This is a genomic window from Bacillus sp. BR3(2024) (assembly GCF_039134555.1).
GTDB classification, from domain to species: domain Bacteria; phylum Bacillota; class Bacilli; order Bacillales; family Bacillaceae_G; genus Bacillus_A; species Bacillus_A cereus.
On record NZ_CP152433.1, the window covers coordinates 3157915 to 3215585 of the forward strand.

The following is a 57671-nucleotide window of genomic DNA, read 5'->3' on the forward strand; positions in this document are numbered from 1 at the left end:
ACTTCTTCGCTAAAGACTCTATTCGTTCTTGTCGTACTTCTTTCGGCACTTCATACATATCGGCCATAAAGTTTAAATATTCAATTCCTTTTAATCGTAAAAACATATCTGGACTATCTGGTACATAACCAAACGTCTTCTTCGCTTCCATCGGCTCTTCCATAATATTTTTTCCGTTAATCGTAATAGTCCCTTTGTCCACCCCGTGAATACCAGTAATCATCTTAATTGTCGTTGATTTACCCGCACCATTCGGTCCTAAAAATCCAAAGATTTCGCCGCTAGGTACAGATAAACTTAAGTCTTTTACTGCATAGGTAGACCCATTATAACTTTTTGACACATTCGTAATTTCAATCATTTCATCCAATCCTTTCCTTAATTACCAAATAACTATATTGATATTATAGCATAGTTCTATTTTAAGATTTTTACATTTTTCAGTATATTTAACCTTTAAAATAAATATACACCCCTAATCCAACAACTAAAACGACAGCTAGTATAATATAAATCATTGTTAAGCGTTTAATATTCCCCTTTGTCGCTTTGCTATAATTTGCATCACCATTCCGCCCAATTAACACCGTCGCAATGACAGTAATCACTACAAGTAATACAACGATCATGATCCAAGTTAGCATTTCTTCCTCCCCCTCCTTACAACCATTTTACAATATTATCCTCTTTATTTCGCAGCATATTTCCTCTTTTTACTATTATTATGAAGCAAACTGAAAAACTATTATTACCATTTATATCCAATTGTGATATATTATGTAACATAACGTGACTTATTTCTAACAACGTAAGGAGGACCTATCATGAAAACAACTTGGATAAAATATTTAGGATTTCTCGGTTTCTTCGGTTTCCTCGGATTTTTTTATGAAAAAGGATTGTTTACTATGTTCTGTTTCTTCTCCTTTTTCACATCGTATAGAACAGTTCAACACGATGAACTGTTTGAACAAATTGTCAATAAATCGTGTCGCAATGCATTTATCGTTACATTACTAACTACTGCTATCATTATATTTATTGAAATGTTATTTCCAAACTCTACGCTACAAGAGATTGATATCACTCTTATTTTCGGCACACTCATTCTTACATTCGGTTTTTCTATGTTCTTTTATGATAAACCTGTTGATGAAATGGAAGATGCACCATGGCGTTCGTAACGAAGATAAAAGAATACCGCGCAAAATTGAACATGACACAAGAAGATTTAGCGAAGAGCGTTAGTGTGCGACGTGAAACAATTAGTCATCTCGAAAAAGGTAAATACAATCCTTCCTTACAACTTGCTCACGATATAGCGAAGGCATTACATAGTACGATTGATGAGATTTTTATTTTTGAGGATAAATAAAAAAATACCGTCATTCTTTCCAAGAAGAATGACGGTATTTCTCATTGATTATCCATATAAAACCGCATGAAATACGCCTAATAGTAAGTATCGATCCTCCATGTAATCTCCATCATATACATTCATCTCAATGTAATACATATCTTCCTCAAGACGAATATTCCAATCTGCAATTACATAGCCCTTTCGTAATAACTTTCCCATTCCAAATGAAGTTTTATGAACAACATATTCTTCTGCCTTATATGTAAAGGTAAATAAGAAATTTGCATCCAATAACTTTCCGTCACATACAAGTATTTCATGCTCTGCATCATGATTATCTTTGTACATTACTAAAATCCTTCTTTGGCGCTGCCTACTTACATCCTTTGCAATGACGCGAATATTGTCCTTACTATCCTTTATTTCATAAATAATATTACTACCAATTTTCGGAATAAAATCCAGCACTCTCATCAGCGTATTTTTATAATAGCCCCTTACTACACCTACTTGCTCACTTCCATTATAAACCTCTATCGGTGTCGTATCTGCTTTACTATCATACGGTCGTTTGTAAGAGAGCTGCATCATTCGCTCTCCTCTTAAGTACTGATCAAACGTCACAGGATATTCTATCATGCGCAGTTCTTTATTTAACTCATACAAATAGCGTTGAACACTCTCTATTAATGTTGTAGTAGCTATACGCTCTTGAAGTTCAAATTCTTGCCAGCTGGAAAAAACATTCCATTGATTATGATCCTCTTCATAGAAGAAACCAAGAATTACCTCTTCACGGTCAGCCGTTTCATATTTCATAGGCACGTTCTGCCCATGTTGCACTTGTTCCATCCACTGTCCTAAATAAATCCCCAGCTCTGCAACCTTCATACATGATTTTTGAAAAAATACGCTGTCACTCGCGCAAATCGTTACATCTCCTTCGATAAAGCCCTTTGAATAAGCATCATACCGTGGCTCATCCTTCTGCGGGAGATTCTTGTCTAACTCAAATAAAAACGTTAACATTCTTTATTCACCTCTAGTTGTTACACTAATCATACATGACATCGCATCACGCTAGGAAACTATTTATATACGCATATTTAATTCACGCATTATAACACGTGAATGACCTTGTATAGTAGCTCTATTTTTTTGTTCTATATCTTAGTATATGAATTTATATGAGCGATTTTTCAAATATATCTATCGCAACTTACAATATATCAACGATTTTTCAAATATATCTATCACAACTTACAATATATCAACGATTTTTTCAATATATCTATCACAACTTACAATATATCAACGATTTTTTCAATATATCTATCACAACTTACAATATATCAACGATTTTTTCAATATATCGATTTTTCGACAAATATCAGCACAATTAAAATGAAGCTACCTTTTCTTCCGCCACTTCTACAATTTCTAAAATTTGTAGCAGACTCTCCACTTCATAAGTCGGGTTAACATCTGTCCCGTTTTCTTTCAAACTCGGATTATACCAACACGTATCAATGCCGTAATCTTCTCCGCCTTTCATATCAGAAGTTAACGAATCTCCAACCATTAGTACGCTTGATTTATCAGTAATCCCAAACTTCTCAAACGCATAATCAAAAATCTCACGTGCTGGTTTTTGATGACCAACTTCTTCAGAAATAATAATGTGATCAAAGAAATTACATAAAGGCGAATTTCCGATTCTTGATTGTTGCACCTTCGTATATCCATTCGTAATAATACCTAACTTGCAATCTTGTAGATTTTCACATAATTGTACTGCGCCTTCTATAAGATGTACTTCTTTCCCTAAGTTTTCAAGATATACATCACTAAATTGCTGTGCATCTACGTCTATATTATGAAGTGCAAATAATTGTCTAAATCGATCTACTGCTAATTCACTTAGCGTAATCATTTTATTTTCTAAATCTCTCCATAATCCATTACTAATCTCTTTATAGCTTGCAAGATAATCATTATACCCTGTAGGCATATCAAACTGTACAAACGCATTATGTAATGCGTGTCTTTCCGTTTCAGGGAAATCTAATAATGTATCATCTACGTCGAATAATATAACTTTGTATTTCATGATGTTCTCCTCAATTCCTATTTTAAAAGCTTCGTTCTCATTGCTTATAAATTTTTATATATTTCGTGATGAAGCGCTTTAACCCGCTCTTTATAGAATACACCTTTATCTTTTATTTTCAAATGTGCTATAAATAAGTTTGCTAGCATGACCGCTGTATCTAGTCTATAAAATAAACTAACAATATGAGGAGTAACATTAAAGATACTATCATTCTTATATCCATCTTTAAATTCATCCCAACTAACCTCATTTGTTTCAGCTATTCTCATAAGCTCCAGCAATGGATGACCAATTAAAGCGTTATCCCAATCAACTATTGCTTTAACTTCTCCATTATACCCGATTAAATTGGCTGGTCGAATGTCCATATGTAATAAACATTTTACATGATCTGCTGTACCAAGAATATATTCAATTGTTTTTGTATTCGGAAGATTAATTTTACAGTCCGTGATTGTATTAAACCCTTCTATCCGTTTCACAATTCGTTCTGCTATATACTTACTAATGGGCTCTCTAATATTTTGTTTGTAATACAAACCATCAATTGGCATACTATGAAGCTTGCTCACTAACTCCCCTATTTTGCATGCGGAAATTGGCGTACGATCAGCATACACACAATCCGAAATTAAAAAATCAAGTTCGGTTGAAAGATGCAATCCGTGTATCCTTGGTACTGGAATACCTTTTGAATGACAATACTTAGACAGCTCCGCTTCCTTTTGCAACGAAATCCGACTGTTAAATAAGTCTTCATTTATATTTTCCACTTCTCTTTCCCACGGTACTCGAAATGCTAAAGACCCCTTTTCTGAATCTCCTTGAAAAACAATATTTTGCACTCCCGTTCCAATCACCTTTAAATCTTGAATAGCTAGTTCCTTATACTCTTGACTTAGTATTGTTGCCAGCTTTTCTCTTAACCCCTCTGCTTTTACACGTGTATAAATCATTTTATCCCCCGATTCTTAAGTTCTTTTCATCCATTTTCTCCTCGGTGCACAACATCCTCATTAACAAAATTATAGCAACAATAGTAAAAGGAGGCTAATCCGCTCAGCCTCCTTTTACTTATTAGTCTTCTAGTAATAACTCTTTCATTTCCTCTAACGACTCTTTCGTAAAGCCAAGGGCCCTTTCAGCGTATGCTTCAACTGATCTGTATTGCTTTTGAATTTCACCAATCGCAGCTTGCAAGTATTCAGCACGTGCTTCAAACATCGCACCTAATATCTCTCTACTCTCATCGTTTTGTAGTTTTGCACCTAAAAAGGCCATCATTTTCTCGTTTAACTTTTCACGGAAACCGTTACTTAGTAAATAATCTTCCATTACTGTTTTCTCTGGTACACCTAGTAAAAGTAATAATAATGCTGATCCAAATCCAGTACGGTCTTTCCCAGCTGTACAATGGTTTACTAACGGTAAGTTTTCCGGGTTTTGCGCTAAGTTTAAGAAGCTTACGAACGCCTCGTTACCACTTACGAAATCTTGATTCATTTTCACAAGATACTCACCTGGTTTTCCTAACATAGAAAGGTCACCAACTTGGAAAAACTCATTTATATTTAAGTCTTTCGCTAAGTCTTGCATAACTGGTAAGCACACTTGACGAGCACCTGTAATCTCAGGATTTGGCTTATGCTTTACCTCAAAGTCTGTACGATAGTCACAAATTAACTTTAAACCAGACTTTTGTAAATAGTCGATATCCCACTCTGTTAGTCCTGCTAATTCTTCAGAACGGTATAATTTGCCCCATTTCACTTTACGTCCATCTGTCGTTTCATATCCACCCATATCACGGAAGTTAAACGCACCTTGTAATGGCAATCTACGCTCAGCTACTGTCACTGCTTGTCCATTACTTCCTACTAGTCTAAAATATGGACGTTCATTTTCACTCGGGTTTTCAATTGTATATGATAATCCTCCATTTACAGTTGCAAGTAGTTCTCCATTTTCTTCAATATGATCTGGTGAAGTACTCCAATAAATACGAACTTCTTCTATATTATTTTCCCACTTTATTTGTAACGTATTATCTTCAATTCTTTCTACAGTTGCTTGTAGCCAATTTCTTTGCTGCTCCATTCTTTCACCAACGCTTTCTCTTATAATCGAATCTCACTCTATTGTATTATACAAATATCTACTTTGTCGTTCTCATTTTTCTTTTTATCTTACAAACAGGCAAAAAGTTCTTTTACTTGTTCAAAATTTGTACATGGATTACCGCGAAATACGTATGCGATTTGTTCATTACCTAAATCTTCGTATACAACTGTTCCGCGATTAGGGTGCGAATAAAACTCTAACCCGTTTATAATTTGTTTTGGGCCATAGTTCATTGTCCATGAAGAAATAGGATAATACGCTTTGTTTTTATGTCTACAAACCCAAAGTGCATATAGTTTATTAACTTCGTCCCAGTATACATACTGCGTTTCGTCATTTCCGAAACCGACCGATTCAAGTTTCCAATTTAGTTTTTCATGAATTAACAAATTTACATAGGATACGTCATCTTGAGCATTCCACTCTCTACATCTTCCTATCTCACCCATTTCACTTCTCTTCGCTTGAAAGCTTAATAAGTGAAATGATGTATGTAATATCGTTTTCCCAAGCTCCATATTTACTGGTTGTAATTCAAATAGAAATCGTTCCATTTCGTCTTGGTTTACATATCCATGATCAACAGAAATTTCAACTTGTGTTTTCCATATAGATGTAACGTAACTTTCTTTTCCTTTATAATTTACACCTTTCCAATACACAAGCCCTTTATATTGAAAACAATCTCCTTTTGCTTGAGAAATACAGCTATCCGGAAATACTGGTTCCATTATATCGAGAAAAAATTCCTTTACTCGAAACATCCCAGTTGGAGTAACAACCTGAAACCAAAAAGTTCCCCACTTTTCACCTTCATAACGTTCTGAAACTTTTTCAACATTCCAGCCTTCTAACAATACATTTGGATACAATAACACGAATGAATGCATGGATTGCTTTAACATATATAGTCCCCTCCCGCTATACGAGTTCGAGAGTATACATCATTCATCCTCCTAAAACTTTCTCACATATCTCTCAGTTGAACTAAGCAGCTGACATCCGTTCTTTTCAAAAACATCCTTCATCCACTCATTTTGCATATTTGTCTCACCAATATAATAAGATGCACCTATTTCCTTTAAGACAAACATCGCACCTGCAAATAACGCAGCTTCATATCCCTTATTACGCATATTTGGAGTAACTGCGAAGTACATAAGTTTCCCTTCTTCTAACGCACCTCTTTCAATATGTGGAATTACAATTCCTATCGGCTCTTCACCTACACTCGCTATTAAACAATGTTCTTTCCACTGCTCACCAATTTCTTCTAGCATCATATGCACAAATTGATCATGAGCGACTGGTTCTCCCGTTGCTTCATTCCACAGTGAATAAAAAGCCTCTTCTCCAACTTCTTCAATAAGCTTAAAATCAATTTCACTTTCTACATCTTCTACTTCGTATATATCTTTAAATACAATCATGTTTTCCGTAACATATTCAAATGAATACGTTTCAAAACATTTTTTATACACATCATAATTTGGACTTTTTGAAGAGATTTCAAAATGTAGTTTTTCTAATCCATCTTTTTCAGCTTCAGCAACGTAATATTGCACCATCTCTTCTAATTGCTCTTCTGTAAAAACCGCTGCATTATTTTCTTTTATCATAATAGAAGAAGCACTTCTTCTTATTTTAAAATGTTTTTCTAACTGTTCTATCGTCGTCATATTCTTCCCTCATCTATATCATACTCGAATTTCTAATCGTTCTCCTTGCATGAGCAGGATTGTCCTTGAATATATAGAATACTAGAAAAGATCGCATCTTTAAAGTGCGGAGGAGGTTCTCCATTGGATATTACAGCATTGCAACAACAGTTAGAGCTTATACAACAAAATGACTACACGCAACTGCAACATATAGACGTAAATGAGTTAACTTTGAACATGCTTCAGTATATCGGAACGACTGATAGCTACGTTCGTTACCAACTTATATATAAATGTTTTGCGCATTTCATTCATCATGAATTCCTTATGGACGATCAGCTGAAATTACTTCTGCAAACTTGTTTAAGTGATGAGTATTTATATTGTGACATTTACTCCCCACATACAGATGGGGTTTTCACACGTTCTTACACTGTTTCGTTAATTGCGTTAATACTCCAATTCGCTAATTCGCACTACTTTTGTACAGAGGAGGATATCGAAGAAATAAAAAATAAACTCATTACATACACAAACTTAGAAACGGATTTTCGGGGCTATATTGAAAATAAAGGATGGGCTCATTGTCTTGCTCATGTATCTGATGCCTTTACTGAAATTGTTCATAATACGTATACAACTTTTGAATGGTACGAAGAATTAATTCATTGTTTATTAAATAAAATCTTTATTCCATCTGACCTTTTTCATAATAACGAAGATGAACGCATTGTTACTCCATTACTAGCAATGCTGTATCATGATTTTCCTCAGAACGATTTAATTTCTATTATTCATAAAAAAATAAAAAGGCTTCCTCAAATTAGAAAACGCCTTTCGCTTAATGAGTATTGTATTTTATGTGCCAATATTAAAACCTTTTTACGCACATTATTTTTCAGAACGAAAGATGACCATAACTTAGCCTTTACAGCACGTAAAACAGAAAGAATGTTAAAAGAACTTCCTAACTATTATTAAATACAAGGAGCAATGACATGGGTTATATTGAAGATATGAGAAATCTAGTAGGAAATCATCCACTTATTCTAATAGGATCACACGCTATTATATTAAATGAAAAAGATGAAGCATTGCTGCAGCTCCGTACAGATTTTAACCGCTGGGGCATTATTGGCGGTGCCTTAGAATATAACGAAACGTTAGAAGATGCTTTAAAACGAGAAGTGTTTGAAGAAACTGGACTTATTATTAAAAATCCAGAACTATTCCGTACATACTCAGGACCAGATTTCTTTCAAATCTATCCAAATGGCGATCAAGTACACGGTGTACTCGTTGTTTATATTTGCCGAGAATTTTATGGTGAACTTGTATGCGATCAAAGTGAATCAAAAGAACTACGCTTCTTTTCACTTGATGAATTACCTAATAATCTTCCTCCTGTTATCGAGAAGATTATTACAGATTATCTAAAAAAATAAGGGAACGCTTAACGTTCCCTCTCAAATCCAATCCGTTTTTTAATTTCTGCTAAATTTATCTTCGCAATAGCGCGTGCCTTCTCAGCACCGTTTTCTAATGCTTCATATAATAAATCCGGCTCATTCATATATATTGCGTACTTTTCACGAGGTCCAGCTAACTCTCGATCTACAACGCGAAACAACGCTTTTTTCACATCGCCCCATCCGATTCCAGTCTCATATTTTTCACGTAATGACTGTACTTCGTCTTCTGTCGCAAATTCTTTATAAATTGTAAATAAGGTTTCTAGTTCTTTCGGTTCATTTGGAAGTGAAGAATCTGTTTTGATTTTAAATATTAATTTTCGTAGTTTTTCTTGCTCTGCAAATAATGGGATTACATTTCCGTAACTTTTACTCATCTTCCTTCCATCAAGACCAGGTAAAATAGCTCCTTCTTCTTGCACTACATACTCCGGTAGTGTAAATGTCTTGCCAAATGTATGATTAAAATACGTCGCAATATCACGCGCAATTTCAATATGCTGAATTTGGTCTTTTCCAACTGGTACATGAGTAGCTTGAAATAATAATATGTCAGCTGCCATTAAAATCGGGTACGTGTATAACCCCATATTCACTCCCGCATCGACCTCTAACCCTGCTTCTTTATTTTGCTCCACCTTCGCTTTATACGCATGAGCACGGTTCATAAGACCTTTCGGAGTTAGGCAAGCTAAAATCCAAGCTAATTCTAGAATTTCCGGTACTTCTGTTTGCCGATAAAAAACAACATCTTCCCCAAGTCCAAGCGATAACCAAGTAGCTGCTACCTCTTTCGTATAACTGCTGAACTTTTCTGAATCATGCACAGCATTTAATGCATGATAATCAGCTATAAAGTACAATGCTTTTCCTTCATTATTCTTTGACATTTGTAATGCAGGTTTAATCGCACCAATATAATTTCCTAAATGTGGATAACCTGTCGGCTTAATTCCTGTTAACATTATTTTTTCACTCACACTAACTCCTCCTTTCGCAAAATAAAAAGAGCCCCTCATCCTTAAAAAAGGACGAGAGACTCCCGCGGTACCACCTTAATTAGCTATCATTAGCTCACTTCATACTTCAATAACGTGAAGTAACCGTCTTTACCTACTCATTTCAGTTAGAAGCTCCAGAGTCCATTCCATATTCATCCCTTACTGATTCTCACCACATATCAGCTCTCTGAAAAGTTTCGAATATGTACTCTTCTCTTTCATTGCTTTTTCGTTATTTTTTACAGTTTATCACATTTCACTTCCAAACAAACCCTAATTTTCTATTTTATATAGCAGGAATTTCCACTTCAATTGTCTAATGTTATATAGGTTTGTTGAAATATTCGAAACAACTTTGGAGGTTTTTTCATGGTAAAATATATATCAATTTTAGGTTCAACAGGATCCATCGGCACATCTGCATTAGATGTCGTTTCAGCTCATCCTGAACATTTTAAAATCGTCGGTTTAACCGCAAATTATAATATCAATCTTCTTGAGCAACAAATCAAAACGTTTCAACCTCGTATTGTAAGCGTTGCGACAAAAGACTTAGCAGACAAGCTTCGTACGCGTATTTCAGCAAATACAAAAATCACACACGGGGCTGATGGCTTAATTGCAGTAGCTACTCACCCTGATTCAAATCTTGTATTAAGCTCTGTTGTAGGTGTTTCAGGATTACTTCCAACAATTGAAGCATTAAAAGCGAAGAAAGATATCGCTATTGCTAATAAAGAAACTTTGGTTGCAGCTGGACATATCGTAACTGAACTAGCGAAACAAAACGGATGTTGCTTAATTCCAGTAGATAGTGAGCATTCAGCTATTTTCCAATGTTTAAACGGAGAAAATAATAAAGAGATTGAGAAGTTAATTGTAACAGCTTCCGGTGGTGCTTTCCGTGATAAAACACGTGATGAAATGCAAACATTACAAGCAAAAGATGCTTTAAAGCACCCAAACTGGTTAATGGGCGCAAAACTAACGATTGATTCTGCCACATTAATGAATAAAGGGTTCGAAGTAATGGAAGCGAGATGGCTATTTGATATTCCATATGAAAAAATTAATGTAATGATTCATAAAGAAAGTATCATTCATTCTTTAGTAGAATTTATTGATGGATCAGTTATGGCACAGCTCGGTGCTCCTGATATGAGAATGCCGATTCAATATGCGTTTCACTATCCTACTCGGCTACCTTCTTCCTATGAAAAATTAAATTTATTAGAAATCGGTAGTTTACATTTTGAAAAACCAGATTTAGAGAAGTTCCCTTGTCTACAATACGCATATGAATGTGGCAAAATCGGTGGTACTACTCCCGCTGTATTAAATGCAGCAAATGAAATTGCGAATGCGCTATTCTTAAAAAATGAAATTGCCTTTTTCGATATTGAAAAAGCAATTTACAAAACAGTTGAAGCTCATCATAACGTAAAAGATCCTTCACTAGATGCTATATTAGAAGCGGATCAATGGGCGCGCCAATATGCAAATGAATTGTTAATAAAAAAGCGCTAAAACAGTTCCCACTGTTTTAGCGCTTTTTTTCACGTATTCAACTTAACAAATCTATAACCGTGTGTAACTAACACTTTTAATATCGCATATCCTGGAATGGCTAAAATAATGCCCATAATCCCGAATAAGTTTCCGGCAGTTAAAATGATAAAAATGATAGTAATCGGATGAATATCTAACTTTTTACCCATAACTTGCGGAGAAATAAATTTACCTTCTGCTAATTGTACAACCATCATAACGATAATTACTTTTAACACCATTGCTGGCGAGTCGATAAATGCGATAATTAACGCTGGTGTAATCGCGATAATTGGTCCTACGTACGGAACGATATTTACAATCATCGCTAAAATCGCAAGTAATACCGCATATTTAATACCAATAATAAGATAACCAATTAATAGCATAATACCGATAAATAAGCTGACGATAATTTGACCTCTAATATACGAGCTAATCGCATAATGCATATCATCTAGTATTCTCATTGCTGCTGGTTGTCTTTGCTCTGAAATAAACTTTAAAAAGTGATTCGGCAATTGCTCACCATCTTTTAAAAGATAGAACAATATAAATGGAACCATTACAAATGTCAAAACAACCTCTGTAACAGTACTCAAAAATCCAGTTACATTCCCAGTTACTGATGATAATGACTTTGTAAAATCAACTGTGTATTCTTTTACCATATTCGCAACATTAATATTTAAATTCTCCTGAATTTTACCGAGTAAATTACTTTCCCCGAATCTACGTGCTGCTTGTTCAATCTCATGGCCAAAATACGGTAAGTTATCAATTAATGCATCAATTTGATCTTTAATAATAGGGATAACCGTTACAACTAAAAATACAAATAATCCTAGTACGATTAAATATATGGAAGCTATCGATACGATTCTTGAAACACCTTTCTTTTCTAAAAGCGAAACGAATGGATGCAAAATATAAAATAGCACGCCTGCTAATAGTACTGGGAAGAAAATTGTTTTTAAAAATACGATAAACGGTGTAAAAACAAATGATATTTTTGTTAGCAATAAAATATTAATGAACAATAACGCAAATCCAAGTAATACCGCCAAATAATTTTGTTCTCTAAAAAACTTTCTTAACTTATCTCTTTTTCTTATATTTATTTTCTCCAACGAAACCACCTCTTCGAATGATGAAAAGCCCTTATTCAGGGCTCTTCATCATAATCTATATATCTATTTCTTTGTAGCTTTCACTACAAATGATACAATAAAAATTAACACGATTGCACCTAATAATGCCGGCACGACATGAATCCCACCAAATGATGGCCCAAAGGATCCAAATAATCTACCACCTAACGAAGCACCTAATAAACCTGCGATAATATTTCCGAACATACCACCTGGGAAATTTTTACCTGTTATAGAACTAGCAATTGCACCTATAATAGCACCAACTATTAATGTGATAATCCATCCCATTTTTAGTCCTCCATTTCTATTATAGTTTGTATGATTTAATACAAACATATGTATTTATCATTGCTAATCATATTTCACTATAGAAATATATTTACTACTATTTTACATATGGAGATACATATATTATATGCAAAAAAGAAAAATATTGTCAAACTCACCCATAAAGCAATTATATTCATATACCATATTTAAAGGAGGCTTCATTGTCTATGATTCTTAAGTTAAATTCCACTTCTTTTGAAGTAGCAACATCCATTTTACAGGTTCAAATTCCAGCTTATAAAGTTGAAGCAGACTACTTAAATAGTACTGCCATACCTCGTTTATATGATACTGTAAACGATATTCAAAATTGCGTTGAAACATTCTATGGATATTTTTCTGAAAATAAACTTGTCGGTTTTATTTCTTTTGTACAAGAAGAAAAACTAATCGATATCCATAGGCTAGTTGTATCGCCCGATTTTTTTCAAAAAGGAATCGCAACGAAACTCCTAATTTATATATTTAACATGTTTCCCTCTCCAATGACATATATTGTACAAACAGGTAAAGCGAATACCCCTGCTATTACTTTATATAAAAAACACGGATTCATTACAGTATCAGATACAATACTTCCTGACGGTATGATTCTTACGCAATTAAAAAAGACAGAATACACAAAATAATTTGACTTGTTTGCTCCTTTATGTTATTTTTTACTTTATAAAACCTTTTGCTGAGTCCAAATTTTGGAGCGGGGGAACCATTTTTGTAGCTATGCTACTTGGGGCGAATCTTTTTTAAGTAGGGAAACTCTCACTTCCCGAGTCCGACAGCTAACCTCGTAAGCGTAATGGGAGAGGAAGGTGCTTTTTGCCTATGTTACACATTTTGCCTCCTTAATTATAAATATGGGATCGATATCAAATAGTCACCTATATTTATAGAAAAGGAGAATGTATTATGTTACGTTTATCTGATCACGCAATTAAAATGATGGAGCAAAGACTTCGAATTGAAAAACAACGCACATATCAAGCAAATAAGGTTGTAGATAACTTACATCACAAATACTTCTTTCAGCATATTTTTCAACCGAAAAGATAAAGAAAATGTTTATTTAATATTAAAAAACACAAGGTGTGTCTTACAAAGACATTCCTTGTGTTTTTTATATTCTTTATAAAATTCTCACTACATTTAAGCTTGCTGTAATCGCACCTGCTATAGTAGTCACATGCCCTACACCTAACGGGCCATTTTGTAATATTAATGTTGAATTGGCACTCGTCACATTCACAAGAAGTGTATTTGAAATGGCTGGTTCGATTACTACAGTTGATGTCGTTACGTTTTGTATAAAACTCCCTGTTAGTTGCGTTCCATTTAATAGCAATCTAACAGATACTGTCTCATTCCCACCATTTGCATCCCCTTGAAAATAGTAGCTTACTAAATATATTCCTGGCGTCGTTACTGTGACTGTCGTAGCACTAGTTAAAGATACACCAGTTCCATATACAGTGGATCCAGAATTAATTGGGATGTTGGCATTTGCTGCAATTGTGCTTGTTGATGTAGAAAAGAAATAGCCTCCACCTGTTGATATAGCAGAAGGGCCTGTTGCTCCTGTTAAGCCTGTTGGACCCGTGGCTCCTGTTGGGCCTGTTACTCCCGTTCCCCCTGTTGCTCCAGTTATTCCTTGTATTCCTTGTATTCCGGTCGGTCCAGTTGCACCAGTCACTCCCGTCTGACCTGTTGCTCCCGCCTGACCCGTTACACCTTGTGGACCTTGGATTCCCTGTGGACCTTGTGGACCAGTTGCTCCAGTCGGGCCGGTTGCTCCAGTCGGACCCGTTATCCCCTGTGAACCTTGGATTCCTTGAGGACCTTGTGAGCCCGTGGCTCCTTTCTCGCCGGTTGCTCCAGTTGGACCGGTTGCTCCTTGTGGTCCTTGAATTCCTTGTGGACCTTGAGGACCCGTTGCTCCCGCCTCGCCGGTTGGACCCGCCTGACCAGTTATTCCTTGTAATCCTTGAGGACCTTGCAAACCGATAGCTCCAGTCGGTCCTATTATTCCTTGCACTCCTTGAGGACCTTGGGCACCTTGTGTACCTGTCAATCCGGTAGTCCCTTGTATCCCTTGAACACCTTGAGGACCTTGTGTTCCAGCTGCTCCTGTTTCCCCTTGAATTCCTTGTACGCCTTGGATTCCTTGTGCTCCAGCTGGGCCGGTTGCTCCTCGGATTCCTTGTGCTCCTTGAGCTCCTTCCGCTCCTGTAACACCAACCGGACCAGCTATCCCTTGTATTCCCACCATTCCTTGTGCACCTGTTGGACCTATCATACCTTGAATACCTTTAGGACCTTCTGCACCTGTTGGACCAGTTACTCCCAGCGGACCTTGTATTCCTTGAGAACCTTCTGCACCAGTTGGACCTGTTATACCTTGGTTACCTTGAGGACCTTGTGCTCCTTGTACTCCAACTGCTCCAACTACACCTTGGGCACCTTGCGCTCCCCTTACACCTTGATGACCTGTTGGACCGGTTATACCTTGCACACCTTGCCCTCCAATTGGACCTATCCCTCCGCTTACACCTGTTGAACCGGTCGCACCCGTTGGACCTGTTGGCCCTCCTGGTGGACCGGGTGGGCCAGCTGGTCCAGTCACCCCACTAGAAGGGCCAATTGGACCGGTCACTCCCGTCGGACCGCCCGGTGGTCCTTCTGAGCCTTGAGTACCATTACTACCCGTCGCTCCTGTTATACCTCTTATTCCCTTTATCCCTTGAAAACCTGTTGCTCCCGTTATACCTTGTATTCCTTGCACACCTTGTGGTCCTTGTAAACCTATTACACCTGTTATCCCCTTTATTCCACTTATACCTTGGGCACCTTGCATTCCAGTAGAACCAGTTGGACCCACTTCACCTTGTATTCCTTGTGCTCCTTGTGGGCCTTCCTCTCCAGTAATTCCTTGTATACCTTGGAAGCCGTCTTCTCCTTGTATACCAATAGCCCCTTGCTCTCCTTGTATTCCTTGAACACCTTGAGGGCCTTGTGGACCAGTTACACCCGAGACTCCAGTTACGCCTCTCTCTCCTTACATTCCTTGTGCCCCTGTTTGTCCTCGCTCGCCTATTTCCCCTTGTATTCCTTGTGTGCCTTGTATACCTTGACTACCAGCAGGACCCGTTGCTCCTTGTATTCCTTCTAATCCTTGTACTCCAATATCACCAATTAGACCTTGGTTACCGATTAATCCTTGAGCACCTTGGAGACCAGTCGGACCAGTTATACCTTGCTCTCCTGTATCACCAATAGCCCCTTGTATTCCTTGTGCTCCTGTTGTCCCTTGGGGACCTTGTATTCCCCTGATACCTTGAGGACCTTGGGGCCCAGTTGCTCCCGTCGGTCCAGTCACCCCTGTAGGACCAACAGGACCTTCATGCCCTCCAGTTGGATCGATTGGACCACTATTACCTGTCGGACCCGTTGCTCCTATAAGCGGAAGAGGCAGTGCCACTCCAAATTTTTTGCACTTTCTATGATGACGCACAACAATCCCCCTTCCCCAAAATAATTACACCTTTTATATGAAATGCATTTTTATAAGAAAAGTACACCTTTGACCTCATTTTTTTAAAATAAAGAAGCCTATGATTTCATCTATTTGAAATCATAGGCTTCTTTTATAAAAACACTTTACTTTCTAGCTTTAATAATAAAAGTAGTCGGCACCCATTCTAGCTTTATATAAAGAATAATACTTCGTAGACAGCTCAGCTAGTTCTCCATCAAACGAGCTTGATGGTTCAGGCTCTTCTATTAATAAAAAGATGATTATGCCTTTTACAACCAAACAAATAGCACCCACCTATAAAATCCGTTTCAAATTCTAATCCTGGAACGTATCCAGATTTGATACGTTCTACCATTGTTTTATAACAATTATTCTCTTCTGTATATTCCTCAATTAACTCTTTCTTATCATTTTCTGTCCAGTTTTCTTCTACTTCTTCATTCTGAACATCTTCTATTTCTGCTGTTTTCGCTTCGATAGATTCCCGTATAACTTCATTTATACGGGAGAAATTATTCGTTTTATATAGAGCATACACAAATCTACTAATCCAATTAGGACTTTTCCAGCATTCTTTATATCCCTTTTCGAACCATTCAATTGCTTCTTTATAGCAATTCAACTCAACATATAAATCTGCTACATTAATTTCCCCTAAAAAATTATCAGATTCCCTGTTAAAAGTATCTAACTTCTCTTTTGCTTCTGTCGTTCGTTCTAAATCAATTAAACATTTTACATAGCTATACATGATATAGTCCGAATCCCCTGCAACTCGCAAGAAAAAGTCTGAAGCTTTTTCCAGCTCTCCAAGGTTATAATGCGCTACAGCTACATTATGATATGCTTCATCTGATGGTTGAATCGAAATAGACTTTTGTAATGCTTCTTTCGCTTCTGTCCATTTTTCTTGTTTCATGTAAATGTCCCCTAAGATGTTATAAGGAAAGTATGAAGAAGGATTAAACTTAACAACTTCTCTTATTAATTCAAGAGCTTTATCATCATTCTCTTCCTCATAAAAGTACATCCAAGCCAGATTATTGAGAGATTGTACGTCTCTAGATTCATGTAATGCTTGTTGAAACAGTTCCATTGCTTCCTCATATTTATTTTGTTCAAACATTTCAATTGCCTTCTCATTAATGTTCAAATAACTACCTCCGAAGTAAATGAATTCATCTATTCCCTATCATTATTGTAAAATGTAAAAATTATAATTTCTATAAAAAAATTTCTTTCTCTCGTCTACATTTCGATTGAAATAGAAGCTAAAACATACGAATTTACAAAAATCAGTAAATTTTTAATTCTCCCTTAAATTGGATATACCTCCTGTTTCATTTTACATATTATGGTACAATTAAGAGGGTACTAACTAAACATTTACGCTCCGCACTAGTAATCTAGCAATACAAAAATCAAAAATCACATGGAATTGAGGGATGTTATGAAACAGAAATTAGCTGTTCTTCTATTCACTGGAATCATATTATCAGGATGTTCAACTATAGCAGAGAATTCTTTAGAAAGCGGGAAAGGCAGTATGGAATTATTAACACCAACGATTACAGCAAAAGACAATGAATTAGAAATTAAAACTAAAGGCATTGATGAAAATAAAGTAACTTTTATTTATGTTGCTAATAAAAAAGTGTTGGAACAAAAACTAAAAAATGGTGAATCCTACAAACTTAACATTAAAGATATCGAACACGCTCATAGGACGGACTACAAACCAAAAGTTCAACTTTTACAAACGAAAGACGATGATGATGATGGAGAAATAGTAACCTTCAAACAAGTTAGATATACAGTTAAAAACTGATTTTAAAGTTGTTTCATTATAAATGTAACAAAAGAAAATATACTTTTAACAGTAGATAAATGTAGGGGGTGCTAACATGAAAAAACGATGGATTTCTTGGTGGATTGGTAACATATTTTGGATTATCGTTTTTGGAATATGGGCCGCTATTATTTGGCTACGAGATGTTGATGGTGCTGGTGTTATTCAAACACCTGAAATTAAATCAATATCACTTATCGTTTTATTAATCACGTTTATCATACCGGTATTTTTTCAAATTATATGGCTAATCATTAATTTGAGAATGAGTAAAAAACATAATTATACGATTTAGTTTTTTTGAATTAACAGATGAATATTTTTCATAAAAAAAGAGAGGAATCTACATCAAAATAGATTCCTCCCTTTTACATTTAGACTTATACTGCGCTTTTAATGCATCACTATTCCTCTTTTTTACGATGCATGTTCATCTTTCTTCTTCATTAACGCTCTTTTCTTCATCGCCTTCGTTAAATATCCACCCTTAAACGAGCGAATTTCATACGAAGACATAAACGCTTTCGGTGCAATTTCATTAATGATTTCTAAAAGCTCTTTCTCTCTAGAACGCTTTGCGACGATATCTAAGCGATAACGTATAGAATTAATACCTTCGCCTTCAAATACTGTAACGCCAAATCCAGAGTGACGTAACTCATCTACTAATTCATTACAACGGTCTAGTAAACTAACTTGATACGTAATATAACCAATTGCTAATTTATTCTCTATATAACCGCCTAATAACAGTCCCGCACTAAAGCCAATGACATAGGCAACGATGTTCATCCAATTTGATAAATCTTGAAACACAATACCTAAACTGACAATGTAAATAGCTCCTTCTAACAATCCAACACCAGCAGCGGATCTTGTTTGATTCTTTACAAGCAAAATCGTACGGATTGTTAATATTGGAACGTAAATAATTTGAAGCACAAAAATAAGTAGCGCTTGTAACATTGGTATCCACCTCTTTCAAAAAGTCTTTTGTCATAATAACATACATAACCTTTAGAAATCGATGGGTTTTTAATTTTTTTTTATTATTTTTCATACTATTGAAAAACACAAAAAAGAAGCGTATTATATTTGTCATTAATTTGATTACTTGTATCATATCGCTAAACTAAAAAAGGAACCTGATTAGGTCCTTTTCATCATAGCTCTATATTTTTCGAAGCACGTTCTCTTTGCTTCTCTTCTTCTTTCACTAACTGCATATTTGCGTACGCTAAATTTGCAATCATTAAAAAGTGACCACCTAAAATACCTGTACCGAATGCCCACATTTCCATTTCATGCTCAATTTCATACATGATGATAGCTCCTAAAATAGCAGCTGCAAATCGGTTTAAAACTCCTAATCCAGGAGCCTTTTCCTTCATTACGATACTTTTCCCGAGTTTCTCCACTCTGCGAGCTAATAACCAAAGACAATAAGCACTTACTGCTAATCCAATACCGAACCCTGTCACTTGTTTTCCAAACGGAGTAATCGTCCACATAAGTAGTAAACCACTAAAGATCACATACAATTGTAATCGATATACACGTAAGGCTTCTTGAATCAAAATATCCGCTCCTAATTTCTCATTTTTTGTACTTTAGAAGAAAAGCAGCAACTTACACAGTTGCTGCTTTCTCTTCTTCTTGTTCTTGTTCCATCTTACGAATTTCAACACGTTTAATTTGGTAAGCGTCTTTTTCTAACACTTTAAATTCATAACCTTCCGCCTCAACGTGTTGTCCTTCTTCGATTTCATGATTTTGCATCATAATCCATCCACCGATTGTATCCACATCATCTTCTTCGATGTGTAATCCAAATAAATCTTTCACTTCTGAGATAAGCACTTTTCCATCAACAATAATATGTTGCTCGTTCACATGTTGAATTGGTGGTGCTTCATCTTCATCATATTCGTCACGAATTTCGCCGACGATTTCCTCCAAGATATCTTCAAGCGTTACAATTCCAGCTGTTCCTCCGTACTCATCATATAAAACAGCCATCGGAATTCGCTTCTTCTGCATTTGAAGTAATAAATCGTGAATTGGAGTCGTTTCCATCACTTCAATAATCGGACGCATATACGAGCGAATAGATGATAAATCTTTTTGATCCTCGGTCATATATCGAATAAAGAAATCTTTTACGTTGACCATACCGATAATATCATCTTTATCTTCTCCAAAAATCGGATAACGTGTGTATCGCTCATTTTGGATTACTTTCATGTGTTCTTCTACTGAATCTTCCAGGTAGAAACCAACGATTTCTGTTCGCGGTACCATAATCTCTTTTGCAATACGATTATCAAATTCAAAAATGTTATTTACATACTTGTATTCAGCTTGATTAATTTCGCCACTTTCATAGCTATCTGAAAGGATAAGACGTAATTCTTCTTCTGTATGAGCTACTTCATGTTCTGAAGCTGGCTTTAAACCAAATAAACCAGTTATCACACGAGCTGAACCGTTCAATACCCAAATAAATGGATACATTACTTTATAGAACATCATTAATGGACCTGCCAATAATAACGTTACCCTTTCAGCCTTTTGAATTGCCATCGTTTTTGGAGCTAATTCTCCTACTACAACGTGTAAATACGTCATAATCATAAAAGCAAGACCAAATGTTAATACTGATGAAATAGAAGGATTTAAGTTCCATTTCTCAAATAACGGGTGTAATAACTTTTCAATTGTCGGTTCACCTAACCAACCTAATCCCATAGCTGTAACTGTAATACCTAATTGACAAGCAGATAAATATTCATCTAAATTTGTTGTTACCTTTTTCGCTGCTAAAGCACCGCGTTTTCCTTCCGCAACAAGCTGATCGATACGGCTTGAACGTATCTTTACAATCGCAAACTCTGCTGCTACGAAAAATCCAGTAAATGCGATTAAAATCGCAACCATGACTAAATTAAATATTTCCAATGAATCCCCTTAGTTAAAAAACTAAGGTGTCCACCTCCTGTATACTATAATGTTTTCTTATTTGTTTGTTAGAAAACATAGCCCGATACAAAAATTAAAGAGGTCGGATTTCACTTATTCTATAATAATAGAGCAAGTGTCTGTATTAAAGCTGTCGTTTGACCTGATAAAGATTTCGATATTTTTTCACGTTGTGAATCAGTCAATTCATCTAAAAGCGGTTTTAACTCAGTAAGCTCCACTTCTAATCGATGAATATGGTCTGTCACTTCATTCACTTGTTTCGAAACGTGTTCATTGATACCGAGCAGCTTCTTCTTCTCCTCGATTTTCTCTTTAATCTCACAAAGCGGCATATGCATTTCTTTGCACTTCTCAATAAATTGTAATGTCTCAAATGCTGTTTCGTCGTAATAGCGATAATTAGATTGAGATCGCTCCGCTTTTAAGATACCTAGATTCGTATAATAATCAATCGTTCGTTTCGACACGTGAGCCATGAGAGCCAACTGTCCGATTCGATACACCTTCCCAACGATCTTCCCCCCTTGTTTATATTACTTACATCATACAATACATAAACTGTACAGTCAAACGTGACGGTTTATTATTCACAATTTATACAAAATTCCAATCTCCTCCTATGATGATTCAATACGAGTAATCTACACTTATACAATAAAATTACTAAACTACTACCTAATCACTACATTATCTGCCACTTTTAACCTTTCTTATTTAAAAGCATATCCTACTAATAATGATTGCTTGTATAGGAGGGAATTAATATGAAAAAGACAATCATTTCTCATTTTTATAATGAAGAATACCTACTTCCATGGTGGCTTATGCATCACACGAAAATATTCGATCACGGCATTTTAATTAATAGAGGGTCTACAGATCGTTCCGTAGAGATTTGTAAACTATTAGCACCCCACTGGGAAGTACGAAATTCAAGATTTCTTGAGTTTGATCCAACTAATACTGATATTGAAGTGATGGAAATTGAAAGAGAAGTTTCAGGTTGGAAAATCGTTTTAAATACTACTGAATTCTTTTGTTGTAATAATACTGAAGAATTTTTTTCATCTCTTCATACACTAGGCCAAAACATGTATGCGATTAGAATGATTTTAATGATAGATAATCATAATTATAATTATTCAAAGCCTAGATATTCTATCCCCTTAGTAGAACAGCGATACCACGGTGTCTTCCCTTATAACCCAAATCTCGGATGTGCTTGGAGATTTATTCACAATCATCTAGACGGTGCATATTTACCTGGTAGACATCATTCGCGGCACGGATATATAATTTATGACTATCCTTCATTTATTTTAAAATTTTATTTTAGCCCTTGGAATGAACAATCAAAGGCAAGAAAATTACAAATTACACCTACCCTTTCAAAAAGGGGTGTTCAAATGGGACTTCAAACACATTACGGTCAATCTCCTGAAGTACTGGACATACGTTTTTTAGAGCTTAGTAACCTAACACAAGACCTCCGTCATAACCCTGAATATCAAGAATTATTCCCAAAATTCAAACCGTAATACTTTCTGCATCGTCATCACCTCAAACATTTTCATTCACTTAATCAAAAACAATCTCATTTGCATAAAACATGAATACTGTATAAATAATAAATTTTTATTTTAGGAGGAAAAAATGAAAGCTGTTATTCTTGCTGGTGGGTACGGTACAAGAATTGGGGAAGAAACACATTTAAAACCGAAACCTATGATTGAAATTGGAACAAAACCCATTCTATGGCACATTATGAGTTTGTATAGTCATTACGGAATTACTGAGTTTATTATTTGCTTAGGCTATAAAGGATATGCAATTAAAGAGTTCTTTCTAAATTACAACTTACACATGTCTGATTTCACAATACAGTTAAACGATAATACAATTACTAGCCATTCTCATCGTGTAGAACCATGGAAAGTTACACTAATCGATACTGGTGTAAATACCGAAACGGGTGGCCGAGTGAAAAAGATTCAAAATTATGTCGGAGACGAACCTTTCTGCCTCACTTATGGTGATGGATTAAGTAATGTAAATATAAAAGAACTTATTACATTCCATAAAAAACATGGAAAAATGGCTACTGTTACTGCCGTACAACCTCCTGGTAGATTTGGTTCTCTCATATTAGATAAACAGTCTGTAACATCTTTTCAAGAAAAACCATTAGGTGATGGCGGATGGGTTAACGGTGGATTTTTCGTTTTAAATCCTGAAGTTTTCAATTACATTAGTGGAGATAAGTCTGTTTTTGAAACAGACACTTTAGTTCAGTTAGTAAACAAAAATGAATTGACCGCATATCAACATTCTGGTTTTTGGCATCCGATGGATACATTGCGCGATAAAAATAAATTAGTCGAGCTATGGGAAAGTAATAGCGCTCCGTGGAAGGTTTGGTAATATGGCTTCATCATCTTTTTGGAATAAGAAAAAAGTATTTATTACAGGACATACTGGATTTAAAGGCTCCTGGCTCACCCTTTTCTTAAGTTCTTTAGGTGCAGAAGTAGTAGGCTTTTCTTCTCATCCCCCATCCATTCCTAACATTTTTGAACAAGGTAACGTAGCAAAAGAGTGCACGACAATGAAAGGCGATATTACAGATTACCATTCTTTATTTCATGCCATGAAGCAGCATAAACCTGACATAATATTTCATTTAGCAGCTCAGCCAATCGTAACCGCTTCATACAAAAATCCTATCGATACATTCAAAACGAATGTTTTAGGTACTGTCCACGTGCTAGAAGCAGCAAAGTCCGTCGAAAGCGTACGTGCCATTATTAATGTGACAAGCGATAAATGTTATGAGAATGACGGTAGTGGCGACCGAGCGTTCGTGGAAAATGACCGACTAGGAGGTTTCGACCCTTATAGCGCTAGTAAAGCTTGCGCTGAAATAGTGGCAACATCCTATCAAAAATCATTCTTCCGCACTAATACCCAGAAACTCGCCTCAGTCAGAGCTGGTAACGTCATCGGCGGTGGTGATTGGGCAGAAGATCGATTATTCCCTGATATCATTCGGGCATATTTGCACAATCATACTTTGTATATTCGAAACAAATATGCCGTCCGTCCGTGGCAACATGTTTTAGATCCTCTACATGGCTATATCCTTTTAGCTGAGAAACTTTGGAATGATGATAAATATGCAGAAGCGTGGAATTTCGGCCCAATGAATGAACCTAACAGAACCGTTCATGATGTCATTGAATCTGTAATAAAATTATGGAATAACCCACTAACAATCATTTCCTCCTCTACAAATACTCCTTATGAATCACCTGTTTTAACACTCGACAGTACAAAAGCAGTAAATAAACTCGGCTGGACTCCTAAGTTATCAACAGATGATGCTATCGCTTGGACTGTTGATTGGTACAAAAAATATGCATCTGGTGAAAATATAGAATCTTTCACACGACAACAAATCGATGCATTCAAAAATTTATAAGGGGGCTATAAAATGGAACAGAAAAAATGCCGTTTTTGCCACTCATTACTAACCAACACTTTTTTAGATTTGGGCGTTTCCCCTCTTGCTAATTCATTTGTAGCTCCTGAAAGCTCATATAAAATGGAACCTTTTTATCCGCTGCACACATTTGTTTGTAACTCTTGTTTACTCGTACAGCTAGATGAATTTGAATCCCCACAAAATATTTTTCATAACTATTTATACTTCAGCTCTTACTCCTCAAGTTGGCTACTACACGCTAAACAATACGTAGAAATGGCGATTAAGCGTTTCAACTTAACGAAACATTCAAAAGTGATTGAAATCGCAAGTAACGATGGGTACTTATTACAATACTTTAAAAAAGAAAATATCGAGACATTGGGAATTGAACCCGCGAAAAACGTAGCAGAAATTGCTATCAAAAAAGGAATTCCTACTCATGTAAATTTTTTCAGTAATGACTTAGCAAAAAAATTGCCACAAGCTGATTTAATCGTCGCAAATAACGTATTAGCACACGTTCCGAACTTGCATGATTTTGTCGCTGGTTTAAAAACACTATTAAAACGTGATGGCACGATAACAATTGAATTCCCGCACTTATTAAACCTTATATCTTTTAACCAATTTGATACCATCTACCATGAACACTTCTCCTACTTCTCACTTATAAGCCTTCAAAAAGTTTTAAGTTATCATCATTTACAAATTGTTGATGTAGAAGAACTTTCAACGCATGGTGGTTCCTTACGGATTTTTGTAAACCATCTAAATGCCCAATCAACTATCCATTCCAATGTTACAAAATTAATTCAAAAAGAAGTCGACCACGGGTTAGATACTTTAGATTACTATCTCCTTTTTTCTAAACGCATCGAACAATTGAAAATAAATATTTTAAAGTTTTTTATTGAAGCGAAAGTTTTAAACAAACAAATTATCGGTTACGGTGCTCCAGCTAAAGGAAACACCCTTTTGAATTATTGCGGGATAGGTAAAGAATTTCTAGCTTATACAGTAGATAAAAATCCTCACAAACAAAATCTCCTTTTACCAGGAACTCGTATTCCAGTAAAATCTCCAGCAGAAATTAAACGTACAAAACCGGATTACATTTTCATACTTCCTTGGAATTTGAAAGACGAAATTATGAAAGAATGCTCTTTCATTCGTGAATGGGGCGGTAAATTTTTAGTGACGGTTCCAGAAGTTGAGGTGATCGAGCCATGAAGAAAGTTGTTGTAACAGGTGGTAGTGGCTGGATAGGTAAATATGTTGTACATTCACTTATACAAAAGGGATATGAAGTGCAAGCCACGTATAATAAAAATAACCCCTCTCACCTCCCTTGCCATTGGCATAAAGTAAACTTGCTTCGCGATGACGAAGTAAAACAATTCATTTCGGATGTTCAGCCTAGCCATCTCATTCACCTTGCTTGGGAAGCAGTGCCACCAGCATGCTATGTATCTATTAATAATTACTATTGGCTAAAGTCTAGTATTTCATTGATTCAACACTTCACAACATGCGGCGGAAAGCGTGTTGTCGTTGCAGGTACTGGCGCAGAGTACGAATGGTTTAACGGCGTATTATTTGAAGATTCATCGCTCCTTTCCTATAAAACCCCGTATTCTTTATGTAAAAATGCACTGCACTCCTGGCTAGAAACGTATGCACAACAAACAGGCCTCAGCATGTGTTGGGGCCGCATTTTTCATATGTATGGACCTCACGAACAAGGTAATCGGCTCGTTTCTAACATTATCACTTCCTTATTAAAAAATGAGGAAGCACTATGTACACATGGAAAACAATCGAGAGATTTCCTCCATGTGAGTGACGTCGCTGACGCTCTCGTAACAGTATTAGAACATGGCGTTACAGGCACCATCAATATCGCTTCAGGTCAATCTGTACAAATTAAAGAACTAGCTTCTATCATCGCTAAAAAGATAGGAAAAGAACATTTAATTAAACTAGACGCGATTCCTTTCTCTAAGGATGAACCTTTATTCGTCGGCGTTAGTGTAGAACGTTTAAAAACTGAAGTAAACTGGAAACCAACATACGATTTAAATACAGGAATAGAAGAAACAATTTTATGGTGGGAATCATTTATACAAAAACATAACGATATACGTCACTAAAACGTAAATCCTTCGTTCCTCTCGCTAATTCCTTATACCATTCTTCTAATCTTTCCGGCGTAATAATATGGTGCGTCCCCATTCCCCCATGCTTACTAGCTTCAGAAAGAGTCGGACCAATTTGTAACTTTCTCTTTCTCATCACATCGTTCCACGGACTAAATCCAAACCATAATATACAAGCAAGAGGTGGATAAATCATCGATTCATGCGCAGATAAATGTCTTCCAACCGTATAACTTCCATGCTCATGATTATGAATAAATCTACCTCTTCTCCATAACGGCCAATCTTCTGGTAAATAACCATGAAATCGCTGTTTCATTAAAGGTATTCCAAAGTTAAGGTCAGGATAGTTGTAGTTAGGATCATCAACCATAATAAGCCCGTCCAGCCAATACATCCTCCCCCCCAATTCATTTAGCGATTTCCAAAACTGATTTTTATCTTGCACGCAAAGAAACTCAGTCGTATTTAAAATCATTTTCCATCCTTGTACTTCTTGTTCTATCCTCATCACTTCATGATCTGTCGCATATGCATCAAACTCTGGATTTACAGAATCTCGCACCTCCCAATGCGGTGCGAATTTTTTACAAATCTCAACGGAACGATCTGTTGAACCTTTATTAATTAAAATACCATGATCAAAAAGTTTCGTATGATGCATAAGCCACCATGGCAATAAATACTCTTCATTGTAAAAATGTGAAATAACGGTTGTAGTTATAATAATCTCCTCCTCTTTCTCTATTAATCTACTTTTTATCCTACAACCAATATACTCATAAGCAAAAATATGTTTCCTAATTATTGATCAAATATTATTATTAATATTTTTGTAAGTTTTCCTTTGGTACCCAGCCCTTCTCACCATCTCTTCCTTCGCACCAAACCCATTCATTCAATTCTTCTAATCCGATCAATCTTTCTCCAATATTCACATTTAATTCTTTCGCAGTATATTGTTTTATAATAATTCCTGTTCCATTCATATCTTTTCTTATAATTTGCTCCGGAACCCATCCTTTCCGGTTATACTTCTCTTCGTGACAAAACATCCAGTTTTCCCAGTTTTCCGGACCAGCGTAACTCTCTATCATTTTCACTACATCCCCCTCTTCTAAGCGAATTGGATTAGGATAATTGCTAACATGTGATTTTATAACGATATATTTCATAACAACCTCCAATAATCAGAAAATTAAGTTATAATATCATTATAACTTAAAGAGGAGGAATGCACTCATGTACTACAACACTTCATTCGAAAACGATCAACCTGTAGGCCGTCTATAAACTAAGACGGGCTTATAACACATACACTATGCCTCGTCTTAGGGAACTCATATTACCCTAAAAATAGACGGAGGTACTTCAAATGAAACAAACAATTTTAGGAGCTATATGCTTATCACTAGCAGCAAGTATATGGGGCGGTATGTATGTTGTTAGCAAATACGTACTCGATTTCATTCCACCACTAACACTCGTTTGGCTACGCTTTATTATCGCTTTTGTTGTTTTATATGGCATTTTGAAACTAGCTGAGAAAAAGCAAAAGAAAAAAGTAACCATTCGCAAAAAAGATTGGCTCCTATTCGCTTGGATTGGATTTATCGGCTATTTCATTTCGATCACATGCCAATTTATCGGAACAAAATTATCCGACGCTCATACAGGCTCGTTAGTTACATCAGCTACACCTGCATTTATGGTTATATTTGCAGCGCTCATTTTGAAAGAAAAACTAACTGCTCGTAGACTTTTATCTACTATAATAGCGACAATCGGTGTCATTATCGTAATCGGATGGGATATTGAAATTGGCTCCTATTTTATTGGAACAATCATTTTAGTTGGAGCCGCTATTACGTGGGCTTTACTATCTATTTATGTAAAAATCGCTTCAATCCAATTTTCATCCTTAGTTATTACAACGTACGCAATTTTCTTTTCACTCTTTTTTATTACACCTTTTATGATATGGGAGCTACAAGCGGCCTCTATCGGAACAGTAAATACGTACGTAATATTAGGCGTATTATACTTAGGAATCGTCTCAACAGCAGGTGCCTTTTTCCTTTGGAATAAAGGATTAGAATTACTGGATGCAAGCATAGGTTCCTTATTTTTCTTCTTCCAACCTATCGTTGGATCGTTACTTGGTTGGCTCTTATTAAATGAAACATTAAATAGTAACTTTTTTATTGGTGGTATTCTTATTATATGTAGCGTTTTAATTACTACTTTTGAAAAGAAATAAAAAGCAGGCAGAGATTCTTAGTCTCTGCCTGTTCGCATTATTGGATCTTGGTCGTGAAAACCAATACAAATCGGTATATTATTTTGCACTTCACTACGTACACTTATAAAACTACACAGCGTTTTAGCAATTAAATATAAAGTGATACCAATTGCTTTTTCACTTGTGTCAAAGCCATTTTCATTATACATATCCGCTAATTCTACAGACTCCGGTCCCTCAACATCATATGTCCATTCAGAAGCCCAATCATCATCCTCTTCTTCAAGTGGAGCATACTCCTCACAAATATAAAACTGACTAGTCCACTCGTTATCAAGGTCATACTCAAAATAAATCGCTTTTGCTTCTTCATTAGTAGCCATTTCTACAGCTGCATCCAAACCTACTCGAATACTTACCTTATATGACTCTACATCAATTACTTTAATTCGTTCTGCATATTCTGTAGACGCCAACATGCAACAAATATCATAATACTTCGCTTCTATTTGCTCTACTGCTAACGAAAAGACATCCTCTTGCATCTCTTCTAAATACTGAAATATATCCACACTAAATACTCCTCACTCTTTACGCACTCCAATGCGATGGACGAGACAATAATTTCGGTAATTTCGTATGTTTGTCCCCTCTAGCAGCATTAACTTGAACTTGCGTCAGAAAAATACTATTAGTAAAATCAGCCCCGCGAATATCTGCATCTCGCAAATCTGCTCCGATGAGATCTGCTCCTCTTAAATCTGCACCATTTAAGTTAGCCGCAATTAAGTAAGCTCCTCTTAAATTTGCACCTTGTAAATTTTTCTTTTTCAGATTCGCTCCCATAAGGTCTGCTCCGCGGTGAATGATTCGTTTCTTACGCGCAGTATTCATTTCCTTCCATACTAATTCGCTCGTTTCTAAAAGAAGAATGTTCACCTCTGCCCTATGCATTGGAACATTTATTTTCATTAACTCATCTGGATTTAAATTCGAAAGTCGCTCTGTCTCCTCAATTGCGGTCTCCAGCTCTTTATGAATTGGCTGTGTTGCCTTTAAAAGAATCGCTTCATTCAAATACCAAAGCATTTCATGAAGTTGATGCATAACCGGAAAAGCATCGTACATTTTTCTTGCATGCTTTGCATCTTCCCTCCAATCAATCCCTTTAAACGTACCCTGAGAAATCTTCTGCCCAGCACCGAAACATTCAAATACTGTACAACCTTTATAACCTTTTCCTCTAAGATTTTTATGTATACTACATTTAAAATCTGATTGTAAGTTGGAACATGGTTTACCACCATCTTTATTCACTGCAAAATCTACCGATGCTGCAAACGGTAATGCAACGCAACATAGACCGAAACATTTTTCGCAGTTTGCTTTTAAATGATCGTTATGATTAGTCAAAATCTATACCCCCTGTTGTCTTTTGACTATTTCATAATATTCCAACTGTAATAAATAATCAATTTTAAAATAAACCAGCATCTTTCGTTTCAATTCATAAATTTATCATTCGATTTCCTTTCAATTGAAAAGGACTATTTCTATTTAATGAATTATAATTAAATTATAAATTTTCTAACTAAAAAGGAGACTTATTATGGCACTAGAAATGAAAACAAACTGTCAAATTTGCGATCAATCGCTCGAACAAGATTCTGAAGCATACATTTGTGTATATGAATGTACATTTTGCGCACCATGTACAGAAGAAAGACATAACGTTTGTCCAAACTGCGGCGGCGAATTAGTACGTAGACCGAAAAAGAAATAATAAAAAGCAAAGCGATATCGCTTTGCTTTTTATTATTTTCTGAGTTTATGAAATTATATCGAATACAACTTAAACATTTACAAACTTCACACAAACAGGCTCTGGCACAACAACATCAGATTGTAAAAGTGTTAACTTACCTGTAGATTCATCTCTTGAAAATAACACAAGATTATGTGACTTTTCATTTGTAGCAACAAGGAACTTTTCAGTAGGATCTAATACAAAGTCTCTTGGCCAATTTCCTTCTGTAGATGTATGTTCAACAAATGTAAGCTGACCTGAATTTTGATCTACGCTATAAACAGCGATACTATTATGACCACGATTACCTGCATATACAAAACAGCCGTCAGAAGAAATATGAATCGCACTTCCTTGATTATTTTCATCAAACTCTTCTGGAACAGTAGAAATATACTGTAATTCTGTAAAGGATCCTTCTGCAGGATTATAGGTTAACACAATAACCTCTGAACTAAGCTCCGTCATCACATATGCATACTTTCCATTCGGATGAAAAGTAATATGTCTTGGACCACTTCCTGGATTTACAGATAAACGATTCACTTCTGTTAATGTACTATCTTTTACTTCATACGTAATTATTTTATCTATCCCTAAATCAACGCCCACTACATATTTTTCATCAGGAGTGTACCCCGCGTAATGTGCATGTGGTTTTTCTTGTCTTTCTTTATTCGGACCTGAACCTTCATGTGCCATAATAGATGAAGCAGGATTTACAGTTCCATTTTCTTCATTTATTTCAAAAGACTCAATCGTTCCTTTATGGTAATTCGCTGTAACTACTGTATGATTTCCACTATCAACACTAATATGACAAGGAGAAGCACCTTCTACTACTTGTCTATTTTTCGCTTTTAGTTCTCCAGTATGACTATCAATGGAATACGCAGCTACACCGCCAGATTCGCCTTCCTTAACAACGGAATAGAGATATTCATTATTTCGGTTAATCGTTACATATGTAGGGTTATCCAGCTTAGCGGCAAGTGTTACATTACTAATTTTTTTTGCTTCTACATCTAGCGTAAATTTATATATTCCTTCGCTATTTTCTTTCGTGTAAGTTCCAACATATCCAATAAACTCTTTGTTATCCTTCATTTTCATAACCCTCTCTCCCTATATTTTTCGTTCATCATGCTTCTTAAAATATTTTATGTTGAAAGAGTATCCTAAAAAATCGGAGTACCTCTTTATACGTTACCATATTTTCTTGGTAAATAGCTTTTAAACCCACTTTTTTTGATACGCTGCTATACTTTCATATTCTTCTTCCAATTGACGGGACAGACGGATATAGATTGGCGTTAAATCTTTATATTTTTCCACACTTTCCATGTTTGGCTCATGATGGAAATCTGCACCTACCATTTCAGAAACTACAGATAATGTATCTATTTCACCTAAACTATATAAACCGAGGATTGCAGCTCCTAAGCAAGAGCTTTCGAAACTTTCCGGAACATATACGTCTTGATGGAAGATGTCCGCCATCATCTGTCTCCAAAGCTCCGACCTTGCAAAGCCGCCTGTCGCTTGAATTTTTTTCGGTTCGCCAATTAACTCTTTTAAAGCGAGAAGAACCGTATATAAATTATAAATTACTCCTTCTAAAACAGCACGGATAAGATGTTCTTTCTTATGATGCAATCCGAGTCCAAAGAAAGATCCTCGTGCATTTGCATTCCATAAAGGAGCTCTTTCCCCTGCTAAATACGGGTGAAACAATAAACCGTCAGATCCAGGATTCACTTTTGCTGCTATTTCAGTAAGTACTTCATATGGATCTTTCCCTAAACGCTTCGCAAGTTCAATCTCTGAAGTACCCAATTGGTCACGAGCCCATCTGAAAATCATACCGCCGTTATTCACTGGTCCACCGATTACCCAATGGTCTTCAGTTAACGCATAACAAAAAATTCTACCTTTTGGATCTGTTACAGGACGATTTGTTACAGCACGTATCGCACCGCTTGTACCAATTGTAACAGCCACAACGCCAGGATCTATTGCATTTACACCTAAATTAGATAGTACTCCATCACTCGCTCCTACTACAAAAGGCGTAGAAACAAGTACATTCATCTCTTTGGCAAGCTCTTCATCTAATCCTGTTAAACTGTGCGTTGTTGGAACAAGTTTAGAAAGCTTTTCATCTGTAATTCCCGCAACATGTAAAGCCTCTTCATCCCATTTTAAAGATTTCAAATTAAACATCCCTGTTGCTGACGCTATAGAACAATCAATTACATACTCTTTATATAACTTGTAAAAAACATATTCTTTAATAGAAATGAATTTATAACTTTTTGCGAATAACTCTGCCTGCTCATTCTGTAACCAAACTAATTTCGAAAGTGGTGACATCGGATGAATTGGTGTCCCAGTACGAAGGTAAATTTCATGACCATTCATATCATTCTTTATTTTCTCCGCCCAGCTTGCACTTCTATTATCTGCCCAAGTGATACATCTCGTTAACGGCTCTCCCTTTTCATCTACGGCAATGATACTATGCATTGCCGAACTAAAAGAGACACAAAGAATATCACTTGGCTGTACACTACTTAATCGTACAGTTTCTTTAATCGTATGTATTACTGCACGAAAAATTTCTTCTGGGTCTTGTTCCGCTGTTTCAGGCGTAGGAGAATATAAAGGATATTCAATTCCATGACTAGCAATAACAGATCCATCAGTAGAAAATAGAACTGATTTTGTACTAGTTGTCCCAATGTCTACACCAATCATATATTTTGAGCTCACCATTTCTTCCTCCTAACAAAAAATTGTTACAGTATCCCACCATAAAAATACATTCCTTTTATCTATTGATAACGTTGTATGCCACAATTATCTAAATAGAAACATCTTTATCTTAAACAAACATATCGAGTAGTAAAACTCCTCCAAAAGCGATAAATGAAAGTAACGTTTCTAATACTGTCCATGTTTTAAATGTTTCTTTCACTGTTAAACCTAGGTATTCTTTTACCATCCAAAAACCAGCATCGTTTACGTGTGAAAACATTAATGCTCCTGCACCTGTTGCAATAACGAGTAACTCTAAGTTCACACCTGTTGTATTTTCAACGATTGGCGAAACGATACCCGCTGCTGTTGTTAAAGCGACTGTCGCTGACCCTGTTGCAATTCGAATTAATCCTGCTACTATAAATGCTAATACAATTGGGGATAGAGCTAAATGCTCAGACATTTGAGCAATAGCATTGCCTACACCACTATCGATAAGAATTTGCTTAAATCCCCCGCCGGCACCAATAATCGCAACAATTGAACCGATTGGTAATAAGCTATCTTCTGTTACCTTCTTAATAGCCTTTTTATCGATACCTTGGCGAAATCCAAGAAAATAGAACGCTGCAAAACATGCAATCAATAGTGCAATGATAGGACTACCGATTAATGTGACAGTCTTCATCAAAGTAGTAGAAAGAGGCACATAAGGAGCTGCTGCAGCTAAAACCATTAACATAACAGGTAACAATATAACTAAAAATGAAACTCCTATTCCTGGTAATTTCGTTGATTTTGTATTTACACGAATCAATTCTGGCTCATTTTCAGGAATTACACGTTTGTGAATCCATTTCGCAAATATAGGACCTGCAATAATCGCTGCAAAAAATGTAATAATGAGTGAATACAATAGTACCTTCCCAAGATTCGCTTTATAAATACCAATTGCTACAATTGCCCCTGGATGCGGAGGAACAAGGCCGTGTACGACAGATAGCCCAGCAATTGCTGGTAATGCTATCAATAAAATATTTTGTTTCGTTGTTTTATGAATTGAAATTACTAACGGTAGTAATATTAAAATACCTACTTCAAAAAACACCGGAATTCCAATAATAAAACCTGCAATTAACATAGCCCATGGTAAGTTTTTTATCCCAAAGGATTTAATAAAGAACTCTGCCACTTGCATTCCAGCACCTGACTCTGCCATCATTTTCCCTAAAATTGTACCTAATACTAAAATACCTACTAAATGCCCGAGAACACTTCCAACTCCCGTTTCATAAGCACTCACTATTTTATCCATTGGCATTCCAGACATAATTGCTAAAAACAAACTTGCAACCGTTAAACTAATAAACGCATGCCATCTCCACCACGATACCCCTAAAATAACAATTACAATTGATAATAATGTAATAATTAAAAGGTACATATTCATACTCAATCCCCCTTTATGTAAACCCTTTCATAATTACTATATAATGAAAAGAACCTATATAGTTCTTACTTGAGTAAAAGATACCTTTACATATTGCTATACGTTTAAAAGCATCTTCACATCATAATGATTTATATAAAAAGAATCTCCCTTATTAGAGATACACTATAACTCATCTCTCTAATAAGGGGATTTCTCTTTCATAATTATAATGTTATTGTGATAAACGCTTCGCGCGATCAATTTTTCCTTTTTTAAAAGTGAATGACACTTTCATCTCTGCTTTTTTCACGTAATAAGACTACAAAATCAGGATCCAGTTTAAACGATGAAGTTACTTAGGATTTGTCCTCTCATGAAAAGCAATTTTCGGAAAGCACCTTCACTTTCATGCATTATAATTTAGGAGCTTTCGCCCAATCCGCAGCAAATTTCTCAATACCTTGGTCTGTTAATGGGTGCATAGCAAGTTGCTCGATTACTTTATAAGGGATTGTTGCAATGTGAGCACCTGCCATCGCTACACGAGTTACATGATCTGGATGTCTGACAGAAGCCGCAATAATTTGTGTATCTAATTGATGAACATCGAATAATTCAGCAATTTTAGCAACTAATAGTACACCATCTTCAGAAATATCATCTAAACGTCCTAAAAATGGAGAAACGTACGTTGCACCTGCTCGAGCAGCTAAAAGTGCTTGGTTCACAGTGAAAATAAGTGTAACGTTCGTTTTCACACCTTTTTCAGTAAGATAGCGACAAGCTTCTAATCCTGCTAGCGTCATTGGAAGTTTTATCGTGACGTTTTTATCGCCACCGTTAATTTTAATTAATTCTTCTGCTTGAGCAATCATTTCTTCAGCTGTAACAGCATCTGGCGTTACTTCTGCCGAAACAGACTCAACTTTAGGTACTGCCTGACAAATTTCTGCGATACGGTCTTCAAACTTAACGCCCTCTTTTGCTACTAAAGAAGGATTTGTTGTAACACCAGCTAAAACTCCAAGTTTATATGCTTTTTTTATGTCCTCAAGATTTGCAGTATCAATAAAAAATTTCATGATCAATTCCCTCCAGTTTTTAAACGTTGATGAGTTACATGTTTAATATGCTTATCCCGTAAAAGCCCGATTGATGTGGAATAAAGCCCCTACTTATTAAAGTTTCACTTTATTTCTTTTCTACTGCATGTCCGCCAAATTCATTACGCAGAGCTGCTACAACTTTTCCTGTAAATGTATCATTGTCTAATGAGCGGTAGCGCATTAATAGAGACATTGCGATAACAGGCGTTGCTGTTTGAAGGTCTAATGCTGTTTCTACTGTCCATTTTCCTTCACCAGAAGAATGCATAACACCCTTAATTTCATCCAGTTTTGCATCTTTAGAAAATGCATTTTCTGTTAATTCCATTAACCAAGAACGAATGACTGAACCGTTGTTCCATACTCTTGATACTTTTTCATAATCGTAGTCAAATTCACTTTTCTCTAGAATCTCAAATCCTTCACCAATAGCAGCCATCATACCGTATTCAATTCCGTTATGAACCATTTTTAAGAAGTGACCACTACCAGCTTTTCCAGCATATAAGAATCCATTTTCTACAGAAGTATCGCGGAAGATTGGTTCAACGATGTCCCAAGCTTCTTGATCTCCTCCAATCATGTAACAAGCACCATTACGAGCGCCTTCCATTCCGCCAGAAGTTCCTGCATCCATAAAGTGAATGCCATCTTTCTTTAATTGTTCATATCGGCGGATAGACTCTTTATAATGTGAATTACCTGCTTCAATTAAAATATCTCCTTTTGATAAAAGTGGTGTAACCTCATCAATAACAGAATCAACAACAGCGTGTGGTACCATGACCCAAAGAATTCTTGGTGTTTGTAAAGACTGAACAAGTTCACTTAAACTAGATGTACCCGTTGCCCCGTACTCTTTCATTTCTTCTACTGCGCTCGTATTTAAATCAAATGCTACTACTTCATGTTTATGATCCATTAAATTTTTCCCTAAATTTAATCCCATTTTACCTAACCCAATTAATCCTACTTGCATAATATAATTCCTCCTCAAATCATCTTTTATTAAAAATCCATATCACTACAATCTGGAATACCTTTCAGCACTGAAATGTTAGTATGTACAGAAAGGTATTCACAGTCATAGCTTAAGAATTCAACACATTTTTTGTAATTTGAACAACATTTTCTGTCGTAAATCCAAATAGATTCATGACTTCAGCTCCAGTTCCTGAAGCTCCAAATGTTTCAATTGATAGTACTTTTCCTTCTTGTCCTACATAACGTTCCCAACCTAGAGATACACCCATTTCAAGAGATACTCGTTTCGTTATAGAAGACGGAAGAACGGATTCTTTATATTCGTTCGATTGGCGATCGAATAACTCCCAGCTCGGCATTGCAACGATGCGAACAGAAACTTGATCTTCTTCTAATTTTGCTTTCGCACTAGTAGCTAAGGATACTTCAGAACCTGTCGCAATTAAAATTACATCCGGATTTTCATTCGTTTGTGTTAATACGTAAGCTCCTTTAGAGAGATTCTCTATGTTCGCTTTCGTTTCATTAAACACCGGTAAATTTTGACGGCTCAGTACTAAAACGACTGGACCATCCGTTTGCTGTAAAGCATACGCCCAAGCACTTGCTGTTTCATTTGCATCTGACGGACGGATAACTGTTAGACCAGGAATTGCTCGAAGCGCTGCCAATTGTTCAATTGGTTCATGCGTTGGACCATCTTCTCCTACAGCAATCGAATCATGTGTAAATACGTAAGTAACAGGTAACTTTTGCAGTGCAGCCAGTCGAATCGATGGACGAAGGTAATCATTAAATACAAAGAATGTACTTACGAAAGGTTTTACTCCTCCATGGAGAGCCAGTCCATTCGCTGCCGCGCCCATTGCGTGTTCACGTACACCAAAGTATATATTTCGTCCGGCATATGATTCTACTGCATATACTGCTTCACCTTTTATATCTGTCATCGTAGAATGAGAAAGATCCGCACTTCCACCGAAAATAGAAGGAATCGATTTCACATAATGATTAATAGCTTCCCCACTTGCAACACGAGTGGAAATCGTTTTTTCAATATCAAAGGATAGAATGTCTTTCGCTTCAATTAAAACATCACCTGTAATCGCTTTTTCTAATTCATCTGCTAGTGCAGGGTTCGACTCTCTGTATGAATTGAACTGCTCATTCCAGTCATTTTCTTTTTCAATACCTTTTTGTTTCAGTTCATTAAAATGAGCTTTTACTTCTTCAGGTACAAAGAAATCTTCCTCGTAACCCCAACCATACACTTGTTTTGTCGCTGTTGCCTCTTCTACTCCAAGCGGATTACCATGTGCTTTGTTCGTTCCAGCAACTTTTGGACTTCCATAACCTATAATAGTTCTAATTTCTATAAGAGTGGGTTGATCCGTATTTTCTTTCGCTGATTGAATAGCTTTTGTAATAGCATCGACATCGTTTCCATCTTCAACTCTTACATATTGCCAATGTACAGATTCTGCCCTTTTCTGAATATCTTCAGAGAAAGCAATGCCTAATTCACCATCAAGTGAAATTTCATTTGAATCATACAGTACAATTAACTTGCCAAGTTTCATATGTCCTGCCATTGACATCGCTTCATAAGCGACACCCTCCATTAAGTCACCATCTCCGACTAATGCGTACGTATTGTGATCTATAATAGAGTGACCATCCTTATTGAACTTCTCTGCTAAATGAGCTTCTGCCATTGCCATTCCGACAGCATTAGCAATCCCTTGTCCTAACGGGCCTGTCGTCGCTTCAACTCCAGGAGTATGACCAAACTCAGGATGTCCTGGTGTTTTACTATTTAACTTTCTGAAGTTTTTCAAGTCATCAATTGAAACGTCATATCCAGCTAAATGAAGTAAGCTATACAGTAGGCTCGATCCGTGTCCCGCTGATAAAACGAATCGATCACGGTTAAACCATTTCGGATGATTAGGATTGTGATTTAAATGATTCGCCCATAATGCATAAGCCATCGGTGCTGCTCCCATCGGAAGACCTGGATGACCTGAATTTGCCGCATTAATAGCATCAATTGATAATGTACGAATTGTATTCACTGCTAATTGATTTATGTTTTGTGTCATAGTAATCGTCCCCCTACATGCTTTCATGAAAGAAAGTACTTATTTTTCCGTTTCTTGATCTAACCACCATTTAAATCCACTTTCTTGCAATAATTCATTCGAAGCATCTGGACCATATGAACCAGACTCATATTCATGAAGTGGTAATAAGTTTTCCTCGAATGCTTCAAGAATTGGTTGTACCCATTCCCATGACAATTCAACTTCTTTCCAATGTGCAAAGAATGTAGCGTCTCCACTCACAGCATCATGAATGAGTCTTTCATACGCTTCAGGTACTCCCACATCCGCTTGCTCACAAGTAAAGTTAATACGCATCGGTTCAATTTCTCCATTTTTTAATGGATTTTTACTATTTAACTGTAATGAAACGTTCTCACCTGGGCTAATTTCAATTATTAACAAGTTAGGTGCTGCATTTGGATTACTATCTTGATATTGCTGTTTTAACGTATTTTTAAATTCGATTACAATACGAGTAGACTTTTCTTTCATTCGTTTACCTGTTCGTATATAAAATGGAACGCCAGTCCAAAATGGATTATCGATCCACAGGCGAGCAGCAACAAATGTGTCTATGTTAGAAGAAGGATTTACTCCTGGCTCCTCTTTATACGCTACAACTTGTCCGCCTTTTATCTTTCCTGAAGCGTATTGTCCGCGAATGATATGGTTTTGAACGTCTTCTTTTTTCACTTTACGAAGCGTCTCCATTACCTTTCGCTTTTCCTCTCGAATTTCACATGCATTAACCTTTTCCGGCAGATTCATAGCAGTCATCATTAATATTTGTAACATATGATTTTGAACCATATCTCGAATGGCTCCTGCCTGGTCATAATATCCTGCCCTTTCTTCAACCCCAACTGTTTCACTAGCTGTGATTTGTACATTCGCTATATGTTCTTTATTCCAAATCGACTGGAGAACAGGATTTGCAAATTCTAGCGCTTCAAGGTTTTGAATCATCGGTTTACCTAAATAATGATCAATACGGTATATCTCGTCTTCTTCAAACGTGCGACTAAGCTTATCATTCAGCTCACGAGCAGATGCAAGGTCGTGCCCAAACGGTTTCTCAATCATCAGGCGTTTCCATCCATCTGTTTTATCAAGTCCGCTTTCCTTAATATTTAAAGCAATCGTCTCGAAAAATTCAGGAGCAACGGAAAGATAGAACATTCTATTACCTTTTATATGTAGCTCTTCTTCCCTTTCACGAACGACTTGTAATAATCTCTCATAGTCTTCCGGCTTACTCACATCTAATGGACAATAGCGAAAATTATCTAAAAAACCTTCCAGTTCCGGAGTACCTTCTTCCCTCTGACGAGAAAACGTCTCTATTGATTCTTTTATTCTTTCTTGAAAATCTTCGTGAGATACTTGACGTCTCCCAAGCCCGATAACGGATATTTGCTTTGGAAGCTTTTGATCTCTATATAAGTTATATAGTGCGGGGTAAATTTTGCGTTTCGCTAAGTCCCCTGTCGCTCCAAATAAAACAAAGGTCATTGATTCCAATTTCAGTCCCCCTCTTGTTGTATAATCCTTGTCAATATTTTAAAAATGAATTGTACAGAAGCCCCTGTTTTTATAAAAAAAACAAAGAGTTATCAAATGCCAATTCCTTTTATACCTTTCGCTTTCTAATTGTCCCCAATATTAATAGTGGCAATTCAAAGCACTTCTACCACAGATTACTTATTTATCGAACTCAACAAACAAATGTATATCCGATTACTTTTAGTAATTAAATAATCTTATGTCTAGTATATTAACCATATAAATTATTATCGTCAATAAAAATGTCTTGCATTACATACTATTTATTTCGTAATGCTTTTCTAAGTGTATTCCTAATTACCATTCATTTTCAAAGATAATGATTGATATAACAAATGTCAGTTTCATCAAAATCTTCAATCATTTTTCCATTAAACTCACGAGCAGACGTTACATGATAACCAAAAGGCTTCTCTATAATAAGACGGTTCAATCCTTTTGTAGCCCACAATCCACTTTCCTTAATATTTAAAGCAATGACATCAAATACTTCTGGTATAACAGATAGGTAAAACATGTGGTTTTCAGGAATGTTTAATTCTGTTTCACGCCTCTTTACAAGACGCAACAAATCTTGATAGTCCTCTATATTCGCTGTATTTAATTGACAATAACGAAATGTGCTAATAAATTCTTCTACTCCTAATTCATCATCAGTAGATCTTCTAGAAAATGTAGCAAGGGATTGTTCTACCTTTGTTTGAAATTCCACATCTGACATTACCCTTCTGCCGATACCGATAATCGAAATAGATTGTGGTATATTTTGATTACTAAATAGCTTATATAAAGCAGGATAAATTTTGCGTTTCGCTAAATCCCCTGTCGCTCCGGATAAAGTGAAACTTTAATCAGTGGGGGTTTTGTTCATCCCCACTGATTATTAGTTGAACCAATCGGGCTTTTACAGGCAGTTGCCCCCACCTAACTTCTATGATATCGCTGAATTTTGAGGTGGGGGTCTTACTGCCTGTTAATGCGGGGTAAAAGAAATGTCATTGAATCCATTTGTTCTCTCCCTTTTAAAACAATTGCTAGAATAGAATATATAAGTTCATTCGCTACTTAGCACAATACTGTCTCTAAAACCTCATACTTTACCAATGTTTCTTCAATACAATTTTCCCAAGAGCACGTTCTGACTCACTTATGTGGTGTGCTTTTTTTACACCTTCTACATGTAAAGGCAACACATGCGTGACAACAGGTTTAATCTTCCCGCTCTCAATTAATTCTGTAATAAGAGAAAGTTCATATCCGTTAGGTTCAGTAAATATATGGTCACTCTCAATATTTTTCTCTCTTGATATCTCGGTTTGCGGAATTTTCATACCTTTCGGACCATAAATAGACGCTAACTTTCCATTTGGTGCAAGTACTTTATAACTATTCTTTAGTACATCCCCACCTAACACATCAAATACAATATTGTAATTATGCAAAAGCAAAGAAAAGTCTTCCGTTTTGTAATCGACGACAGTATCAGCGCCTAGATCCTTTACAAATTGCATGTTTTTCGTACTAGTCGTAGTTGCAACATATGCACCGAAGCTTTTTGCTAGTTGAATAGCAAACGTACCAATCCCGCCAGATCCAGCATGAATTAAAACCTTATTACCCTTTTGAACATTAGCGAATTTCACTAAACTTTGCCAACTTGTCAAACCTACTAGAGGGATTGATGCTGCTTCCTCAAAAGATAGATTTCTCGGTTTTTTCGCTACATACTTCTCATCTACAGCCACGTACTCTGCATAAGTACCATTTCGTTCAATATCTGGACGACTATATACTTCATCCCCCACTTTAAATGCGGTAACGTTTTTTCCTATAGCAGCAACTACACCTGCAACATCCCATCCTAAAACGAGCGGGAAGTCATAAGAAATTACGTCTTGAAGTAAACCCTCACGTATTTTCCAATCCACAGGATTTACACCAGCTGCATATACTTCAATCAGTACATCGTTGTCTCCCAATAGCGGTGTCTGCATTTCAATCTCTTGTAGTACACTTTTATCTCCATATTGCATAAGTCCTATTGCTTTCATTCTTTTCACTCCTTTACAAGGCTGGGAAATGCGGTAGCACTTCTTCTCCTAGCTCATCCAATACTTCGTCAGCTGGACGTTGACCATCAAATAGAGCAAGGAATAAATGATTCACACCAATACTTTTATATATATCAAGTAATTCAATTAGTGCCTTACGCCCTGTACGGTAACCTAAACGTATCGGTGTAGGACGTTCATTTGGATCTTCAGATAAATCTAAATGCATCGGTTGTATAAATGGTTTGAATACATCTGGATGATAATCCTCTACTAGTTCTCTCCATTGTCCAATTGCTCCCGCCTGATGCACCGGACTACGTGGATAATACATCCATCCATCTCCATGTTCAGCAAACCATTCCATATTTTGCTGACTAAAACCTGTAATAAAGGTTGGAACACGTTTAGACGGTTTTGGAACTAAATTCGCACCATGAACTTCTCCTAGTGTCGACTGGATAGACGGGAAGTTTTTATACAAAATTTCTTCCAAGTAAGCAAATGCTTCTCTAAACTTTTCACCTCGTGTTTCATGACTAACACCTAACGCTTTGAAATCGGCACGTCTGTCACCGGATGAAACGCCAAGCATAATTCTTTCTGGAAATAGTTGATCTAATGTAGCAATTTCTTTTGCTACACGCAATGGATGACGAAGTGACAACACTGTTGCCGACGTTCCAAATGCGATTTTCTCCGTCTTGCTTGCTAAATACGTCAAATAAATCATCATATCGTAAATTTGACCTGTTGCAGGATCACCAAAATCAGGGTCTTGCAGCAATACATCGCGAAGCCATACACCTGTAAAACCGTATTGTTCCGCTTTTTGTACTAACTCTACTTGTTTTTCCATCGTTGGAGCATGAAACTGATAATTTTCAATCGGAATGTGAACTCCTAACGTAAGTTGATCTTTCGCAAACATACGATTATATCCAAAATGGTTCGCAAACTTTTCCATGTGTTTCACTCACTTTCCCTCATTCATATAAATCTATACTTTTCATATTTCTTCTCAAAATTTATAAGCAACACTGCAACACCACATTGTTGCCGATTGTAATCGTTATAACTTTCTTTGTGCTACGAGTGTTATTATAAATCGGCCATAACATGAATAACAGTACGTACTTTAAAGTGATGTAGGCACTTTAAAGTACCTATACTAAGTGAGTAGTAATAAACATAATGAATAAATCGTGCTGCAAAAATAACATCTATCCTTTCTTCAAAAAGCTGTACTGTTGCTTTTGCAAATACGTTTCATTATTTCACGTACTTTCCCTTTCTTTATATAAAATTGTTACTAACCAAATTCAAAATATTATACTTATTTTTCGTACTTTGCTATGCTATAACCACAAACAGGAGGTATAAACTATGAAAGCACAAATTATCCATTCTTTTGGGGGTTCATCTGTATTTCAATTAGAAGAAGTTTCAAAACCAAAACTTTTACCAGGTCATGTTCTAATCGATGTAAAAGCAACAAGTGTAAATCCAATCGATACAAAAATGCGTAGTGGTGCCGTTTCAGCAGTCGCTCCTGAGTTTCCAGCTATATTACACGGCGATGTAGCTGGTATTGTTATTGAAGTAGGAGAAGGTGTTTCGAAATTTAAATGTGGGGATGAAGTATACGGATGTGCCGGAGGTTTTAAAGAAACTGGAGGTGCACTTGCAGAATTTATGCTTGCTGATGCACAATTAATTGCTCACAAACCTAAAAATCTAACAATGGAAGAAGCAGCTGCTCTACCATTAGTGGCAATTACAGCTTGGGAATCTTTATTTGATCGTGCAAATATTAAACCTGGTCAAAATGTTCTCATTCATGGAGCTACCGGTGGCGTAGGACACGTAGCCATTCAATTAGCTAAATGGGCAGGTGCTAAAGTTTTCACAACAGCTTCTCAGCAAAGCAAAATAGACATCGCCCATCGTCTAGGAGCCGACATAGCTATTAATTATAAAGAAGAATCTGTTCAAGAATATGTACAAAAACATACGAACGGAAACGGATTTGAAGTTATATTTGATACAGTAGGCGGCAAGAATCTTGATCATTCTTTTGAAGCTGCTGCGGTCAACGGAACTGTCGTAACAATTGCAGCTCGTTCAACCCATGACCTCTCTCCTTTACACGCAAAAGGACTCTCTCTGCACGTTACTTTTATGGCGTTAAAAATATTACATACAGATAAACGTGACGCTTGCGGGGAAATTTTAACTAAACTAACGCAAATAGTAGAAGAAGGACACCTTCGACCATTGCTAGATTCTAAAACTTTTACGTTTGATGAAGTTGCACAAGCACATGAATATTTGGAGTCAAATAAAGCAATTGGGAAAATAGTGTTGAAAAACGTTTGGTAACTTTCACTAAATAATACAAATAACAGCGGGATTGCTTCGCCTTATCTTTGTCTTAAGAGGCGTGCCACAACCTTAAAAACTTTCCATCCTTTACAACAAGTAAAAAAAGAACAGCCGAATTTTTCTTATAGTAGAAAATTCGGCTGTTTGCATGTCGCAATTTGCTTTTTATATATTTCCATTAATAGATAAAATACAACTCATTTGCCTTACCATCTTTACCTTCAACAGAATATTATGTTGTTTTTAATTTTTTAAAACACACTACGTACTAATCCCCCGTCTATTCGCAACGCGGAACCATTAATTGCTGAAGAAAGTGGGCTGCTTAAGAAAGTGACAAGATTGGCAATTTCTTCTGGTCGAATAAGTCTTTGAATAATAGAGGTTGGTCGATTCTCTTTCATAAATCGCTTCTCAGCTTCTTCTATTGTCAATTGCTCATTAGGATAAAGACTATTTAACATAGTCTCCACTCCTTCCGTTAAAGTCGAACCAGGCATTATAGTATTAACAGTCACATTCGTTCCTGTCGTCAGCTCAGCTAAACTGCGAGAAAGTGAGAGTTGCATCGTTTTAGTCGCACTATAGTGAGCCATTTCTTGAGATGGCATAATAGCTGCTTCGCTAGCAATAAAGATGACTCTTCCTTCTTTTCTTTCAATCATTTTTTTCAAGTACGAGCGAGTAAGTCGAACACCACTCATAATATTGACTTCAAACAATTTAAACCAATCTTCATCAGGGATATCAAAATATTCTACAGGTTCAAAAATTCCTAAGTTGTTAATAAGAATGTCTACTTCAGGGTACTTTTCAATCACATTTTGGCACCCTTGTTCTGTTCCTAAATCAGCTACTACAGGTTGAAGAATAGCATCCGGATACTGCGCTCGAATTTCGTTTATCGTTTGATTAACATTTTCTTCACGGCGTCCATTAATAAGTACAGTAGCTCCTTCCGCTACTAATGAAGTGGCAATTGCTTTTCCAATCCCTGCCGTAGATCCAGTAACCAGTGCTGTTTTTCCTTTTAATTGCATATGCATATAGATCCCTCCAAATTCATGTGCTACATGATTGACTTACGTTGGAATAAATAATTACGTTTATATTGTGGTTCACTTCTCTTATCTTTAACAGAAAATAAGCAGATCCACCCTTTTTTCGAAAGAGTATAAACGAAAATTATGTAGCTATTGGACTCTGTACGGAATTAAAAATCGAAATTATCATCATTTAGATCTACTCGATAATTCTGATTCTAATCATTGTCATGTTAAAAAATCACATCAACAGCAGAGTAAAGCTAAAACCAACTAATAAATACCATTATGATATATATTAACGATAAAGAAAATTACGCACTTTAAAGTTCCATAGGAACAAAAAAGTGCCCTATAAACTATAATTTCTAACTCTTTATATTTGCTAAAGTAGTATCTTTTTTTATCATAGAAAAGGTTGTAAAATCACACATTCTTACATACAGTTATAGGATTATTTTTATCCTAATTAACTAAAAACCATATAACACATTTGTAAAATAAAATTCTAAAAAAACCTTGCAGAAAAATTCTACAAGGTTTTTGCCTATACACACAAATTAATCACTATATTAAAATAAAAGGGTTTATAATTCATCGCAATATTATTAAATATAAGCTGCTTTAAAGGCTTGTTGGACAGCTTGTACTTCTAATGAGTCTTTACCATATAAGTTCGTTGCTACACGAATACAAGCTTCTTTTAATTCTTTAAAGTTAGAAGTCATATTTAATTCATCCGTATTTGCATAATAGAAAATATCAAACATTTTATCTTCTCCAATGCCATGTACGTTTACTCCATTATGGTTTCCACCACTAGCAATCAAGTAAGCTACTTTATTAATAATGCTAGAGTTCGTGTGTACACCACCATGATCGTGGTCAGCATCAATAGGTAAGTTATTATAATGTCTATAGTCCTCCGGATATCTAGAAGAGATAGATGATGGGTTTTTCATATCTCTAAAAATACGACCTGATTGTTCTCCCATTGTCCAATTGAACTTTCCGTTATTAGCATACTTTTCAACTGCTACTCCTAAAATATCAGATAGAGCCTCATTAATTGCACCAGCTTCTCCTGCATACTCAAGTCCAGACTCATTTCTTGTAACCGCGTGTGTAAATTCATGTCCTGCCACATCAAATGCTCTAACAATTGGATCTCCGTATACTAGCATAGCTCCATTACTAAATGCATTAAACCACTGCTTAGGATTTCCTTTATTCGTACCATTTGTGTTCCAACCATGAACGACAGAAATTACTTTTTGTCCGTTATTATCAAAGCTGTTACGGCCATATTTTTCTTGATAAAAATCATATACTTTCGTTGCTAAATAATGAGCACTAACTGCTTTAGGATCAGTAAAATTTGTAGAATTACTTGTTACTAAATCATCGAGATAACCCCATACATTTCTTCTATAATTATTATAATCTTTATAATTAGCAGTATATGTTTCAATTCCCTTACCACGAGAATAATCTGCAAGCATGTACGTTCCATCACTTCGCTGCGTAATTCCAAACGTACGATTAATACCTAAGTCATCTTTTCCTGTACCTGTTAATCTTGAAGAATCTTGTGATTTATTTGCTGTCGCAGATTGGACAATACTACTATCTACTTGTATACCCAATTTTTGAACGAGTTCTTTTAATAGATTACCACCAAAAGCATCAATTAATACTGTACCAGATACATATTCAGGTGTAGATGCACTAAAAGTAATTTGATATGCGTTTGTAGCTTTATTTGTATTTTCATCTACATATACCACTTGTTTAATTTCTGGTTCTTCAATAAATGTGAGATTATTTCCATAGATGTTGAAAAGCTGTTTTTTTGCATCCTCTTCTGATAAAGTAATAGGTTGTTTCAAATCTTCCTGTTGTTGTAGATCTTGGGCACTATCCCCTGAAACGCTCGTAAGTACACCATCATCATTAATATGTGCTGTTAGTTGATATCCGTATACATCACGTCCTTCATACGTTTGTTGAAGACGTACCAATGTAGTACCATCATAAGATTTACGACTTTGCGTAACATTATAATTAACTTTGGATTCCGTATTAACTTGCTTTGATGATAATGCTTGTTCTGTTTTTCCTTTTAGTGCATCCTTTGCTACATTTTCTGCCGAATTTTGAGAAGGTGCTGTTAAATTACCTGTTCGGAACGTATCCTCCTTTGTGTCCACTTTTAAATCTTCTGTTGCCGCATGTACTCCTCCATAAGGCATAATCGCCGATAACACCACTCCTGTAGTTAAACCTACCTTTACGAAATTCTTCATATTTTTACTCCTTTTTAATCTTATTATCAAGTTAAATAAATGTTTTTCAGAATTGGAAACATAGATATTTCAAACTATCTATGTTTATCTACTGTTTATGAATTGTGATTCCTCATAATATAGATAGATTGCGTCGTTACTTTTAGATTCATTTCATTTCTCAAAAATTACTCATTATATAAGCTATCTTTATATTTATTCATATACGTTATTTTTTGTGGTTCTGATAACATATTTATTGCCATCCACACATTCTTTTTCATTTCTAATTTTTGCATTGGTATCTCTTTTAAAACCGGATTACTTATAATTTCTTCCATTTCTTCATCAATTCTTTTCATAAGATTTTCTTCTGGATTATTTTTTAAATAAGTATTTTTCAGTCCCCATTTTGTCATTATAAATTCATTTGTTTTATTCATAGGATTAATAATAGTAGCTTTACTAGTTAATCGTTTTTTTATTTCATCATGATAGATTTTAATTTTATATCCTTCTTTTAGTGGAATAGTATCTTTTACAATCGTTACATTTGTCCCTTCCATTTCCTTCGTATAAATTTTTTCACCTTTCTCATTAAACACCTCTATTGATGCGTATTTTTCATCTGCATAATAGCTATGAGGCGTTTTAGTAGTAACCGTAAAAACAGCCCGCTTTTGCTCTAAGTCTGTATTTAATTCGGCAAACTGATCATCTCCTAATCCTAGGAATTGAATCGTTTCATTTACCAAATTGCTCACTTTCATTTCGTTAACATCAATCGTTAGACTATTATCCTTTTCCTTTACATAGGCATAATACGAACGGAAATGATACATTCTATCCATTTTCTCACCTGAAATTTCAACCGTATAAACCCCATTTGGTACGTCTTGTAAATTGATATCTGCTGTTTCAATTGTTTTTTCTTGAACAACTGTATTCCCTTCTTTTAATTTAATCTTTCTTCCTTTCAATGTATCTATTTCATTTGTATTTAAATGGATATGCAAATTCCCTTTTAACCCAAGTGAAGCAATTTGCTGATTCGTAACTATTTCAAAGTTAGAGTTTATCGGAATATCAGGATCAACTAGAGCTCTCGCCTTAGCTAATTGTGATTCAGGCACTATATACGCTAAAGAAGTAACTGCCGGATAACCTTTCGCCCTATTCATCTCTATTTGTTTATGATTAAGCTTAAAGCCCCATCTTTCAAAAACGGGTGTAAAATCAACTTGTACATTCTCGCTATAATACTGATTCATTAAATCTGGTAAAGAATGGTCACCTTTTTTAAAAGCAGCATTACTAGCTAGTTTTCGATAACCTTGATACATTTTTGCAAAAGCTTCATCGCCAGCTTTTTGTTTCGCCATCGTTAAAAGAATAAGTTTTTGTCGTAAATCTAAGTCATCATAATTTTTATTTTCTTTCATTAAAGCATTATATAAATTCCGTTCTACTTGTTCCTTTTTCCCGAAATTAAACAACCAACCAACTTGATCTGCTTTTTTTCCATATTTACTATATTGATATTGAACACCGAATAGATTATTAGAAACTTCTCCTGTAAATATTCCTTGATTATCAAAACCAGCTTGGTATCCGTGAGCGATTTCATGTAAAGTTCCCCAACTCAGTTTATCTAACCACATCTTTGTACTATCTGAACTATTCGCTGTCCAATTTGCACCATAATAGGCACCGCCAGCACCGGATATATCTGCTTTTAAAAAATAACGATTTTGACTTTTTTTATTTTCAACCGCTGAACCATCTAAACCAATAATTGAATCATACATCGCAAAAATATTTTCATAATACGCAATTAACTCATCCAACGATTGAAAATCTTTTAAAGATCTTACTAACTCTTTATCTTTTTTAGGTACAAATAATTGAAAACTCTCCCCTTGAATTAACGCATACTCTCCATCAAATTGATCCCATGTACTAAAAAATTGAGATACACTTCCTTGTTGTTTATAAATCGGAAGAGGTTTAGTAGCACTTTCATTCCCTAGTTGGTACTCAAGTACAGCGTGCTCTTCACCATACGGAGTATCTATGAAAGGAACTAAAGGCGTATCACCTTGAATGGTAATCCATTCATTTCCTACTTGTATGGATTTTTCATTTTTAGAGTCATTAGACAATAAACGTAATGTTAATTTGTCTTTAAAATTAGGATTCGTTTGTCTTACCTTTAATGGTGTATTTCTCTGCAAAATAAATCCTAAATCTTGTCGATCGTGATATTTACCCTTACTTATGCCCGCCTGAAATATCCAAGTAGGCTCTTCTAAACTAGTAATTTCTTTTACATTTGTTCGTTCATCAGCATGTAAGTGTATATTTCCTATGAGGAAAAACATTGTATACATGATGCCTATAACAAGTAGCCTTTTCATTTACATATCTCCTTTTCTATTTTTTATATACAAAATACAATAAAACCCTCCTTCTTTACTTATAACTGTCGTCAGTAAGTTACTTATTAGTGTAATTATTATAGTTACATTAGCTCATGATTATCAATCATTAAATATATGTAATTTTGCATATATGGATATAAAACCGAAATTTTTGAAATACCGTGAAATGATCCAATATTATTTCATACATTATTCAATAAAAAAACACACGAAGCCCCTTAAGTCTTCATGTGTTTTCATACATGTTATTACATTTGTAATTGAATAAATTATCTTATTCTGTAATATTAAATTTTGAAACCAGTTCCGTTAATTCTTCCACCTTTTCTTTCATTTTGTTAGATTGAATTGATATTTGTTCAATTGATACAGCTTGTGATTGAATTGATTTTACTGTTTGAAGAGTCTCTTTTTTTACATCCGTTGCAGTTTCAGAAACTAGCGAAAGAGAAGCATTTACTTCTTCTGTACCAGCAGACATCTCTTCTGTCGCTGCGGATACTTCTTGAATTTGACTTGTAATCTTATCAATATCTCTCATAATAGACAAGAAGGTTTGATTCGCTTTGTGGGCAGCTTCTTTTCCTTCTACTGCCTTCTGTTGGCCTTTTCGCATGACATTAACTGTATCTTGAGTATCTTGTTGAATGGATTTTATTAAATGATTCACTTCCTTTGCAGATTCTTTAGATTGCTCAGCCAAGTCTCGAACTTCTGCGGCAACCACTGCAAATCCTTTCCCATTCTCTCCAGCACGTGCCGCTTCAATAGCGGCATTTAAGGCAAGAAGATTCGTTTGTTCGGCAATATTAGTAATTGCAGCGAGAGCTGTATCAATCTGTTGTGTACGTGTAACAAGTTTATTTATTACTTTTGATGTTTCCTCGACAACATCATGCACACTATTCATTTGAAGAATAGAGTGATTTATCACTTCACTACCGATATTTATTCGTTCTGTAGTCGTTACTGCTACCTCAGCGACTACTGCTGAAGATTCAGCTACAGTTTGCACCCCTGTTGTAATTTCTTCCATTGAGGATGAGCTCTCCTGAATACTAGTTACCTGTCCTTCTATTTTTGTTTTTACTTCTAAAACAGTCTGTACAACCTCATTTGAAATACTAGACGCTCGATTTGTATCTTGTAATACGCCCTCCGTAGTAGAAATAACCTCTTGTGTTGTCATCTTAACATTCGCAATTAATTGTTGAAGGTTATCTAACATACTATTAAAAGACTGAACAATATGCCCTAATTCATTATTTGCTTTATAAGGAGTACGTGTTGTTAAATCTCCAGCTGCTACTTTTTCCATATCATTTTGTAGTAACACAAGTGGTTTTCGGATAGTTAATTTAATAATATATCCAATTAATATAATTATCAAAATTGCTAAAAGCGAAATACTAACAAACATTATCATTGTATTTTGAGCACTATTATTATTTTCCTTCTGTAAAAGCTCTGCATTATTACTATTATATAAAATTAATTCACGAATTGATTTTATTGATTTTTGCATATTAGGTTCAATCTCTTTTAGGTAATATGCATATGCTTCCTCATTATTAGATTTCCCTAATTCTTGCGCTTTCTTCATTTGAGTTCTTAATTTATTAAATGTTTCATAAAACGTGTTATATAATTCTTTTTCTTTAGTAGAAATAACTTTAGCCTCAAACTGCTTTAAAAGATAATCATTTTCCTGACGAATTCCGTCCATTTCTCTTATTAATTCATTCATTCTTTTTTCATCTTTTGATACCATAATTTCCATAAAGTTCATATTAACATGATAAAAATTAGATTCTACAATACCAATCCACTCAATTGGTAGTAAATTATCCTCATACATATTAGAGGAAGTACTTTTCCCTCTTTCTAATCCCCAAAACCCTATTAGGGATAATACTATACATGCAATACTTGATATAGTTATTAATATGTTTAGTTTTGTACCAACCTTACTGTTTCTTAATAATTCCAATTCACTTTCTCCATTCTAATATATAGTTTAAGTAATGTATTTTATACCAAGAATCCAAAAATTACGATGTTTATTTTGTAATATGCAATTTTGCATATCATCCACTACTGATTCAAAATAACCTAACATTGTAATTTTGGTTTTCCAAAAATTCATGATTATGAACACACCCTATTAATTCTTGAACTTCTCATCCAAAATATCCAAAAATATTGTGGCACTAGGGGAACCCATCATTGATGTATAAATTACACTACCATACAAGACTAGCTTAAAAATATTTTTCTTATTGCTCATTTTTCTATTTCCTCTCTATTAGAAGTACTCCTAGCACATCACACTAATAAAAACGATAGTATTAAAAAATAAGGAAAGACATAACACCTATGTCTTTCCTCTAAAATTGTAACACTCAATATACTCTTAGCTCTATTTGATTTGCCAGTTAAATCCTCACATTTCTTTCTTTATAATATCTCCTAACTCCGTCCAACTTGTAATCCGCGGGATATTGAGATGTTGATTGTAAGAAGTAGTTTTTGCATACACATTTATCGGTTTTCCTATTAACGTTTCTAAGACTGCCGGCTTATCATCAAAGAAATAGTTTAATTTTATTTCTTGTATGAAGTGTATTTTTTCTTCATCCTTCATTCCATAGAAAAAGCGATCTTCATGTACCGGAAAACCTTTTTCTATTAACCATTTTTTTGTTTGCTCTCCATGTTCTTTAGGCCGTGCTGTTATATAGTATATTTCATGTCCCTGTTTTTCTAATTCTTGTAATGTCTCTACTGCATATGGAAACGGTGAACAAGAAGTATAATAAATCTCATCCAGCAAACTATTCCACATATGACTGCCTTCCTCCGAAGTCATGCCAAATGCTTCATGAATTTCAATTGTTTTTAAAGAATGAAATACATCCAATCCTACTTTTTTGTTTAATTTCTTATTATATAAATGAAAAGCATGCTGCCTTAAATCAATTAATGTATCATCGATATCAAATCCAAACTTCACTCTTCATCGCTCCTTTCTGCAATCCATTTATCGGAAAATATAAGTAGCTTTTATTCTCCTTATATTTTCCGATATTCTGGATAGCCAATAAATCTATAATCTTTTCCAACCTGGGTAAATGATACATCCTTAAATTCAATTGCATCTTGCATTTTAGTAATACCAGTCCCCTCTACAAAGCTAGGCGCCAATCTGCCCCCAATAATTTTTGGTGCGACATATAATATAAGTTTATCCATCAATTTATTTTCAATAAACGAAGCATTTACCTCTCCACCACCTTCAATAAGCAGGGAGGAAACTCCTTTTTGCCCTAAAACATCAAGCATTTCATGTAAGTTTATATGCTTTTCTCCGCTAGTAACAAATACTTTAACTCCTGCATTTTCTAATGCTATCTTTTTTTTCGCTGCATGATTACTTGTTGTAAATATCCAGGTAGGAGCTTCTCCATCTGTAACAACATTAGCTTCCATCGGTATGCGTAATGTCGAGTCCAATATTATTCGAATTGGATTTCGTCCATTTGGAATACGCGTTGTCAATGATGGATTATCCTTTTGAACAGTATTCGCTCCTACTAAAATAGCCGCATTTTCGTTTCGTATTTGGTGTACTTCTTGTCTTGCTTCTGTAGATGTAATCCACTTACTATCCGATGAAGACGTAGCGATTTTACCGTCTAATGTAACTCCTGATTTAATCGTTACAAATGGACGCTTTGTCAAAATATATTTATTAAAGACTTCATTCATTTTTTTAGATTCTTCTTCACACACTCCTACAAGTACTTCAATACCTGCATCTTGTAGAATTTTAATTCCACGTCCAGAAACAAGCGGGTTTGGATCAAGTGTAGCAACTACTACCTTCTTAATTCCTGCTTGTACAATTGCTTCAGCACAAGGCCCTGTTCTACCATGATGAGAACAAGGTTCAAGAGTTACATAGATTGTAGCACCACGTACCTGTTCTCCAGCCATACGTATCGCATGTATTTCGGCATGTGGTTCTCCGGCCTTCATATGTGCTCCGACCCCTACAATTCGATTATCATTTACAATTACAGATCCAACCAATGGATTTGGAGTCGTTTGTCCCTTCATAGCCTTGGCATTTTCTAGTGCTAGCTTCATATACAATTCATGCTCAAGCATGTAAGTGTCCCCCTTCAAAATGTCCAGAACGCTGAATCTTCGTTTGCAAATATTTCTCATTAAACTCTGAGATATCACCCCATAACGGTTCACGACTCGTAACATTTAATCCAGCTTTTTGTAACGCTTCTAATTTTTTTGGATTATTTGTAATAAGTTTTACAGGTTTTGAGCGTAGCGCTTTTAATACTTCAATTGTATCATCATAGTTTCGAACATCATCTTCAAAGCCTAGGTTCAGATTAGCTTCTACTGTATCTAACCCATTTTCTTGCAAGAGGTACGTCATTGCTTTACTAAACAAACCAATTCCTCTTCCTTCATGATTCGCTAAGTAAAATAAAGCACCTGAACCATGTTCTGTAATCATTTGTAAAGACTGCTTTAATTGGAATCCACAGTCACAACGTTTACTACCAAAGATATCACCGGTGTGACAAATACTATGCATACGAATTAGGGCATCTTCAGAATTCTCAAAATCACCATATACAAGCACACTAGATTGCTGCATATCAGCTAAATTAATAGATGAGAGTTTTTTGATAATTCCTTCTACACTATTTGTAACCTCACTACATTGTAACCAAGAATACCATTGGAAAATTTTAGTCTCCCCATATAAATTAATTGGCAATTTGATAGGTCCTACTAAATAAATATCCTTTCCATCTTGATGTATAAATTGAATTTTATCTTCTAACATATGAATTGTATCTGTTGTAACCATTAGGTACCTCCTAGTATTGAGAATCTCTAAAAATTCTCTTCCATTGTTATATTTTTTATTGTTTAACTTACACAACGTAAGTGTTTTTACAGATGCTATTCTTTTTTCTCTCAGCTTATATGCAATATGTATCATTACAACTTTGGCCATTTAAAGAAAAGAGTTTTAGTTACATAAAACAACTTAGTTACTTTATGTAAGTGAGTATACATTCGTAATTAATTTACGTCAAGTAATTAATTATAAAAACATTTGTTACTAATAGTAAGATGTTATATAATTTGTTTTAGGAGGTGAAGGAAAATGAATGATTCTACATTATGCCCTCGCTTTGAAAAAGGAATGAAATTTTTTAGCCAACGATGGACAGCACTAATTATTTACCAACTTTTTTCTGGATCTCAGCGCTTTTGTACGCTTGAATCTTCTCTTCCTGTTAGCGGAAGATTACTTTCAGAAAGATTGAAAGAATTAGAACTAGAAGGAATTGTCGAACGTAAAGTCTTTCCTGAGACACCAGTTCGTATAGAATATTCTTTAACTCAAAAAGGATTTGCTTTAGAAGCTATTATTCGCGGAATAGAAGAATGGTCACAGGAATGGATAGAACTTGAGGAATAACATAAAAGCTTTTTCGTATATAGTTTTAAGTAATCAAATTACAGATACCTATTATTAAAACGCTAGTTTTTCAAGCATTTATGAAAAGCTAGCGTTTTTTAATGAATAAAATAAAATTTAAGAAATGAAACAAGATGATCAAACCGATCACCTTGTTCCTTTAAAGATTAAAATAGTGATTTTAACAACTTTTATTAATACATACTCGATTAACAGAAATAATAAATAGAATTTTTGTAACTAAACAGTTTTATTTTCGCAATACAGTTAGCTTATCCCGCTATTTGCGGACAGTAAGACCACCACTAATTAAATTTCCATTTTATTGCATTTGAATATTACTTATGAAATTTCACACGCTCTTCAAGTGGTTGGAATTCTTTTTCACCTGGTGCAGCTGTTGGATTACCAAATGGCATTTGTGCAATTAGTTTCCAATTAGCAGGAACATTCCATTCTTGTTTTACCTCATCGTCAATTAATGGATTATAATGTTGTAAAGATGCCCCTAATCCCTCTGCTTCTAAACCTGTCCACACGACTAATTGGTGCATACCTGATGCTTGGTGTGACCAAATTGGGAAGTTTTCAGCATATGCAGCAAATTTTTCTTGAAGCGATTTAACGATAGCCTCATCTTCAAAGAATAGTACTGTTCCATAACCAGCTTTAAAAGAATCCATTTTTTGTTGCGTTCCTGAGAAATCTCCATCTCCAACTACTTTTCTTAATGTTTCAGTTGTAATATCCCATAATTTATCATGAGCTTCACCAAATAATACAACTAATCGCGCAGTTTGAGAATTGAAAGCTGATGGAGTATATTTCACAGCAAACTCCACAATTTCTTTAATTTTTTCATCCGATACTTGTACCTCTTTGTTAATTCCATAATAAGTACGTCTTTCTTTCAGTGCAGTATAGAAATCTTTTGTCATAATTCATTTCCTCCTAAGTTTTAATATTCTTCAAAATGATACATTGCGAAGATAATATGAGTTGAATGAGTTCATTTTTGAACCATTGAACACCATAACACCAATTGCTAGTCATTCTGAATCTAAACCACTGCTTCTTGCTTCAGTTTCCCTAAAAAAACACTTATAGCATCATTGATACAATCTAGTGATCATTCGGTATTATTTTACCCATTCTCTATTCATGTATCCTGCTTGTTTCATATTTA

General features: G+C 35.4%; 55 protein-coding genes, 4 pseudogenes, 1 riboswitch and 1 other annotated feature (1 of these 61 running past the window's edge). Of the genes and pseudogenes, 18 read left to right on the top strand and 41 right to left on the bottom strand.

Features of this window, described 5'->3' with window-relative positions; all coding sequences use genetic code 11:
• Together V7S45_RS16225 and V7S45_RS16230 are read right to left on the bottom strand one after the other, a co-directional pair.
• On the bottom strand, positions 1-361 hold the start of the coding sequence (locus V7S45_RS16225; RefSeq protein ID WP_000570206.1) for an ABC transporter ATP-binding protein. The gene continues 365 nt to the left of window position 1, outside the view; 361 of the gene's 726 nt are visible here — the first part of the coding sequence; the start codon lies at positions 359-361; the stop codon falls past the left edge of the window.
• Positions 362-449: 88 nt separating this feature from the next.
• Positions 450-644, bottom strand: a complete 195-nt coding sequence (locus V7S45_RS16230; RefSeq protein ID WP_000958863.1) for a hypothetical protein — start codon at positions 642-644, stop codon at positions 450-452.
• Between the two features lie 180 nt (positions 645-824).
• Here V7S45_RS16230 and V7S45_RS16235 point away from each other — a divergent pair, with 180 nt between their 5' ends.
• Positions 825-1184 carry a DUF3796 domain-containing protein gene (locus tag V7S45_RS16235; RefSeq protein ID WP_000859211.1) on the top strand — a complete coding sequence of 120 codons (360 nt, stop codon included), beginning with the start codon at positions 825-827 and terminating at the stop codon, positions 1182-1184.
• Positions 1172-1375 carry a helix-turn-helix transcriptional regulator gene (locus V7S45_RS16240; RefSeq protein WP_000896308.1) on the top strand — a complete coding sequence of 68 codons (204 nt, stop codon included), beginning with the start codon at positions 1172-1174 and terminating at the stop codon, positions 1373-1375. The genes V7S45_RS16235 and V7S45_RS16240 overlap by 13 nt, the downstream gene beginning before the upstream one ends.
• A 48-nt stretch (positions 1376-1423) precedes the next feature.
• Here V7S45_RS16240 and V7S45_RS16245 read toward each other — a convergent pair whose 3' ends face one another.
• The 6 genes from V7S45_RS16245 to V7S45_RS16270 form a co-directional block, all read right to left on the bottom strand.
• The gene (locus V7S45_RS16245) at positions 1424-2389 is read right to left on the bottom strand and encodes a hypothetical protein (protein WP_000955101.1); all 966 of its coding nucleotides are present in this window, start codon (positions 2387-2389) and stop codon (positions 1424-1426) included.
• A 370-nt stretch (positions 2390-2759) separates the two neighbouring features.
• A complete protein-coding gene (locus tag V7S45_RS16250) occupies positions 2760-3470 on the bottom strand; it encodes a YjjG family noncanonical pyrimidine nucleotidase (RefSeq protein WP_000875906.1) in 711 nt (236 codons plus the stop codon).
• A gap of 44 nt (positions 3471-3514) precedes the next feature.
• On the bottom strand, positions 3515-4429 hold the full coding sequence (locus V7S45_RS16255; RefSeq protein ID WP_000640701.1) for a phosphotransferase: 915 nt from the start codon (positions 4427-4429) through the stop codon (positions 3515-3517).
• Positions 4430-4550: 121 nt separating this feature from the next.
• Positions 4551-5570, bottom strand: coding sequence for a tyrosine-protein phosphatase (locus V7S45_RS16260; RefSeq protein ID WP_000437807.1), 1020 nt, complete (start codon positions 5568-5570; stop codon positions 4551-4553).
• 89 nt (positions 5571-5659) lie between these two features.
• A complete protein-coding gene (locus V7S45_RS16265) occupies positions 5660-6499 on the bottom strand; it encodes a hypothetical protein (protein WP_002164488.1) in 840 nt (279 codons plus the stop codon).
• A gap of 51 nt (positions 6500-6550) precedes the next feature.
• Positions 6551-7273: a GNAT family N-acetyltransferase gene (locus V7S45_RS16270; protein WP_000207392.1), complete on the bottom strand. Its 723-nt coding sequence runs from the start codon at positions 7271-7273 to the stop codon at positions 6551-6553.
• Between the two features lie 123 nt (positions 7274-7396).
• On the opposite strand from V7S45_RS16270, the gene V7S45_RS16275 reads away from it, so the two are divergent.
• A complete protein-coding gene (locus tag V7S45_RS16275) occupies positions 7397-8236 on the top strand; it encodes a DUF2785 domain-containing protein (RefSeq protein WP_000355451.1) in 840 nt (279 codons plus the stop codon).
• Between the two features lie 17 nt (positions 8237-8253).
• Positions 8254-8700: an NUDIX hydrolase gene (locus V7S45_RS16280; RefSeq protein ID WP_000540452.1), complete on the top strand. Its 447-nt coding sequence runs from the start codon at positions 8254-8256 to the stop codon at positions 8698-8700.
• Between the two features lie 8 nt (positions 8701-8708).
• Here the strand turns inward: V7S45_RS16280 and V7S45_RS16285 are convergent, their stop codons facing one another.
• The gene (locus V7S45_RS16285; RefSeq protein ID WP_001290892.1) at positions 8709-9707 is read right to left on the bottom strand and encodes a tryptophan--tRNA ligase; all 999 of its coding nucleotides are present in this window, start codon (positions 9705-9707) and stop codon (positions 8709-8711) included.
• Between the two features lie 44 nt (positions 9708-9751).
• Positions 9752-9959 (bottom strand) — a binding site (T-box leader).
• Positions 9960-10097: 138 nt separating this feature from the next.
• Here V7S45_RS16285 and V7S45_RS16290 point away from each other — a divergent pair.
• Positions 10098-11255 (top strand): 1-deoxy-D-xylulose-5-phosphate reductoisomerase, encoded by a 1158-nt coding sequence (locus V7S45_RS16290; RefSeq protein ID WP_342761426.1) that lies wholly within the window; start codon positions 10098-10100, stop codon positions 11253-11255.
• A gap of 29 nt (positions 11256-11284) precedes the next feature.
• On the opposite strand, the gene V7S45_RS16295 is transcribed toward V7S45_RS16290, so the two are convergent.
• Positions 11285-12406, bottom strand: coding sequence for an AI-2E family transporter (locus V7S45_RS16295; RefSeq protein ID WP_000411484.1), 1122 nt, complete (start codon positions 12404-12406; stop codon positions 11285-11287).
• Positions 12407-12469: 63 nt separating this feature from the next.
• Complete coding sequence (locus V7S45_RS16300) at positions 12470-12718, bottom strand: GlsB/YeaQ/YmgE family stress response membrane protein (protein ID WP_000539731.1); 249 nt, start codon at positions 12716-12718, stop codon at positions 12470-12472.
• 209 nt (positions 12719-12927) lie between these two features.
• Here V7S45_RS16300 and V7S45_RS16305 point away from each other — a divergent pair, with 209 nt between their 5' ends.
• Together V7S45_RS16305 and V7S45_RS16310 are read left to right on the top strand one after the other, a co-directional pair.
• Positions 12928-13389, top strand: a complete 462-nt coding sequence (locus V7S45_RS16305) for a GNAT family N-acetyltransferase (RefSeq protein ID WP_000601226.1) — start codon at positions 12928-12930, stop codon at positions 13387-13389.
• A gap of 38 nt (positions 13390-13427) precedes the next feature.
• Positions 13428-13570, top strand: a riboswitch (cyclic di-AMP (ydaO/yuaA leader).
• A 96-nt stretch (positions 13571-13666) separates the two neighbouring features.
• The gene (locus V7S45_RS16310; protein WP_000945243.1) at positions 13667-13810 is read left to right on the top strand and encodes a hypothetical protein; all 144 of its coding nucleotides are present in this window, start codon (positions 13667-13669) and stop codon (positions 13808-13810) included.
• 73 nt (positions 13811-13883) lie between these two features.
• On the opposite strand, the pseudogene V7S45_RS16315 reads toward V7S45_RS16310, so the two are convergent.
• The 3 genes and pseudogenes from V7S45_RS16315 to V7S45_RS16325 all read right to left on the bottom strand — a co-directional run bounded on the left by V7S45_RS16315 (position 13884) and on the right by V7S45_RS16325 (position 17442).
• Positions 13884-16265 (bottom strand): annotated as a pseudogene (locus V7S45_RS16315) (collagen-like protein).
• A 146-nt stretch (positions 16266-16411) separates the two neighbouring features.
• Positions 16412-16535 (bottom strand): annotated as a pseudogene (locus V7S45_RS16320) (ubiquinone biosynthesis protein UbiE); the annotation flags it as partial.
• Entirely contained in the window at positions 16522-17442 is a 921-nt protein-coding gene (locus V7S45_RS16325) for a tetratricopeptide repeat protein (RefSeq protein ID WP_001024456.1), read from the bottom strand. The gene V7S45_RS16325 and the pseudogene V7S45_RS16320, both read right to left, overlap by 14 nt.
• Before the next feature lie 279 nt (positions 17443-17721).
• Between V7S45_RS16325 and V7S45_RS16330 the strand changes: the two genes are divergently transcribed.
• Positions 17722-18117: a hypothetical protein gene (locus V7S45_RS16330; RefSeq protein WP_002041528.1), complete on the top strand. Its 396-nt coding sequence runs from the start codon at positions 17722-17724 to the stop codon at positions 18115-18117.
• A gap of 76 nt (positions 18118-18193) precedes the next feature.
• Positions 18194-18433, top strand: a complete 240-nt coding sequence (locus V7S45_RS16335; RefSeq protein ID WP_000747681.1) for a DUF3923 family protein — start codon at positions 18194-18196, stop codon at positions 18431-18433.
• 122 nt (positions 18434-18555) lie between these two features.
• Here the strand turns inward: V7S45_RS16335 and V7S45_RS16340 are convergent, their stop codons facing one another.
• The 4 genes from V7S45_RS16340 to V7S45_RS16355 form a co-directional block, all read right to left on the bottom strand.
• Entirely contained in the window at positions 18556-19104 is a 549-nt protein-coding gene (locus V7S45_RS16340) for a DUF2179 domain-containing protein (protein ID WP_000938438.1), read from the bottom strand.
• 197 nt (positions 19105-19301) lie between these two features.
• Entirely contained in the window at positions 19302-19715 is a 414-nt protein-coding gene (locus V7S45_RS16345; protein ID WP_000613877.1) for an ATP synthase subunit I, read from the bottom strand.
• A 52-nt stretch (positions 19716-19767) separates the two neighbouring features.
• Positions 19768-21096, bottom strand: coding sequence for a hemolysin family protein (locus V7S45_RS16350; RefSeq protein WP_000402258.1), 1329 nt, complete (start codon positions 21094-21096; stop codon positions 19768-19770).
• 119 nt (positions 21097-21215) lie between these two features.
• Entirely contained in the window at positions 21216-21623 is a 408-nt protein-coding gene (locus V7S45_RS16355; protein ID WP_000285639.1) for a MerR family transcriptional regulator, read from the bottom strand.
• Positions 21624-21884: 261 nt separating this feature from the next.
• Here V7S45_RS16355 and V7S45_RS16360 point away from each other — a divergent pair, with 261 nt between their 5' ends.
• From V7S45_RS16360 to V7S45_RS16380, 5 genes are all read left to right on the top strand, one after another.
• Complete coding sequence (locus V7S45_RS16360) at positions 21885-22658, top strand: glycosyltransferase family 2 protein (RefSeq protein ID WP_000750973.1); 774 nt, start codon at positions 21885-21887, stop codon at positions 22656-22658.
• A 115-nt stretch (positions 22659-22773) separates the two neighbouring features.
• Positions 22774-23541: a glucose-1-phosphate cytidylyltransferase gene (gene rfbF / locus V7S45_RS16365; protein WP_000648808.1), complete on the top strand. Its 768-nt coding sequence runs from the start codon at positions 22774-22776 to the stop codon at positions 23539-23541.
• Position 23542: 1 nt separating this feature from the next.
• Positions 23543-24598 (top strand): CDP-glucose 4,6-dehydratase, encoded by a 1056-nt coding sequence (gene rfbG, locus V7S45_RS16370; RefSeq protein ID WP_000168659.1) that lies wholly within the window; start codon positions 23543-23545, stop codon positions 24596-24598.
• A gap of 12 nt (positions 24599-24610) precedes the next feature.
• Entirely contained in the window at positions 24611-25834 is a 1224-nt protein-coding gene (locus tag V7S45_RS16375; protein WP_000435779.1) for a class I SAM-dependent methyltransferase, read from the top strand.
• Positions 25831-26754: an NAD-dependent epimerase/dehydratase gene (locus V7S45_RS16380; protein ID WP_000758381.1), complete on the top strand. Its 924-nt coding sequence runs from the start codon at positions 25831-25833 to the stop codon at positions 26752-26754. The genes V7S45_RS16375 and V7S45_RS16380 overlap by 4 nt, the downstream gene beginning before the upstream one ends.
• Here V7S45_RS16380 and V7S45_RS16385 read toward each other — a convergent pair.
• A complete protein-coding gene (locus V7S45_RS16385; protein WP_075678122.1) occupies positions 26723-27523 on the bottom strand; it encodes a glycosyltransferase family 2 protein in 801 nt (266 codons plus the stop codon). The genes V7S45_RS16380 and V7S45_RS16385 overlap by 32 nt on opposite strands.
• A 61-nt stretch (positions 27524-27584) precedes the next feature.
• A complete protein-coding gene (locus V7S45_RS16390) occupies positions 27585-27935 on the bottom strand; it encodes an SH3 domain-containing protein (protein ID WP_000875287.1) in 351 nt (116 codons plus the stop codon).
• A 200-nt stretch (positions 27936-28135) separates the two neighbouring features.
• Here V7S45_RS16390 and V7S45_RS16395 point away from each other — a divergent pair, with 200 nt between their 5' ends.
• Positions 28136-29020 carry a DMT family transporter gene (locus V7S45_RS16395; RefSeq protein WP_000814733.1) on the top strand — a complete coding sequence of 295 codons (885 nt, stop codon included), beginning with the start codon at positions 28136-28138 and terminating at the stop codon, positions 29018-29020.
• Between the two features lie 17 nt (positions 29021-29037).
• Here the strand turns inward: V7S45_RS16395 and V7S45_RS16400 are convergent, their stop codons facing one another.
• Complete coding sequence (locus V7S45_RS16400) at positions 29038-29574, bottom strand: hypothetical protein (RefSeq protein WP_000350943.1); 537 nt, start codon at positions 29572-29574, stop codon at positions 29038-29040.
• 19 nt (positions 29575-29593) lie between these two features.
• Positions 29594-30415 (bottom strand): pentapeptide repeat-containing protein, encoded by an 822-nt coding sequence (locus V7S45_RS16405; RefSeq protein ID WP_000181423.1) that lies wholly within the window; start codon positions 30413-30415, stop codon positions 29594-29596.
• Between the two features lie 196 nt (positions 30416-30611).
• Here V7S45_RS16405 and V7S45_RS16410 point away from each other — a divergent pair, with 196 nt between their 5' ends.
• Positions 30612-30785, top strand: coding sequence for a DUF1272 domain-containing protein (locus V7S45_RS16410; protein ID WP_001162788.1), 174 nt, complete (start codon positions 30612-30614; stop codon positions 30783-30785).
• 69 nt (positions 30786-30854) lie between these two features.
• Here the strand turns inward: V7S45_RS16410 and V7S45_RS16415 are convergent, their stop codons facing one another.
• The 11 genes and pseudogenes from V7S45_RS16415 to V7S45_RS16465 form a co-directional block, all read right to left on the bottom strand.
• Positions 30855-31922, bottom strand: coding sequence for a lactonase family protein (locus V7S45_RS16415; protein ID WP_000782260.1), 1068 nt, complete (start codon positions 31920-31922; stop codon positions 30855-30857).
• Positions 31923-32042: 120 nt separating this feature from the next.
• The gene (gene gntK, locus V7S45_RS16420) at positions 32043-33584 is read right to left on the bottom strand and encodes a gluconokinase (protein ID WP_000254945.1); all 1542 of its coding nucleotides are present in this window, start codon (positions 33582-33584) and stop codon (positions 32043-32045) included.
• A gap of 109 nt (positions 33585-33693) precedes the next feature.
• Complete coding sequence (gntP, locus tag V7S45_RS16425) at positions 33694-35019, bottom strand: gluconate permease GntP (RefSeq protein ID WP_001057601.1); 1326 nt, start codon at positions 35017-35019, stop codon at positions 33694-33696.
• Positions 35020-35414: 395 nt separating this feature from the next.
• Entirely contained in the window at positions 35415-36083 is a 669-nt protein-coding gene (gene fsa / locus V7S45_RS16430) for a fructose-6-phosphate aldolase (RefSeq protein ID WP_000667692.1), read from the bottom strand.
• 109 nt (positions 36084-36192) lie between these two features.
• Entirely contained in the window at positions 36193-37086 is an 894-nt protein-coding gene (gene gnd, locus V7S45_RS16435) for a phosphogluconate dehydrogenase (NAD(+)-dependent, decarboxylating) (protein ID WP_001195927.1), read from the bottom strand.
• Positions 37087-37198: 112 nt separating this feature from the next.
• Positions 37199-39193, bottom strand: a complete 1995-nt coding sequence (tkt, locus tag V7S45_RS16440) for a transketolase (protein WP_000193015.1) — start codon at positions 39191-39193, stop codon at positions 37199-37201.
• A gap of 39 nt (positions 39194-39232) precedes the next feature.
• Positions 39233-40717: a glucose-6-phosphate dehydrogenase gene (zwf, locus tag V7S45_RS16445; RefSeq protein ID WP_000445354.1), complete on the bottom strand. Its 1485-nt coding sequence runs from the start codon at positions 40715-40717 to the stop codon at positions 39233-39235.
• Positions 40718-41069: 352 nt separating this feature from the next.
• Positions 41070-41606 (bottom strand): annotated as a pseudogene (locus V7S45_RS16450) (glucose-6-phosphate dehydrogenase); the annotation flags it as partial.
• Between the two features lie 250 nt (positions 41607-41856).
• Positions 41857-42810: an NADP-dependent oxidoreductase gene (locus tag V7S45_RS16455; RefSeq protein WP_000643798.1), complete on the bottom strand. Its 954-nt coding sequence runs from the start codon at positions 42808-42810 to the stop codon at positions 41857-41859.
• Between the two features lie 13 nt (positions 42811-42823).
• The gene (locus V7S45_RS16460; RefSeq protein ID WP_002195683.1) at positions 42824-43777 is read right to left on the bottom strand and encodes an LLM class oxidoreductase; all 954 of its coding nucleotides are present in this window, start codon (positions 43775-43777) and stop codon (positions 42824-42826) included.
• A gap of 134 nt (positions 43778-43911) precedes the next feature.
• Positions 43912-44091, bottom strand: a pseudogene (locus tag V7S45_RS16465) (hypothetical protein).
• Between the two features lie 105 nt (positions 44092-44196).
• Between V7S45_RS16465 and V7S45_RS16470 the strand changes: the two are divergent.
• Positions 44197-45192 (top strand): zinc-dependent alcohol dehydrogenase family protein, encoded by a 996-nt coding sequence (locus V7S45_RS16470; protein WP_000647266.1) that lies wholly within the window; start codon positions 44197-44199, stop codon positions 45190-45192.
• A gap of 254 nt (positions 45193-45446) precedes the next feature.
• Here the strand turns inward: V7S45_RS16470 and V7S45_RS16475 are convergent, their stop codons facing one another.
• The 7 genes from V7S45_RS16475 to V7S45_RS16505 all read right to left on the bottom strand — a co-directional run bounded on the left by V7S45_RS16475 (position 45447) and on the right by V7S45_RS16505 (position 55864).
• On the bottom strand, positions 45447-46241 hold the full coding sequence (locus V7S45_RS16475) for an SDR family oxidoreductase (RefSeq protein WP_000551092.1): 795 nt from the start codon (positions 46239-46241) through the stop codon (positions 45447-45449).
• A 605-nt stretch (positions 46242-46846) separates the two neighbouring features.
• Complete coding sequence (locus tag V7S45_RS16480; RefSeq protein ID WP_000788190.1) at positions 46847-48544, bottom strand: M4 family metallopeptidase; 1698 nt, start codon at positions 48542-48544, stop codon at positions 46847-46849.
• Positions 48545-48711: 167 nt separating this feature from the next.
• Entirely contained in the window at positions 48712-50940 is a 2229-nt protein-coding gene (locus tag V7S45_RS16485; protein ID WP_000826228.1) for a putative mucin/carbohydrate-binding domain-containing protein, read from the bottom strand.
• Positions 50941-51238: 298 nt separating this feature from the next.
• Complete coding sequence (locus V7S45_RS16490; protein ID WP_000422016.1) at positions 51239-52954, bottom strand: methyl-accepting chemotaxis protein; 1716 nt, start codon at positions 52952-52954, stop codon at positions 51239-51241.
• Between the two features lie 453 nt (positions 52955-53407).
• Entirely contained in the window at positions 53408-53977 is a 570-nt protein-coding gene (locus tag V7S45_RS16495) for an HAD family acid phosphatase (protein ID WP_000668224.1), read from the bottom strand.
• Between the two features lie 59 nt (positions 53978-54036).
• Positions 54037-55134, bottom strand: coding sequence for a bifunctional diaminohydroxyphosphoribosylaminopyrimidine deaminase/5-amino-6-(5-phosphoribosylamino)uracil reductase RibD (ribD, locus tag V7S45_RS16500; protein WP_000889435.1), 1098 nt, complete (start codon positions 55132-55134; stop codon positions 54037-54039).
• Positions 55127-55864 (bottom strand): GTP cyclohydrolase II, encoded by a 738-nt coding sequence (locus V7S45_RS16505; protein ID WP_000258858.1) that lies wholly within the window; start codon positions 55862-55864, stop codon positions 55127-55129. The genes ribD and V7S45_RS16505 overlap by 8 nt, the downstream gene beginning before the upstream one ends.
• Before the next feature lie 303 nt (positions 55865-56167).
• Here V7S45_RS16505 and V7S45_RS16510 point away from each other — a divergent pair, with 303 nt between their 5' ends.
• Entirely contained in the window at positions 56168-56485 is a 318-nt protein-coding gene (locus V7S45_RS16510) for a helix-turn-helix domain-containing protein (RefSeq protein ID WP_001000104.1), read from the top strand.
• Positions 56486-56823: 338 nt separating this feature from the next.
• On the opposite strand, the gene V7S45_RS16515 is transcribed toward V7S45_RS16510, so the two are convergent.
• A complete protein-coding gene (locus V7S45_RS16515) occupies positions 56824-57423 on the bottom strand; it encodes a nitroreductase family protein (RefSeq protein WP_000158938.1) in 600 nt (199 codons plus the stop codon).
• Positions 57424-57671 lie beyond the last annotated feature (248 nt).

Coding starts and splice junctions, on each gene's coding strand:
- V7S45_RS16230 (WP_000958863.1), bottom strand. CDS start 644: ATGCTAACTTGGATCATGATCGTTGTATTACTTGTAGTGATTACTGTC.
- V7S45_RS16235 (WP_000859211.1), top strand. CDS start 825: ATGAAAACAACTTGGATAAAATATTTAGGATTTCTCGGTTTCTTCGGT.
- V7S45_RS16240 (WP_000896308.1), top strand. CDS start 1,172: ATGGCGTTCGTAACGAAGATAAAAGAATACCGCGCAAAATTGAACATG.
- V7S45_RS16245 (WP_000955101.1), bottom strand. CDS start 2,389: ATGTTAACGTTTTTATTTGAGTTAGACAAGAATCTCCCGCAGAAGGAT.
- V7S45_RS16250 (WP_000875906.1), bottom strand. CDS start 3,470: ATGAAATACAAAGTTATATTATTCGACGTAGATGATACATTATTAGAT.
- V7S45_RS16255 (WP_000640701.1), bottom strand. CDS start 4,429: ATGATTTATACACGTGTAAAAGCAGAGGGGTTAAGAGAAAAGCTGGCA.
- V7S45_RS16260 (WP_000437807.1), bottom strand. CDS start 5,570: ATGGAGCAGCAAAGAAATTGGCTACAAGCAACTGTAGAAAGAATTGAA.
- V7S45_RS16265 (WP_002164488.1), bottom strand. CDS start 6,499: ATGTTAAAGCAATCCATGCATTCATTCGTGTTATTGTATCCAAATGTA.
- V7S45_RS16270 (WP_000207392.1), bottom strand. CDS start 7,273: ATGACGACGATAGAACAGTTAGAAAAACATTTTAAAATAAGAAGAAGT.
- V7S45_RS16280 (WP_000540452.1), top strand. CDS start 8,254: ATGGGTTATATTGAAGATATGAGAAATCTAGTAGGAAATCATCCACTT.
- V7S45_RS16290 (WP_342761426.1), top strand. CDS start 10,098: ATGGTAAAATATATATCAATTTTAGGTTCAACAGGATCCATCGGCACA.
- V7S45_RS16300 (WP_000539731.1), bottom strand. CDS start 12,718: ATGGGATGGATTATCACATTAATAGTTGGTGCTATTATAGGTGCAATT.
- V7S45_RS16305 (WP_000601226.1), top strand. CDS start 12,928: ATGATTCTTAAGTTAAATTCCACTTCTTTTGAAGTAGCAACATCCATT.
- V7S45_RS16310 (WP_000945243.1), top strand. CDS start 13,667: ATGTTACGTTTATCTGATCACGCAATTAAAATGATGGAGCAAAGACTT.
- V7S45_RS16330 (WP_002041528.1), top strand. CDS start 17,722: ATGGAATTGAGGGATGTTATGAAACAGAAATTAGCTGTTCTTCTATTC.
- V7S45_RS16335 (WP_000747681.1), top strand. CDS start 18,194: ATGAAAAAACGATGGATTTCTTGGTGGATTGGTAACATATTTTGGATT.
- V7S45_RS16340 (WP_000938438.1), bottom strand. CDS start 19,104: ATGTTACAAGCGCTACTTATTTTTGTGCTTCAAATTATTTACGTTCCA.
- V7S45_RS16360 (WP_000750973.1), top strand. CDS start 21,885: ATGAAAAAGACAATCATTTCTCATTTTTATAATGAAGAATACCTACTT.
- rfbF (WP_000648808.1), top strand. CDS start 22,774: ATGAAAGCTGTTATTCTTGCTGGTGGGTACGGTACAAGAATTGGGGAA.
- rfbG (WP_000168659.1), top strand. CDS start 23,543: ATGGCTTCATCATCTTTTTGGAATAAGAAAAAAGTATTTATTACAGGA.
- V7S45_RS16375 (WP_000435779.1), top strand. CDS start 24,611: ATGGAACAGAAAAAATGCCGTTTTTGCCACTCATTACTAACCAACACT.
- V7S45_RS16380 (WP_000758381.1), top strand. CDS start 25,831: ATGAAGAAAGTTGTTGTAACAGGTGGTAGTGGCTGGATAGGTAAATAT.
- V7S45_RS16390 (WP_000875287.1), bottom strand. CDS start 27,935: ATGAAATATATCGTTATAAAATCACATGTTAGCAATTATCCTAATCCA.
- V7S45_RS16395 (WP_000814733.1), top strand. CDS start 28,136: ATGAAACAAACAATTTTAGGAGCTATATGCTTATCACTAGCAGCAAGT.
- V7S45_RS16410 (WP_001162788.1), top strand. CDS start 30,612: ATGGCACTAGAAATGAAAACAAACTGTCAAATTTGCGATCAATCGCTC.
- V7S45_RS16415 (WP_000782260.1), bottom strand. CDS start 31,922: ATGAAAATGAAGGATAACAAAGAGTTTATTGGATATGTTGGAACTTAC.
- gntK (WP_000254945.1), bottom strand. CDS start 33,584: ATGGTGAGCTCAAAATATATGATTGGTGTAGACATTGGGACAACTAGT.
- gntP (WP_001057601.1), bottom strand. CDS start 35,019: ATGAATATGTACCTTTTAATTATTACATTATTATCAATTGTAATTGTT.
- fsa (WP_000667692.1), bottom strand. CDS start 36,083: ATGAAATTTTTTATTGATACTGCAAATCTTGAGGACATAAAAAAAGCA.
- gnd (WP_001195927.1), bottom strand. CDS start 37,086: ATGCAAGTAGGATTAATTGGGTTAGGTAAAATGGGATTAAATTTAGGG.
- tkt (WP_000193015.1), bottom strand. CDS start 39,193: ATGACACAAAACATAAATCAATTAGCAGTGAATACAATTCGTACATTA.
- V7S45_RS16455 (WP_000643798.1), bottom strand. CDS start 42,810: ATGAAAGCAATAGGACTTATGCAATATGGAGATAAAAGTGTACTACAA.
- V7S45_RS16460 (WP_002195683.1), bottom strand. CDS start 43,777: ATGGAAAAGTTTGCGAACCATTTTGGATATAATCGTATGTTTGCGAAA.
- V7S45_RS16470 (WP_000647266.1), top strand. CDS start 44,197: ATGAAAGCACAAATTATCCATTCTTTTGGGGGTTCATCTGTATTTCAA.
- V7S45_RS16475 (WP_000551092.1), bottom strand. CDS start 46,241: ATGCATATGCAATTAAAAGGAAAAACAGCACTGGTTACTGGATCTACG.
- V7S45_RS16480 (WP_000788190.1), bottom strand. CDS start 48,544: ATGAAGAATTTCGTAAAGGTAGGTTTAACTACAGGAGTGGTGTTATCG.
- V7S45_RS16485 (WP_000826228.1), bottom strand. CDS start 50,940: ATGAAAAGGCTACTTGTTATAGGCATCATGTATACAATGTTTTTCCTC.
- ribD (WP_000889435.1), bottom strand. CDS start 55,134: ATGCTTGAGCATGAATTGTATATGAAGCTAGCACTAGAAAATGCCAAG.
- V7S45_RS16505 (WP_000258858.1), bottom strand. CDS start 55,864: ATGGTTACAACAGATACAATTCATATGTTAGAAGATAAAATTCAATTT.
- V7S45_RS16510 (WP_001000104.1), top strand. CDS start 56,168: ATGAATGATTCTACATTATGCCCTCGCTTTGAAAAAGGAATGAAATTT.
- V7S45_RS16515 (WP_000158938.1), bottom strand. CDS start 57,423: ATGACAAAAGATTTCTATACTGCACTGAAAGAAAGACGTACTTATTAT.